The 57,022-nt window shown below is 44.8% G+C and carries 57 protein-coding genes and 1 pseudogene (2 of these 58 running past the window's edge); 32 read left to right on the top strand and 26 right to left on the bottom strand.

The features are described 5' to 3' along the window. The 6 genes from mnmE to hemE form a co-directional block, all read right to left on the bottom strand. A protein-coding gene (gene mnmE / locus HBAL_RS15860; RefSeq protein ID WP_015828971.1) for a tRNA uridine-5-carboxymethylaminomethyl(34) synthesis GTPase MnmE crosses the window boundary here: on the bottom strand, window positions 1-628 show its beginning. It extends 737 nt beyond the left edge of the window; the window shows 628 of its 1,365 coding nt (coding positions 1-628); the start codon lies at window positions 626-628; its stop codon lies off the left edge, out of view. Window positions 629-690: 62 nt separating this feature from the next. Then, the gene (locus tag HBAL_RS15855; protein WP_015828970.1) at window positions 691-1,041 is read right to left on the bottom strand and encodes a Spx/MgsR family RNA polymerase-binding regulatory protein; all 351 of its coding nucleotides are present in this window, start codon (window positions 1,039-1,041) and stop codon (window positions 691-693) included. 92 nt (window positions 1,042-1,133) lie between these two features. Continuing rightward, complete coding sequence (gene rho / locus HBAL_RS15850; RefSeq protein ID WP_015828969.1) at window positions 1,134-2,417, bottom strand: transcription termination factor Rho; 1,284 nt, start codon at window positions 2,415-2,417, stop codon at window positions 1,134-1,136. Between the two features lie 177 nt (window positions 2,418-2,594). Continuing rightward, a complete protein-coding gene (locus HBAL_RS15845) occupies window positions 2,595-3,032 on the bottom strand; it encodes a CopD family protein (protein ID WP_015828968.1) in 438 nt (145 codons plus the stop codon). Between the two features lie 9 nt (window positions 3,033-3,041). Continuing rightward, window positions 3,042-4,067 (bottom strand): ferrochelatase, encoded by a 1,026-nt coding sequence (gene hemH / locus HBAL_RS15840; RefSeq protein ID WP_015828967.1) that lies wholly within the window; start codon window positions 4,065-4,067, stop codon window positions 3,042-3,044. A gap of 12 nt (window positions 4,068-4,079) precedes the next feature. After that, complete coding sequence (gene hemE / locus HBAL_RS15835) at window positions 4,080-5,114, bottom strand: uroporphyrinogen decarboxylase (RefSeq protein WP_015828966.1); 1,035 nt, start codon at window positions 5,112-5,114, stop codon at window positions 4,080-4,082. Between the two features lie 418 nt (window positions 5,115-5,532). Between hemE and HBAL_RS15830 the strand changes: the two genes are divergently transcribed. From HBAL_RS15830 to dnaQ, 5 genes are read left to right on the top strand one after another with little or no spacing between them, the layout of a single operon-like run. Further along, entirely contained in the window at window positions 5,533-6,348 is an 816-nt protein-coding gene (locus HBAL_RS15830; RefSeq protein WP_015828965.1) for a pyruvate, water dikinase regulatory protein, read from the top strand. Between the two features lie 14 nt (window positions 6,349-6,362). Beyond that, entirely contained in the window at window positions 6,363-6,962 is a 600-nt protein-coding gene (locus HBAL_RS15825; RefSeq protein ID WP_015828964.1) for a Maf family protein, read from the top strand. After that, entirely contained in the window at window positions 6,959-7,786 is an 828-nt protein-coding gene (gene aroE, locus HBAL_RS15820) for a shikimate dehydrogenase (RefSeq protein ID WP_015828963.1), read from the top strand. The genes HBAL_RS15825 and aroE overlap by 4 nt, the downstream gene beginning before the upstream one ends. Before the next feature lies 1 nt (window position 7,787). Then, entirely contained in the window at window positions 7,788-8,396 is a 609-nt protein-coding gene (gene coaE / locus HBAL_RS15815) for a dephospho-CoA kinase (protein ID WP_015828962.1), read from the top strand. A gap of 1 nt (window position 8,397) precedes the next feature. Continuing rightward, window positions 8,398-9,099: a DNA polymerase III subunit epsilon gene (dnaQ, locus tag HBAL_RS15810; RefSeq protein ID WP_015828961.1), complete on the top strand. Its 702-nt coding sequence runs from the start codon at window positions 8,398-8,400 to the stop codon at window positions 9,097-9,099. 42 nt (window positions 9,100-9,141) lie between these two features. Here the strand turns inward: dnaQ and secB are convergent, their stop codons facing one another. Then, window positions 9,142-9,663 carry a protein-export chaperone SecB gene (gene secB / locus HBAL_RS15805; protein ID WP_015828960.1) on the bottom strand — a complete coding sequence of 174 codons (522 nt, stop codon included), beginning with the start codon at window positions 9,661-9,663 and terminating at the stop codon, window positions 9,142-9,144. A gap of 140 nt (window positions 9,664-9,803) precedes the next feature. On the opposite strand from secB, the gene HBAL_RS15800 reads away from it, so the two are divergent. From HBAL_RS15800 to HBAL_RS15790, 3 genes are read left to right on the top strand one after another with little or no spacing between them, the layout of a single operon-like run. After that, on the top strand, window positions 9,804-10,406 hold the full coding sequence (locus HBAL_RS15800) for a Tim44/TimA family putative adaptor protein (protein ID WP_015828959.1): 603 nt from the start codon (window positions 9,804-9,806) through the stop codon (window positions 10,404-10,406). After that, window positions 10,334-11,680, top strand: coding sequence for a murein transglycosylase A (gene mltA / locus HBAL_RS15795; protein ID WP_083773147.1), 1,347 nt, complete (start codon window positions 10,334-10,336; stop codon window positions 11,678-11,680). Before HBAL_RS15800 ends, mltA begins: the two co-directional genes overlap by 73 nt. Beyond that, on the top strand, window positions 11,673-12,263 hold the full coding sequence (locus tag HBAL_RS15790; RefSeq protein WP_015828957.1) for a Smr/MutS family protein: 591 nt from the start codon (window positions 11,673-11,675) through the stop codon (window positions 12,261-12,263). The genes mltA and HBAL_RS15790 overlap by 8 nt, the downstream gene beginning before the upstream one ends. A 22-nt stretch (window positions 12,264-12,285) precedes the next feature. Here HBAL_RS15790 and hisE read toward each other — a convergent pair whose 3' ends face one another. The 7 genes from hisE to hisB all read right to left on the bottom strand — a co-directional run bounded on the left by hisE (window position 12,286) and on the right by hisB (window position 18,643). Further along, window positions 12,286-12,639: a phosphoribosyl-ATP diphosphatase gene (gene hisE, locus HBAL_RS15785; protein WP_015828956.1), complete on the bottom strand. Its 354-nt coding sequence runs from the start codon at window positions 12,637-12,639 to the stop codon at window positions 12,286-12,288. A gap of 29 nt (window positions 12,640-12,668) precedes the next feature. Continuing rightward, entirely contained in the window at window positions 12,669-13,439 is a 771-nt protein-coding gene (gene hisF / locus HBAL_RS15780) for an imidazole glycerol phosphate synthase subunit HisF (RefSeq protein WP_015828955.1), read from the bottom strand. Between the two features lie 101 nt (window positions 13,440-13,540). Beyond that, complete coding sequence (locus HBAL_RS15775) at window positions 13,541-15,475, bottom strand: alpha/beta hydrolase family protein (protein WP_015828954.1); 1,935 nt, start codon at window positions 15,473-15,475, stop codon at window positions 13,541-13,543. Between the two features lie 146 nt (window positions 15,476-15,621). Next, a complete protein-coding gene (locus HBAL_RS15770; protein WP_015828953.1) occupies window positions 15,622-16,536 on the bottom strand; it encodes a pirin family protein in 915 nt (304 codons plus the stop codon). A gap of 66 nt (window positions 16,537-16,602) precedes the next feature. Next, on the bottom strand, window positions 16,603-17,328 hold the full coding sequence (gene hisA, locus HBAL_RS15765; protein ID WP_015828952.1) for a 1-(5-phosphoribosyl)-5-[(5-phosphoribosylamino)methylideneamino]imidazole-4-carboxamide isomerase: 726 nt from the start codon (window positions 17,326-17,328) through the stop codon (window positions 16,603-16,605). A 4-nt stretch (window positions 17,329-17,332) separates the two neighbouring features. After that, on the bottom strand, window positions 17,333-17,974 hold the full coding sequence (hisH, locus tag HBAL_RS15760; RefSeq protein ID WP_015828951.1) for an imidazole glycerol phosphate synthase subunit HisH: 642 nt from the start codon (window positions 17,972-17,974) through the stop codon (window positions 17,333-17,335). Window positions 17,975-18,031: 57 nt separating this feature from the next. Further along, the gene (hisB, locus tag HBAL_RS15755) at window positions 18,032-18,643 is read right to left on the bottom strand and encodes an imidazoleglycerol-phosphate dehydratase HisB (protein ID WP_015828950.1); all 612 of its coding nucleotides are present in this window, start codon (window positions 18,641-18,643) and stop codon (window positions 18,032-18,034) included. 153 nt (window positions 18,644-18,796) lie between these two features. Here hisB and HBAL_RS15750 point away from each other — a divergent pair, with 153 nt between their 5' ends. From HBAL_RS15750 to HBAL_RS15730, 5 genes are all read left to right on the top strand, one after another. Further along, on the top strand, window positions 18,797-20,521 hold the full coding sequence (locus HBAL_RS15750; protein WP_015828949.1) for a putative bifunctional diguanylate cyclase/phosphodiesterase: 1,725 nt from the start codon (window positions 18,797-18,799) through the stop codon (window positions 20,519-20,521). A 108-nt stretch (window positions 20,522-20,629) separates the two neighbouring features. Then, complete coding sequence (hslV, locus tag HBAL_RS15745; protein ID WP_015828948.1) at window positions 20,630-21,187, top strand: ATP-dependent protease subunit HslV; 558 nt, start codon at window positions 20,630-20,632, stop codon at window positions 21,185-21,187. Continuing rightward, entirely contained in the window at window positions 21,180-22,325 is a 1,146-nt protein-coding gene (locus tag HBAL_RS15740; protein ID WP_015828947.1) for a hypothetical protein, read from the top strand. Before hslV ends, HBAL_RS15740 begins: the two co-directional genes overlap by 8 nt. 12 nt (window positions 22,326-22,337) lie before the next feature. After that, on the top strand, window positions 22,338-23,645 hold the full coding sequence (hslU, locus tag HBAL_RS15735; RefSeq protein WP_015828946.1) for an ATP-dependent protease ATPase subunit HslU: 1,308 nt from the start codon (window positions 22,338-22,340) through the stop codon (window positions 23,643-23,645). A 10-nt stretch (window positions 23,646-23,655) separates the two neighbouring features. Further along, window positions 23,656-24,150, top strand: coding sequence for a hypothetical protein (locus HBAL_RS15730; RefSeq protein ID WP_015828945.1), 495 nt, complete (start codon window positions 23,656-23,658; stop codon window positions 24,148-24,150). Here HBAL_RS15730 and HBAL_RS15725 read toward each other — a convergent pair. Then, on the bottom strand, window positions 24,147-24,746 hold the full coding sequence (locus tag HBAL_RS15725) for an alpha-ketoglutarate-dependent dioxygenase AlkB (RefSeq protein ID WP_015828944.1): 600 nt from the start codon (window positions 24,744-24,746) through the stop codon (window positions 24,147-24,149). The genes HBAL_RS15730 and HBAL_RS15725 overlap by 4 nt on opposite strands. 220 nt (window positions 24,747-24,966) lie before the next feature. On the opposite strand from HBAL_RS15725, the gene dnaK reads away from it, so the two are divergent. From dnaK to dapB, 3 genes are all read left to right on the top strand, one after another. Next, window positions 24,967-26,886 carry a molecular chaperone DnaK gene (dnaK, locus tag HBAL_RS15720; RefSeq protein ID WP_015828943.1) on the top strand — a complete coding sequence of 640 codons (1,920 nt, stop codon included), beginning with the start codon at window positions 24,967-24,969 and terminating at the stop codon, window positions 26,884-26,886. 227 nt (window positions 26,887-27,113) lie between these two features. Then, complete coding sequence (dnaJ, locus tag HBAL_RS15715; RefSeq protein ID WP_015828942.1) at window positions 27,114-28,259, top strand: molecular chaperone DnaJ; 1,146 nt, start codon at window positions 27,114-27,116, stop codon at window positions 28,257-28,259. A 37-nt stretch (window positions 28,260-28,296) separates the two neighbouring features. Next, a complete protein-coding gene (dapB, locus tag HBAL_RS15710; protein WP_015828941.1) occupies window positions 28,297-29,103 on the top strand; it encodes a 4-hydroxy-tetrahydrodipicolinate reductase in 807 nt (268 codons plus the stop codon). Window positions 29,104-29,112: 9 nt separating this feature from the next. On the opposite strand, the gene HBAL_RS15705 is transcribed toward dapB, so the two are convergent. From HBAL_RS15705 to HBAL_RS15690, 4 genes are all read right to left on the bottom strand, one after another. After that, on the bottom strand, window positions 29,113-29,889 hold the full coding sequence (locus HBAL_RS15705) for a peptidylprolyl isomerase (protein ID WP_233356709.1): 777 nt from the start codon (window positions 29,887-29,889) through the stop codon (window positions 29,113-29,115). Window positions 29,890-30,016: 127 nt separating this feature from the next. Continuing rightward, a complete protein-coding gene (locus HBAL_RS15700; protein WP_015828939.1) occupies window positions 30,017-30,484 on the bottom strand; it encodes a VOC family protein in 468 nt (155 codons plus the stop codon). Beyond that, entirely contained in the window at window positions 30,484-30,945 is a 462-nt protein-coding gene (locus HBAL_RS15695) for a hypothetical protein (protein WP_015828938.1), read from the bottom strand. The genes HBAL_RS15700 and HBAL_RS15695 overlap by 1 nt, the downstream gene beginning before the upstream one ends. Window positions 30,946-30,984: 39 nt before the next feature. Further along, window positions 30,985-31,470: a DUF2244 domain-containing protein gene (locus HBAL_RS15690; protein ID WP_015828937.1), complete on the bottom strand. Its 486-nt coding sequence runs from the start codon at window positions 31,468-31,470 to the stop codon at window positions 30,985-30,987. Window positions 31,471-31,570: 100 nt separating this feature from the next. On the opposite strand from HBAL_RS15690, the gene nth reads away from it, so the two are divergent. Then, the gene (nth, locus tag HBAL_RS15685) at window positions 31,571-32,266 is read left to right on the top strand and encodes an endonuclease III (protein WP_015828936.1); all 696 of its coding nucleotides are present in this window, start codon (window positions 31,571-31,573) and stop codon (window positions 32,264-32,266) included. On the opposite strand, the gene HBAL_RS15680 is transcribed toward nth, so the two are convergent. Further along, window positions 32,263-33,150: an ATP-grasp domain-containing protein gene (locus HBAL_RS15680; protein ID WP_015828935.1), complete on the bottom strand. Its 888-nt coding sequence runs from the start codon at window positions 33,148-33,150 to the stop codon at window positions 32,263-32,265. The genes nth and HBAL_RS15680 overlap by 4 nt on opposite strands. A gap of 109 nt (window positions 33,151-33,259) precedes the next feature. Here HBAL_RS15680 and HBAL_RS15675 point away from each other — a divergent pair, with 109 nt between their 5' ends. Continuing rightward, window positions 33,260-34,264: an adenosine kinase gene (locus HBAL_RS15675; protein WP_015828934.1), complete on the top strand. Its 1,005-nt coding sequence runs from the start codon at window positions 33,260-33,262 to the stop codon at window positions 34,262-34,264. Window positions 34,265-34,338: 74 nt separating this feature from the next. After that, window positions 34,339-34,695 carry a winged helix-turn-helix transcriptional regulator gene (locus tag HBAL_RS15670; protein WP_015828933.1) on the top strand — a complete coding sequence of 119 codons (357 nt, stop codon included), beginning with the start codon at window positions 34,339-34,341 and terminating at the stop codon, window positions 34,693-34,695. A 70-nt stretch (window positions 34,696-34,765) separates the two neighbouring features. Here HBAL_RS15670 and grpE read toward each other — a convergent pair whose 3' ends face one another. Together grpE and hrcA are read right to left on the bottom strand one after the other, a co-directional pair. Beyond that, window positions 34,766-35,365 carry a nucleotide exchange factor GrpE gene (gene grpE, locus HBAL_RS15665; RefSeq protein WP_015828932.1) on the bottom strand — a complete coding sequence of 200 codons (600 nt, stop codon included), beginning with the start codon at window positions 35,363-35,365 and terminating at the stop codon, window positions 34,766-34,768. After that, a pseudogene (hrcA, locus tag HBAL_RS15660) lies at window positions 35,362-36,473 on the bottom strand (heat-inducible transcriptional repressor HrcA). The gene grpE and the pseudogene hrcA overlap by 4 nt, the downstream one beginning before the upstream one ends. Window positions 36,474-36,637: 164 nt before the next feature. Between hrcA and rph the strand changes: the two are divergent. Beyond that, window positions 36,638-37,369 carry a ribonuclease PH gene (rph, locus tag HBAL_RS15655; protein WP_015828931.1) on the top strand — a complete coding sequence of 244 codons (732 nt, stop codon included), beginning with the start codon at window positions 36,638-36,640 and terminating at the stop codon, window positions 37,367-37,369. Between the two features lie 47 nt (window positions 37,370-37,416). Here rph and HBAL_RS15650 read toward each other — a convergent pair whose 3' ends face one another. Beyond that, a complete protein-coding gene (locus tag HBAL_RS15650; RefSeq protein ID WP_015828930.1) occupies window positions 37,417-37,674 on the bottom strand; it encodes a helix-turn-helix domain-containing protein in 258 nt (85 codons plus the stop codon). 23 nt (window positions 37,675-37,697) lie between these two features. Next, window positions 37,698-38,282: a DUF2975 domain-containing protein gene (locus HBAL_RS15645; RefSeq protein ID WP_015828929.1), complete on the bottom strand. Its 585-nt coding sequence runs from the start codon at window positions 38,280-38,282 to the stop codon at window positions 37,698-37,700. A gap of 134 nt (window positions 38,283-38,416) precedes the next feature. Between HBAL_RS15645 and rdgB the strand changes: the two genes are divergently transcribed. Together rdgB and hemW are read left to right on the top strand one after the other, a co-directional pair. Beyond that, window positions 38,417-39,031, top strand: a complete 615-nt coding sequence (gene rdgB / locus HBAL_RS15640; protein ID WP_015828928.1) for an RdgB/HAM1 family non-canonical purine NTP pyrophosphatase — start codon at window positions 38,417-38,419, stop codon at window positions 39,029-39,031. Next, entirely contained in the window at window positions 39,031-40,182 is a 1,152-nt protein-coding gene (gene hemW / locus HBAL_RS15635) for a radical SAM family heme chaperone HemW (RefSeq protein ID WP_015828927.1), read from the top strand. Before rdgB ends, hemW begins: the two co-directional genes overlap by 1 nt. A 56-nt stretch (window positions 40,183-40,238) precedes the next feature. Here hemW and HBAL_RS15630 read toward each other — a convergent pair whose 3' ends face one another. Next, the gene (locus tag HBAL_RS15630; protein ID WP_015828926.1) at window positions 40,239-41,594 is read right to left on the bottom strand and encodes a penicillin-binding protein activator; all 1,356 of its coding nucleotides are present in this window, start codon (window positions 41,592-41,594) and stop codon (window positions 40,239-40,241) included. 140 nt (window positions 41,595-41,734) lie between these two features. Between HBAL_RS15630 and rsmI the strand changes: the two genes are divergently transcribed. The 8 genes from rsmI (at window position 41,735) to HBAL_RS15590 (ending at window position 50,106) form a co-directional block, all read left to right on the top strand. Beyond that, window positions 41,735-42,610: a 16S rRNA (cytidine(1402)-2'-O)-methyltransferase gene (gene rsmI, locus HBAL_RS15625; RefSeq protein WP_015828925.1), complete on the top strand. Its 876-nt coding sequence runs from the start codon at window positions 41,735-41,737 to the stop codon at window positions 42,608-42,610. Further along, a complete protein-coding gene (locus HBAL_RS15620) occupies window positions 42,594-43,010 on the top strand; it encodes a YraN family protein (RefSeq protein ID WP_015828924.1) in 417 nt (138 codons plus the stop codon). The genes rsmI and HBAL_RS15620 overlap by 17 nt, the downstream gene beginning before the upstream one ends. A 118-nt stretch (window positions 43,011-43,128) precedes the next feature. Next, complete coding sequence (locus HBAL_RS15615) at window positions 43,129-44,028, top strand: BON domain-containing protein (protein ID WP_015828923.1); 900 nt, start codon at window positions 43,129-43,131, stop codon at window positions 44,026-44,028. A gap of 89 nt (window positions 44,029-44,117) precedes the next feature. Then, entirely contained in the window at window positions 44,118-45,062 is a 945-nt protein-coding gene (gene gshB / locus HBAL_RS15610) for a glutathione synthase (RefSeq protein ID WP_015828922.1), read from the top strand. Window positions 45,063-45,188: 126 nt separating this feature from the next. Further along, complete coding sequence (locus HBAL_RS15605) at window positions 45,189-45,509, top strand: hypothetical protein (RefSeq protein WP_015828921.1); 321 nt, start codon at window positions 45,189-45,191, stop codon at window positions 45,507-45,509. Between the two features lie 73 nt (window positions 45,510-45,582). Then, a complete protein-coding gene (locus HBAL_RS15600) occupies window positions 45,583-47,121 on the top strand; it encodes a YifB family Mg chelatase-like AAA ATPase (RefSeq protein WP_015828920.1) in 1,539 nt (512 codons plus the stop codon). 97 nt (window positions 47,122-47,218) lie between these two features. Next, window positions 47,219-48,736, top strand: a complete 1,518-nt coding sequence (locus HBAL_RS15595; RefSeq protein ID WP_015828919.1) for a response regulator — start codon at window positions 47,219-47,221, stop codon at window positions 48,734-48,736. Beyond that, a complete protein-coding gene (locus tag HBAL_RS15590; protein ID WP_015828918.1) occupies window positions 48,733-50,106 on the top strand; it encodes an AmpG family muropeptide MFS transporter in 1,374 nt (457 codons plus the stop codon). The genes HBAL_RS15595 and HBAL_RS15590 overlap by 4 nt, the downstream gene beginning before the upstream one ends. Window positions 50,107-50,172: 66 nt before the next feature. On the opposite strand, the gene HBAL_RS15585 is transcribed toward HBAL_RS15590, so the two are convergent. Beyond that, window positions 50,173-52,470: an NADP-dependent malic enzyme gene (locus HBAL_RS15585; RefSeq protein ID WP_015828917.1), complete on the bottom strand. Its 2,298-nt coding sequence runs from the start codon at window positions 52,468-52,470 to the stop codon at window positions 50,173-50,175. Window positions 52,471-52,669: 199 nt separating this feature from the next. Here HBAL_RS15585 and mutS point away from each other — a divergent pair, with 199 nt between their 5' ends. Together mutS and HBAL_RS15575 are read left to right on the top strand one after the other, a co-directional pair. Continuing rightward, complete coding sequence (gene mutS / locus HBAL_RS15580; protein ID WP_041301712.1) at window positions 52,670-55,327, top strand: DNA mismatch repair protein MutS; 2,658 nt, start codon at window positions 52,670-52,672, stop codon at window positions 55,325-55,327. 50 nt (window positions 55,328-55,377) lie between these two features. Then, a protein-coding gene (locus HBAL_RS15575; RefSeq protein ID WP_015828915.1) for a [protein-PII] uridylyltransferase crosses the window boundary here: on the top strand, window positions 55,378-57,022 show its 5' portion. Its footprint extends 1,187 nt past the window's final position; 1,645 of the gene's 2,832 nt are visible here — the first part of the coding sequence; it begins with the start codon at window positions 55,378-55,380; the stop codon falls past the right edge of the window.

Genomic DNA, 57,022 nt, shown 5'->3' with positions numbered 1-57,022 from the left:
CAAGAGCCAAATCAATCGAGGTGATCAATTCCTTCACAAGCGGATAGGCGCGACTATCCACACCGCTAGGCACATCATCCTCGTCAGGAAAATCTATTGCTGCATCAAGAGAGGCCATTGCATCAATTAAACCAGAACGCCAATTGAGACATTGCGCGTGAAAAGCGCCGTCATATTGTTGCATCGCTTGGCGACGCTGTGCATCCGTTTCAGCATCAATCAAATCCCCAATAGCTTCAGCTTTGGTGAGATCCATACGACCATTTTCAAAAGCCCGGCGTGTATATTCTCCAGGCTCAGCCAGACGACAAAGTTTAGTTGCTAAACATGCATCTATAACGGAAGCGACAATCGCTGTTCCACCGTGCAGGTGAAATTCAACAACATCTTCGCCAGTAAAGCTATTAGGGCCAGGCATAAAAGCGACAAGCGCTTCATCCAACTGATCCCGTTTAGCGGAGTCTGATGGATGAAATAATAATCGAATAACCAGCTTACGTCTTGAGGGTAATTTCTGTGCAGTTAAAAGCTGTAAGATCTCTCCAGCCTTTGAACCAGATAACCGGATAACAGATACCCCAGCTTTACCCGACGCGCTCGCCAATGCACAAATAGTGTTATTCGACATGTTATTTTGACCAAATTGATTTGTTTCACGTGAAACAAATTTTACTATTGAGACAAGTTTTGCTAAATAAGTTCCAGAATTCTCTGTTTCTGTTCGTCTCGGAATCCCAGAACTATTTCATCACCGATTTCAAATAATGGTCGTTTCATAAGACTTGGATTTGCCAAAAGCAAATTAACAGCCTTTTCGTCAGTAATGTCATTTTTCTGATCGTCAGAAAGACCACGCCAAGTCGTACTCGCTTTATTGATCGCTTTGTCCCAACCTAATAAAGCAACGTATCTTTCTAAATCATTTTGAGGAACACCATCAGATTTTACATCTCTGTATGTAAATCTAATATCATTCTCAGCAAGCCATTTTTGCGCTTTTCGACAAGTATCACATGCTTTAAGGCCGGTCAGTGTAAGCATTGAAAATCCCGCTCATTAGGTAATTTAAACACAAAAAAGGGATGACACATATTTGCGTCATCCCCAATCTAGATTTAAAAAAATATGTAATTCTAATTCTTCATAGAATCGAAGAATTCATCGTTATTTTTCGTTTGTTTCAATTTATCTAGTAAGAACTCAATCGCATCCTGAGCACCCATAGGATTTAGAATACGGCGTAAGATATAGACTTTCTGCAGATCTTTCTGTTGCATAAGGAGCTCTTCCTTACGCGTACCAGATTTAAGAATATCAATAGCAGGGAAGACACGTTTATCAGCGATTTTACGCTCTAGAACGATCTCTGAGTTACCTGTACCTTTGAATTCCTCAAAGATAACCTCATCCATACGTGATCCAGTATCAATCAATGCTGTTGCAATGATAGTCAACGAACCGCCTTCTTCAATATTACGAGCAGCACCGAAGAAACGTTTCGGACGTTGAAGCGCATTGGCGTCAACACCACCTGTTAGAACTTTACCTGATGATGGAACAACTGTGTTGTAAGCACGACCAAGACGCGTAATGGAATCGAGCAGAATAACAACATCACGACCATGCTCAGCAAGACGTTTGGCTTTCTCGATAACCATCTCAGCCACTTGAACGTGACGTGTGGCTGGCTCGTCAAACGTAGATGAAATTACCTCGCCTTTAACAGAACGCTGCATGTCTGTTACTTCTTCTGGACGTTCATCTATCAGCAAAACAAGTAAGTAACATTCTGGGTGGTTCTCAGCGATTGACTGAGCGATGTTTTGTAAAAGAACAGTTTTACCTGTACGAGGCGGCGCAACAATCAATGCACGCTGACCTTTACCAATCGGCGCAACGATATCAATTACACGACCAGATTTATCCTTGCGGGTAGGGTCAGGAATTTCAATGTTGAAGCGTTCTTCTGGGTAAAGCGGCGTAAGGTTATCAAAGTGAACTTTGTGTTTAACCTGATCTGGTGCTTCAAAATTGATGGACTCAACTTTTACAAGCGCGAAATAACGTTCGTCATTTCTAGGTCCACGAATTTCACCTTCAACAGTGTCTCCAGTACGCAAACCCATTCGGCGAATTTGCTGTGGACTGACGTAAATATCATCTGGTCCAGGAAGGTAATTGGATTGAGGAGAACGAAGGAAACCAAATCCATCAGAAAGGACTTCCACAACACCACCACCAACGATTTCAACATCGCGTTCGGATAGCTCTTTTAGAATGGCAAAAAGCAATTCTTGGGTACGTAAGGAAGAAGCATTTTCAACTTCGAGATTTTCAGCGAATGCAAGTAAATCTGTAGGAGATTTAAGTTTCAGCTCCGCAAGCGTCATACGCTCAGGGGTTTCAGTCTCAGACATAAACCAGTTTTTCTTTTTTCTATGAGTAACGAATTACGGTATAAATAGGAAAGTCGAACCTAGGTTCGCGCATATTTCGTAACGGTCAGAATAGCCGTTTGAATTTTCTTCACCACATTCACGGTTAAAAGTCAACATCTACAGAAGAAAGTCAGAGCTGCAACAACCTAAAATTTTTCAATTAGAAAACGGTTCTACAACAACCATTATAATCGCAATAATCGCAAGCATGAAGGGCACTTCATTTAACAACCTAAGTTTCTTTGAAGACATGCTCAACGTTCCAGCCATCTCTTTTTTATGAAGCCCAATAAAATATCCGTGCGATCCTGAAAGCAGAATAACTGCGACTATCTTTACCCAAAACCAGGGTTGGCTCGAAAAAAAATCCCAATTTAGATGTGCAAGTGAAAATCCAAAAACCCATGTTAAAATCAACATAGGCGTCAATATTATTTTCCGAAGCCGAATAATTGCTGAGTCCATAGTTTGGACTAATCCTTCATTATCACGTCCTTCCATACGGTACACCAGCAGACGTGGGAGCATTAACATTCCAGCCATCCAAGCGACGACGCAAATTATATGTCCGGCGCGAAACCATTCGTAACCCATGCGATAATCCTATTCGGTTGAAATATGACTGTGAGGACATTTAGACCAGTTTTTTGGACAAATACGGTCCCCATCGGATGATAAAATTTCAGATTTTTCCAAAATAGCTTTCCGCACCAGATTTGTTAGTCCACCAATAAATTCATTAGCTATCCCTAAAGCAGGCGCTCGCAAATAAGTTGTCACACCGTGCTCCCGGGCCAATTCGGCATATTCGTCATCTAATTCGACGAGTGTTTCAATATGTTCGGATACAAAAGCAATCGGACTTACAAGTATATTTTTTCCGTCCGCTGCAGCTTTTAAAATACTAGAATCTGTAGATGGACTGATCCATTCTAACGGTCCCACTTTTGATTGATAACAAATTTCTATTTCCCAATCACTTGGCAATTTTTTAGCAACAGCTGCACATGTTTGTTCTATTTGCCATTGATAGGGATCTCCGCCGTCCACAACTTTTTTAGGCAAGCCATGAGCTGACAATAAAACTCTTAAATTGTCTGGAGCTCCATTGTCTTTCCAAGTCGATACCAATTTATCCACATGCGCATTTATCAATCCCTCTTCTGTGGGGTAACAACAAATAGTTGATGCTGTTTTGCCGCCAGCTTTTTTCCAAGCTTGAATGGAAGAACCTGTCGTGGTTGTCGAAAATTGAGGATAAAGCGGCAATAAAACAATTTTTTCAGGATTAAACGCATTTACAGCTTTAACCGCATCTCCAGTAAATGGTTTCCAATACCGCATAGATATAAAACAGCGAGCATCCAGTCCCGTCGCTTTTAATGATTTTTCCAGCTCATCCGCTTGAAATTGAGTTTCTGGTAAAAGAGGTGATGATCCACCCATTTTAGCGTAATTGCTTTTGGCTTCTTCGGACCGTCGCGATGATATCAATTTTGCAATCAACCATCGCAATGGTTGAGGCAGTCCTATAATGGCTTTGTCATTAAAAAGATTGAATAAAAAAGGTTCAACGGTCTCTAAATTGTCAGGACCGCCTAAATTGAATAAAACAACTGCAATACGCATATTTTTTATTCCTTATTCTTCTCGAATGACTTTAACAGCCCGTTCAACATTACTAATGGGTGTCTGCGGAGTTACGCCATGGCCAAGATTAAAAATATGTGGCCGATCTTTAAACGCTGATTTAATTTCACGAATACGAGCATCCATAGCATCTCCACCGGAAATTAACCTGAGTGGATCAAGGTTTCCTTGAACGGGCATTGATTTAGGCAATGCCTCATGGACCCATTTTACAGGTAGAGCAGTATCAAGTCCAACTCCTGTTACCCCAGTATGCTTTGCATAAGGCTCTAACATGGCGCCTGATCCACGAGGAAAGCCAATTATTGGCTGAGTAACCCCAAGATCACGAACACGCTGTATGAGCTTCTGTGTCGGTTTTATAACCAATCTATCCATACTATCTTCGGCTAAACCTTCGGCCCAACTATCGAACACCATGAGTGCATCTGCACCAGCATCAGCCTGAGCTTTAAGGTAGTGTGCGGTTGTTTCCACGAGGATGTCCAAAATTGCATCCAAATCTTCTGGATCTTGATAGGCTTTTAATCGCGCAGCCGATTTATCAGTGCCGCCTTTACCTTCGATCGCATAGACTGCAACTGTCCAAGGTGCTCCTGCAAATCCAATCAACGTTGTTTCAGGCGCCAATTGGGATTTAACACGAGATACCGTCTCGTATACGGGAGACATCCTATCCAACAACTTTTCTAAAGGAAATTTATCAAGATCAGCCGCAGAAGAAGCCGGATCAAGTTGTGGACCTTCTCCTTTTACAAAACGTACATTTCTACCCATTGCATCTAGAATAAGAAGAATATCTGCAAAAAGAATGGCGCCATCCATATTATAGCGTCTTATGGGTTGAAGCGTAGCTTCAGTGGCTAAAGACGGTGAATAACAAAAATCTAAGAAGTCCTTGGCTCTACCACGTAGTTCAAGGTATTCTGGTAAATGTCTTCCAGCCTGACGCATCATCCATACTGGAGGATGTTCGTATATTTTGCCATTGAGCGTCTCTAGCAATTTTTTCTCAGGCTGTGCCACGTAAACCTCTTCCTTTAAATTCTATTATTAAGTTTAGATTCTTCTATTGTTATAAGAGCGTTGATAACGGGGAAAAATTAACGTTTGAACTTTTATCCACACTCTATCAACATCCAATGTGGCATTAGTTCACATCGTCTTCATTAATCTTAATTACGATTCATTAAGGTTAACGCCTTTGTTAATAAGGGTTAATTATGAGTCGAGTCCAAATTAACAATAATATGGTGGAAAGAATCTATTTTATTTTGTTGAATTTCTAGCCTGTAGATAGAATTGTGAATAAATGTGAGTAAAGTTAACCAAAATTAGCACCTAACAGGTTTTCCACAGATGGCTGGGGAAATACGGGTAATACCCGGTAAAACCACGGTATTTTGTGCATTAAACCAGTAGAGGACGGCATTGCCGAAATTATATGGACATTTATTTCAACGTCCACCTTCTATCAGATTCAACAGGTGAAACACTAAATGCTGTCATGCGTGCAGCCTGTGCTCAGTTTGAAGATGTATCCCCTTTAGAACATAATTATTATCTGGTGAGGTCTCAAAGACAATTAGATCGCGCGCTTCGGGAAATTGAAGGTGCCCCTGGTATTGTTCTTTACACGATATCTGATGAAGGGTTGCGAAAGACGCTCGAAGATTGGTGTTCATTGACTCATACACCAGTCTTACCTGTCATAGATCCAGCAGTTGATGTGCTAAGTCGTTATTTGGGATTGCGATCCAACAGATCTGTTGCTGGTCAATACAAAGTTGATTCCAGTTATTTTACACGCATTGAAGCACTAAATTACACATTGGCGCATGATGATGGTCAAAGCGTAGAAGATTTAGGTGATGCCGACGTTGCTTTAGTTGGCGTTAGCCGAACATCAAAAACGCCTACATGTGTTTATTTAGGAAACAGAGGGATTAAAGCTGCGAATGTTCCATTGGTTCCCGGAGTTGATCCGCCTGAAATTTTAATGGGTCCAAATTCTCCATTAGTCATCGCATTAAAGATATCGCCAAAAAGATTGGTTGATATTCGGCGTCAACGTTTAATATCTATCAAAGAAGACCCAAATACCGCTTATGCATCTGAAGAAGCTGTGCGAGAGGAAATAACATGGGCAAATAGATTATTTGCACGCATGAAATGGAAAACAATCGATGTTTCTCGCAGATCCGTTGAAGAAACAGCGGCAGCAATTTTAAACACAATATCCGAATCTGGACGTAATTAGAGGCGACTAACTAAGTGACAGACTCCACATTAATTTTGGCTTCTCAAAGCAAATCTCGCGGTGATTTAATGCGTGGAGCCGGTCTTGTTTTTGAACAAATGGCTTCTAGTTTAGATGAAGATGCCGTAAAAATGGCTATGCGTGCGGATGGTGAATCAACTCAACGTCAAGCAGAAGCTTTGGCTGAGATGAAAGCGTTAAAAGTTTCTATCAAGCATCAAGGCATCGTTCTTGGAGCGGATCAAATGCTAGATCTTGAAGGTGTTCAGTTCGATAAACCTAAATCTATCGACGAAGCACGCGTAAATCTCCTAAAAATGCGTGGAAAAACCCATACATTAGAAACTGCTTTAGTTGCTTGTGAAAATGGACAACCTATTTGGAGAATGACGACGCGTCCTCGTCTTACAATGAGAAATTTTTCAGAAGAATTTCTTGATACATATCTGAAAAATGAAGGTGATTTAGCGCTTACAACAGTTGGAGCTTATAGACTTGAAGCCCCAGGCGTTCAGCTATTTTCAAAGGTTGAAGGTGATTATTTCTCTATATTGGGTCTCCCCTTAATTCAGCTTCTCAATTGGTTACAAGATCGAGGAGATCTTCAAAAGTGAGTGGGATTTCCAATACAAAAGTTTATGGTGTGATTGGTGACCCTATTGCTCAGTCTCTTTCGCCGGATATTCATAATCTATGGCTAAAAGCATCAAATATAAGCGCTTTTTACAATAAATTTCACTTGCAAACTGAAACTGCTGTGTCTGATATTCAAGCATTGCTGAGATTTGATGTTCAGGGCCTGAACATAACAATGCCTTATAAGAAAGCTGCTATAAATTCAGCAATTGATGTCAGTGATACAGCAAAAAAAATAGGTGTCGCAAACACACTCAAAGCAACATCCAATGGATGGTATGCGGAAAATACTGATGCTCATGGATTTTTAAATTCGTTATATTCCGTCATTTCAGAAAACACTTTGAAAAACAAAAAAGTGTTGTTAATCGGCGCTGGTGGTGCAGCTAGAGCAGTCGCCTATATTCTTGATTTACAAGGTGCTGATTTAACCATCTTAAATCGAACTGTTTCTAAAGCAGACACCCTCATTTCAGAATTGGCTCCTAAAGCTAAATCTGGTGATTTACAGGGTTTAACAGAGCAAATGGATCGCGTTGATATAGTCATAAATGCGACGAGTCTTAAGGCCGGCCTCGCAAATAATATTGTATTTCCCGACGGTAATTCTCGTTTATTTTTTGACTTATCTTATGGAAAAGCTCCCGAAGAAATTCTGGGTAAAGCGTCTAATGCTGGATGGAAAAGTGAAGACGGCTTAAGAATGCTCGTTGAGCAAGCGGCTCTAGCCTATAAATTATGGCATAATGAAATACCTGATGTCGAACTAGCCCTTGGTATGTGCAAAAAGAAATTAGCATAAAATGATTATCTTAGGTCTTACTGGTTCTATAGGAATGGGGAAATCAACCACTGCCAACATCTTTCTGGATGCGGGCATTCCAGTTTATGATTCAGATGCCGCTGTTCATGCGCTCTACCAATCAGGTGGAAAAGCCGTTGACAAATTAGAGGATGCTTTTCCGGGTGTAAAAAACCAAGAAGGCAGCATCGATCGTCAGAAATTAAGTGCATATGTGCTAAAAGATTCAGCTGCCATGAAAAAGCTGGAAGCCATTGTACATCCTTTGGTATTTGAGACACGTCTCAAATTTTTAGACGAACATAAAGCAAAAGGCACAGACATTGTGGTGTTTGACATACCCTTGCTTTTTGAAACTGGTTCAGATGCATTTGTTGATAAAATATTGGTCGTGACAGCACCTGCTGAAATTCAAAAACAACGTGTTCTTGATCGTGAAGGCATGACGGAAGAAAAATTTTCAGCAATTTTGGCTAAACAAATGCCAGATAAACAAAAACGCGAACGCGCAGATTTCATTATTGATACAAGTCTTGGATTGGATAGCGCTGAAAAAAATGTTTATCAGATTATTCAATCTTTGATCCAGTTAAACGAGAGTGAAGACTAAAATGCGTGAAATCGTATTCGATACTGAAACAACGGGCCTAAGTGCAAAAGATGGTGATCGTATTATCGAACTTGGTGCAGTAGAGATTGTTGATCTTTTACCCACTGGACGTGAATTTCACAGGCTAATCTATCCAGAGCGTCAAGTTAGTGAAGATACAATTCGTATTACCGGTATTACCGATGAAATGCTAAAAGGTAAGCCCGTTTTTAGTGATCCAAGTGTGTATAAAGAATTTCTCGATTTCATCGAAGATTCTCCCTTAGTCGCACACAATGCAGAATTTGACCGTGGATTCTTAAATGAGGAAATGCGCCGTGTCGGCGGGCCTGATTTTCCTAAAGAACGCTGTGTAGATACGTTGGCATTGGCACGTGAAAAATTTCCTGGTGCTTCGGCGACACTAGATGCCCTTTGTAAGCGATTTGATATTTCTCTTGCAAAAAGGGACGTTCACACAGCGGTTGTCGACTCTCAGCTCTTAGCGTCAGTCTATCTGGAATTAAGAGGGGGGCGTGCTCATTCTTTTGAATTTGAAAATGAAGGACAATCAGATGCTGAAGTGGCGTTTAAGCGTACTCAGCGTCGTCAACGGCCCAAAAAATTACGTTCTTTTTTAACAGAAGAAGAAAATGCAGCCCACCAGAGTTTTATCGCGACTTTTGACGAAACGCCGGTGTGGAATAAAATTTTGACAAAATAAAAGCGACGGTAAGAACATCGTCGCTTTTATATTTTTTATTGTTTAAGCTTGAGCAGTTGGTGGTGTTTGGTTTTCTGCCGCTGCTTGCGCGCGTTGAGCACGATATAATCCGACAAAATCAATTGGATCTATAAGCAGAGGTGGATATCCGCCTTCCCGTGTCACTTCAGCCATAACGCGTCGTGCAAATGGGAAAAGAAGTCTTGGGCATTCTATAAGCAACAATGGCTCTACATCTGCTTGCTGGGTATTTTTAAGTTCAAATAGTCCAGAATAAACAAGTTCAGCAATGAAAACGACGTTTTCTTCGCGTTTTGCTTGGGCCGATAAACGTAAATTGACTTCAAAAATACCAGGCTGATCAGGTTGTGGGTCTGCTTTTACATCAATACCCAATTCTATAGCAGGAGCATTTTGACCTGCACCTGCTGTAAGCGGGTTGGGATTTTCAAAAGACAAGTCTTTTATGTATTGCGCGAGTACGCGAATTGAGGGACCAGATTCAGCTGATGTTTGAGCTGGATCAATTGTTGGTTGGCCTTCAGTTGAGGGCGTGTCATTCATATCTTTACATCCGTTTGATACGGGGAACTAGGTGCCAGCTAACATGAGCTGCTAAAGCAAACAAGTAAAACGGTTCCATTCCTTGTTTTGTCAACATATATATGTGGCAAGAACTCAAATGATACATTATAAGAAGTGCCATGGATATTGAACTCATAATTTTCGCAGCAGTTGCGTTTTTCGTGCTGTATCGGCTGTACAGCGTTCTTGGAACGAAAACTGGAGCGGAACCACCGCCATCAGTTGTTCGAGAAGCCACACAAAAACGTAAAAATTCAGAAGGTAGTGATGAGAGCAATGTCACACCATTCCGTCCGTCTTTTACTGGGCCTGGTGCTTCTGCAATGGAAGAAATCTCTCAAATAGATAGCACGTTCTCGCCAAGTGATTTCACACGGAAATCAAAAAAAGCTTATGAGATGATCGTCGAAGCTTTTGCTGAAGGTGACAAAGAAACACTTTCAAATTTGTTGGTCGATGATGTGTATGAAGCGTATGTATCTGCAATTGATGAGAGAGAGCAGAACAATACGGAACCACTCCGCCTGATGCGTCTAAAATCAGCTGAAATTGCTGATGCTGAACTTTTGGATGGTGATATTGGACAAGTTTCTGTATCCTTTGAAGCGCAATTGAGTGATGGTGAAAACTTAAGGACGGCAAAAGAGATATGGACCTTCGAGCGCAGTCTAAAATCGTCAAACCCAGCTTGGCTTCTCGGTGGGGTTTCAGAAGCGTCTTAAGATGTGTCACCGCTATTTTTGCAGTCACAGCCTATGGGTGTGCGACAACTGCAGTGTCGCCGCCTGAAACGGGTGTACCAAATACACAAGCCACAACTGTTATAACTGGTCCGAAAAATCCAGTCGAGCTGCAAACAGCTTCTGGTTATTCCATGGTGCCAAAATCATTTTCTGATCTACCAGCTTGGCGGAACACGAACTTTAATTCAGCCCGGTCAGCATTTTTAGAAAGTTGCCAAAGCTGGTCTAAGCGTGATGGAAATAAATTAATATCTACATCAGCGCCTTATAGCGGCTCTGTGTCTGATTGGATGCCAGCATGCACAAGCATTCAAGCTGCAACAGATACTAGAATGATCGCTAAAGTATTTGAAACTGAATTTACTCCTTACTTCATTAATCCAACAGACAAGCAATCTAAATTAACGGGCTATTTTGAGCCTGAATTAGAAGTGCGCTACAGGCCAGAAGCTGGATTTTCTCAGGCTGTTCCGGGTATTCCTGAAGACCTTGTAAGAGTGGACCCATCAGAGTTTGATCCTAAATTTGCTAAGGGCAAAGTGTGGGGTCGTGTTATTGAAGGCGAGTTAGAATTTTATCCAGACCGCAAAGATATTATCGATGAACCTTCTAAAGCATTGGGATATGCGTCTCCGGGTGAAATATTCTATTTACAGATACAAGGTTCGGGCAGGCTAAAATTTCCTGATGGAAGAGTTATTCGAGCCGCATTTGCAGCACATAATCACAAACCTTTTGTATCAATAGCTCGACACTTAATCGACACTGGACAGATACAAACCCACCAAGCTGGTATGAATTCTATACTAAATTGGATGGATGAAGTCGGTCCTCAAATTGCTCAAGATGCGATGAATGTTAATCCGCGTTATGTTTGGTTTACGCCTCAAGAGATTAAAGATCCTTCCAAAGGACCTAATGGTGCGCAGGGTATTCCACTGACTGCAATGGCTTCAATGGCGGTTGATCCGCGATATCACGCATATGGTGCGCCAATATTTATAGATACTAAAGTGCCTGCCACACCTGGTGATTGGAGAGGGCGGGAATTTAGAAATTTAGTGATTGCACAAGACACAGGAGGTGCGATCAAAGGCATTCTACGTGGTGATTTGTTTTTTGGCTCTGGTGATGATGCTGGCGGCAGAGCGGCAAGTATGAATCATGATGTTGCTATGTGGGTATTACTTCCAAAATCTGTCGCATCTGCAATGACTGAAGCACAATTATTGGCAGATAGTGCTGATGGCTAAACGTCTTGTTTCAGATGCTGAAATGCGGTTGTGGAAGAAGATTGCCAAGACTGTTGAACCACATAAAACGACGAAGCAAAAAAAGCCTTTAATCGTCGAAGATTTTGCAAAATTGCTATCCAAACATTCTCATCTGGATGCACCACGTGTTCGCGTAGCAAAACATGTATCACCTGATATTAAGAAGCGTGCACAAGCGACAGACCTTCAACGTAAAATTATGGATGAAGTCGAAGAGCGTATCCCTGAAAAACCGTTAGAAAACAGAGAAAAAGATCGTAAAATCAGGCGCGGGAAAACATATGTTGATGCAACGATTGATCTACATGGTTTCACGCAAATAGCAGCGAGATCAGCCTTATCAGCTTTCCTCATGCATCATAGAAATGATGGTGCCAAGTGTGTTCTGGTGATTACGGGAAAAGGAAAGTTGGGCGATGGTATTATTAAAAAAAGGCTAGTTGAATGGCTTGTTCAGCCCGATATCCGCGCCCATGTTTCGTCTTATTCCATCGCTCACCAGCGCCATGGTGGAAGCGGTGCATATTATGTATTTTTAAGAAAACTCAAGCACCAATATTGAGCCAAGCGCGAGGATGGATAAACTAGCTGTTAGTGCGGTTTTGTTTTTCAACGATACCGGACATGCCTTGTCTTTTAGCAAGAGATTCTCCCACTGAATCTAGGCTAATACCTCTTGATCTTAGCGCGACAAATAAGTGATAAAGGAGGTCGGCGGTTTCATCAGCGACCTCTTGATCACTTTCAGAAGCTATGGCTAAAACGGTCTCAATTGCTTCTTCACCCATTTTTTTTGCGCATTTACTTGGACCAGCTGATAGTAATTTGGCCGTGTAAGAAGGCTGATCACTTGTGTTTCCATTGGCACGTTCGTCAATAGTTTCTGCTAAGTGAGTGAGGGTTTTGTATAAAGAATCTGTCGGGGTAAGCTTGGCCATATGTTGTCTTTCTGTCGATATAGTCTTGCCTAAGTGCAACTTGGAAGGGGACGAACAAAAGCGCCGGCTTCATTCAAGGCACGTCGCGCATCTGCAATTGTGGCTTCCCCAAAATGAAAAATAGACGCGGCTAAAACAGCATTCGCGCCGCCTTCTAAAATTGCTGGTGCTAAATGATCAACATGTCCGGCACCGCCCGATGCAATGACAGGAATAGAGACAGCATCGGTCATGCGTTTGAGCAGTTCAATGTCATATCCGATTTTTGTACCGTCTCGATCCATGGATGTGAGCAGAATTTCACCAGCGCCTTTTGATTCAACAAGTTTGGCAAACTCGATAGCATCACGGCCGGAAGATTTTTTTCCACCATGTGTGAAGACACCCCAGCTATCACCCTGACGTCTGGCATCAATAGCCACAACTACGGCTTGTGCGCCAACTTTAAGAGAGCAGGCTTTTACAAGGTCTGGATCTGCAACAGCGGCGGAATTTACTCCGCATTTATCAGCTCCAGCAGCCAGTAGCGTGACCATATCTTCTGGTGATCTTACACCACCGCCAACGGTAACAGGCATGAAACATTGATCTGCAGTCCGCTCGATGACATCGAGCATGGAACCACGCCCTTCATTTGTAGCGGATATGTCTAAAAAGCAGAGCTCGTCTGCGCCTTGTTCATCATAGGCTTTGGCAAGCGCGACGGGATCACCAGCATCGCGCAGGTCAACAAAATTAACACCTTTTACAGTGCGGCCATCTTTCACGTCGAGACAGGGGATAATGCGGTTTTTTAACATGCTGAATGCATACGCTTGAGGACGGTTTGGAGCAAGTAGGAAAACAAAAATGCACTCTATATTGGAAAGAGCGCATTTTATTTCTTACTTGCGAAAGCTGGTTAGTTTGCTGGATTATGCTTTGCTATAAATGTATCAAGTGCTTTGAGCGTATCTAGCCGGGTTTCGCTGGTAGATAACCAATGATCTCCACCCTTTACTTTAATAAAGTCTACGTCTTTGCCTGATTGCTTCAAAGCACTCTCCATCACTGCACTTTGCTTGATATTGACGATAGTGTCGTCGTTTCCGTGGATTAGCAGGACTGGAGCTTGAAATTTATCGGCATGATTTGCTGGAGAAATATCTATTAGTTTCTGTTTTTCGGTTTTCTTGTCGCCGATGACGCGTTTCCAGTATTCTACGACCCAGCTGTTGTCACCATTTTCTTCGTTTACACTGTCTAACATACGAGGCAAATCAGAAACTGGTGCAATTGCAGCAACACATTTATAGAGTTCAGGCGTAAAGGCACCGCCAGCAAGGGCAGAATACCCACCATAACTTGCGCCTATAATACAAACCCGTTCTGGGTCGACAAAGTTCATTGAGGTTAGCGCTTTTAAACCATCAGTGACATCATCTTGCATGAGGCCAGCCCATTCACCACGCCCTTGAAGTTTGAAATTGGTTCCAAAACCAGTGGAGCCACGGAAATTAGGTTGTAAAACAAGATAACCTCTGCTGGCAAAATATTGCGCCAACCAATGAAAATCCAATTGAACATAAGATTCTGGACCGCCATGAGGCAAAATGATCGCTGGAAGGTTTGTTGGGTCTTTCACACCAGGTGGCCAAGTTAGTAGAGCTGGAATTCTAGTTCCATCTCTGGCTGGATACTCAATAGTCTGAACATCTGCTATCCACTCCGGTGCTATATCTCTAGATTGTCCTATGCGCTTGAGGTCTTTTGTTTTCACATCATAAAGGAAATAGTTACCGGGCTCAGTTCCGCCAGATATCTTTAAAATGAATTTGCTCCAGTCAGATGACCACGACATTATGTTAATTGCGAAAGTGGGATAAGTATCAAGAAGTGTTTGGATACTGGCATCTAACTCTTTGTCAAAAAAAGAATAACTGGGCCTCATACCAGAATACTTAACTCCATGAACGATCCTGTTTTCATCTATGATAACATAGTCAATATCAGTATTTTCTTTGGCAAGTATGGGACCACTTAATTCCCCATCCCAATTCAATTCAAAGAGGCCTTCTCCATCATCGATCTGGTCTAAGACAATAAGGCTTGAATGATCTGATTTAACACCTTGAAGTACGAAGGGGATGACAGGGGAGTTTTCCTTTTTATAGACGTTTTCCCATTTTCCGTTGCGTTTTGTAGAAATTTCAAAGGTGTTGGAACTGTCGTCGTGATCTTCTCTCGCGAAAATCACACCCGTTTCTGATACGAACCAGTCGTTCGTGGAATATCGACCTCTTTCAAAAATCTGAGCCAATCCAGTTTTAGGATCGACTGAGAAAAGGTTGTATCGAGGATTACCCTTATTCCGAGCGCCCACATAGGCTGGCATTAAAACACGACCTTCTTTTGTCAGATTGCCAATGATTCGACCGACACCAGATTGAGCAGGGTAAAGACTGTCTTCGCTTCGAAGTAATTGGGTAATTTTGGATTTGGATAAATCCATTGCAAAAGACGCGGAATATTCCAGTTTTCCTCTAAACCCGAATATCTTAGTCGTTTCTGAAGCTGACAGCACAACGAAATCAGAGTTTATAAAATCAATTGATCGCGTTTTTATATCAGTTGTGTTCGCACCGTTTATTTCACCACTTTTCAAATCGTTGACGATAAATAATTCTTCACCATCTTGTTGACGAAGCATACCTATTTTTGAACCGTCAGGAGATATAGCTACAGATCTGATTTGACCCAATTCACCATATGCTTCTATAGGCGGCATGGGTGTTTGCGCGATTGCTGTTGAGTAGGTTGTCAATGCGAGAATAAATAACGAATACAGTAATTTCATGTCCCCAGTCCCCATTGGGATTAAATAATGCACTTAGGAATTGCAGAATTGAATCTCTGTGTAAAGATTCTGACGGCATAAAAAGCAGCCGTTAAATTTGAAGACCAAATAGGTTTTTAACGCTTTTAAAAAAAATTGAATGCCTGTCATTCAGGGAGGGGGATAAATTCGTCTTCATCGCCAGGCACGATTGGAAATCGCTTGTTTTTCCAGTCCTCTTTTGCTTGTTCTAGACGGTCTTTTCGGCTTGACGCAAAATTCCAGAACAAATGACGTTTACCAAGAGGTTCACCGCCAATTAGCGCGATACGTGCGTCTGTGGCGCTAGTGATTTTTGTGTCAGGCTTATCTTCTAAAATAGCCATGTCATATTGCTGGATATCGGTGTCGCCAATTTTAATGTCCCCTGTCACCGCGTAAAGAGCGCGTTCCGGTGAGGATGGAAGAATGAGGGATTGGCCGGCTTTTAAATTCGCCTCGATATAAAGGGTTTCTGCAAAGGTTTTGACAGGGGAGGTCATGCCATAAGCACTCCCCATCATGACACGAATGGATACACCATCAATTATTAGTGCAGGGATATCTGCATCAGGATAGTGATAGAAGGCGGGGGCAGTTTCTTCATCAGTTTCAGGCAGGGCATGCCAAAGTTGCAGGCCATGTAGGTTGCGGCGAATGGCTTCGCGCTCGGGACGTTCGCGTTCGGAATGGACAATTCCTGAGCCAGCTACCATGAGATTGATATCACCAGGCCTAATAGCTTGTAGTGAGCCTAAACTGTCGCGGTGTAGGATTTCGCCTTCAAACAAGTAAGTGACTGTCGCGAGGTTTATGTGGGGATGTGGGCGAACATTGACGCCGTGCCCGGGAGGGAAGGTTGCAGGCCCCATATGGTCGAAGAATATCCAAGGGCCGACACTGCGCTGTTTTATAACGGGAATTGCACGCCGGACGCTAAAGCCGCCAAGATCTTTGGTTTTGGGTGTGATAACCAGCTTAACGGCGGTGCAAGTTTTTTGGCCATTGCAATCGTCTACGGATAGGTCTTGTTCGAGGCTCATAGCGCTAATCTTTCAACCAATTTCAGTGTCGAATATAGCGTAATTTATCCAAGGAATGAAGAGACGCTATCTTGCAATTTCAATGGCATCTTTTGGATTGATATCACCATCATATAAAGCTCTACCGAGTATTGTTCCGTATACGGAGTTTATGCCATTCCGTGTACTGAGTAGCTTGATATCATTGATATTTTTTACACCACCAGAGGCGATGATCGGTATACTGACGGCGTCCGCGAGATGACCTGTAAACTCTACATTTACGCCTGTTTTCATGCCGTCTCGGCCGATATCTGTGGCGATGATGGCGCAGACGCCTGAATCTTCAAATTTCCTTGCAAGATCAACGGCTTTCATATCGGTTGTTTCCGCCCAACCTTCAACGGCGACCATGCCGTTAATGGCATCAATGCCGACTGCAACTTGATTTGGGAATGCCTTTGCAGCTGTTTTTACAAATTCTGGATCGCGTACAGCTGCTGTACCGAGGATAACTCTTGAGATACCCGCTTTGAGCCAATTTTCAATGCCAGCGATATCACGGATGCCACCACCAAGCTGAACTGGAGCTTTGGTTGCGGATAGGATTGCTTTGACAGCGTCTTCATTGGTGGAGCGACCATCAAAAGCACCATTTAAATCAACAACATGCAGATTTCTAAAACCCATAGCTTCAAATTTTGCAGCTTGGTCGGCTGGATCATCATTGAACTTGGTCGATTGCTCCATGTCACCTTTAATCAGCCGTACACATGCACCGTCTTTAAGGTCGATTGCTGGGAAAAGTTCCATTGATCTATGGTTTCCATTTTAGAAAGTTGGAGAGAAGCTTCTGTCCGATTTTTTGGCTTTTTTCGGGGTGAAACTGCGTTCCAAATATATTGTCTTTAACAATTGCTGCTGTGAAATTGCCACCATAGTCACTACTTGCTGCTATATGCGTGTCGACTTTGGGTGTGAAAACATATGAGTGCGTGAAGTAAAGGTGAGGAGTTTCTCCTAAACCTTTGAGCAATTCATGGTCGGTTATCGTGATTTCATTCCAGCCCATGTGGGGGATTGGTAGTTTTGGATTGTCTGGTTTGATTTTATCAACAACACCCGGGATGAAATCCAGTCCCTTTGTTTCACCATCTTCAAGACCGGTTGTGGCAAGAAGTTGCATCCCAACGCAAATTCCCATGAAAGGGGTCGACCCTTTTAAGACGGTCTCTGTGAGCACTTCAACTATGCCAGATCTGGATAGGAGTTCATTTTTGCAGTCTGCGAAATGACCAACACCAGGAAGAAATATACAGTCTGACTTTTTGATAAGATCAGGGTCTGACGTAATTTCGATTTTTAGGTCCAATTCGGCAAGTTTGGCTGCTTCAGCCAGAGCGCGCGACGCTGACCGGATATTGCCTGAACCATAATCAATAAGTGCAAGAGTTTTCATGAGGGGCGTTCTAGCGTGACAGTTATAGATCTGTCACGCTTAATAATAGGATATTTGCTATAAGCTACCTTTAGTAGAGGCAGCTTGGCCGGCTAAACGTGAATCTTGCTCGCTCGCCATACGAACGGAACGCGCTAAAGCTTTAAAACACGCTTCGGCGATGTGGTGTGTGTTCACGCCATATAGACATTCAATGTGCAAACATGCGCCTGAACTCATCGCAAAAGCGTGGAAGAATTCCTTGAATAATTCAGTATCGACTTCACCCACTTTGTCGCGGGTAAATTCAACGCGCCAGACAAGATAGGGACGGTTGCATAGATCGATGCTTGCGCGTGCGAGTGTTTCGTCCATGGGTATGTAGGCGTGGCCAAAACGGTTGATACCGGTAAATCCGCCAGTTTCTTTTGTAAGAGCGTCTTTGATTGCGCCGCCAAGGACAATACCGACATCTTCCATTGTGTGGTGCATATCAATGTGAAGGTCGCCAACACATTTAATCTCCAAATCAATTGCAGAATGCTTGGCAAAGCTCTCAAGCATGTGATCGAAAAAGCCAATGCCTGTGGAAAGTTTGGATTTTCCAGTCCCATCCATATCAACTTTTACGTTGATTTGAGTTTCTTTTGTTTTACGCGCTTTTTCGGCACGCCTTAGACTATCCGTCATCCAAAACTCCGGTTATCGTTAATATTCTGATTACAACTAATACCTAGCTTATATGCTAAGTCGTGCAGTATTCTATATATTTGGTGCACATGGTTATAAATCCAAGAAAGTTTAAAAGCATTTTTGGAAACATTTTGATAGTAAGAAGTGATAATGGCGAGAAAAATTGACGCCTCAAAACGCATGAGTTTATCATTTCGCCTGACGATTGTCAGTGTAATTGCATCTGTCTTGGTCGCATCCATTACCTTTGGAATTGAAGTTTTTGTTTTTGGTGAAGACCATTCTATGGATGATTTGCCTTGGTATGCTGGGGCAATGCTTATGTTAGCGATCCTCGTTGGCGCAGGCGTTTACATGGTTATACAGGCGTTTTTAAAGCCACTTAGTGTTTTGGCTGCTAGTTTGCGCGCTGCAAAACCGGGGCAGGGGCAAGATGTCGCCAAAACAGCATTGCCTATTTCATCTGATCTTGCTGCTGCAATAGAAGAAATGACAAGCCGGTATGATGCTGTCATTCGAAAATCTTACAAAATGTCGATATCTGATCCGCTGACAGGTTTGGTAAATCGGGCGCAATTTGTAAAAAAAGTCGAAATGTCCATTCTGTCTGCAGGTGAAAGGTCAGTATCGGTCATCATAATAGATTTGGACCGATTTACGCGTGTGAATGACAAGTTCGGACCGCAACTGGCTGACGAGCTGCTTGTAATGGTGGGGGCACGGTTAAAAGCATATCTTCGAGAAGCCGACACAGAAATTAGGGGAATGGAGCAATCGCAAGAAGCACCTAGTATTTTAAGTCGATTATCAGCAGATGTTTTTGCGGTATTAATTCCATTCACAACTCAGCATGTCGTTGAGAAAATGGTAGAATTTCTTAGATTTGAATTAGAAAGACCTTTTACTCTGGATGGTCGAATGGTTGAGTTGACTGCAGCTTATGCAGCGGCCTCCGCTCCAGCTGATGCCCCAAATGCGGGTGAGTTGATGAAGCAAGTCGATATTTCTCTAAAGATGTCTAAGCAATCTAAATTCAAGGGTCTGCAATTTTATGATTCATCCATGCATGAAACAGCGCAGCGGAATTTAACGCTTGAAGATGATATACGTCATGGCATTGAAAATCATGAATTTATTCCCGTTTTCCAGCCCAAAGTGGAATTAGAAACTGGAGTGGTTATTGGCGCTGAAGCATTGGCGCGGTGGCGGCGGCCAGATGGGGCGGTTGTGTCTCCAGGAGTGTTTGTTCCTAAAGCTGAGGAAATGGGACTAATACCTCAAATGGGCGCAAGTATCCTCAGAGATGCCTGTGTTCAAGCTGCGAAATGGGATTTTAATGGTCACAAACCGCGCTTGGCTGTTAATGTCTCTCCGCTGCAATTTGAAGACCCAAATTTCTTTTCCATCGTGGAAGAAATTCTAGAGGAATCGGGTTTAGCACCTGAATTGCTTGAACTAGAATTGACTGAAACTGCGGCTGTGGATAACCCAGAACGTGTTGCTAAAATTATGCGTCCTTTAAGGGCGAAAGGTGTGCGATTTGCCATTGATGATTTTGGAACAGGCCATTCTAATTTTACAACAGTAACTCGCTTGCCGTTTGATGTGTTTAAAATCGACCAGCAATTTGTGCGTGCTCATGGAAGTGATCCGCATGCGCCTGCCATTATTGAGATGATATTGGCGATGGCAGAAGCATTAGGACAGGAAACGGTGGCAGAAGGTGTGGAAACTCAGGAGCATTATGAGTTTCTTCGTCGTCGGGCATGTACAATTGGCCAAGGTTATTTTTTCTCACCGCCATTGCCTGCGCATGAGTTTGAAGAATTTGTGCGCCATTGGCGTGCGCCGTCACTGACAAAGAAAATGGCTTAGTATTCAGTGTGTAAGCACGAAAATATTTGTAAAATTTGCGAAAACTCCTTGATCCTGCCTGATTCAACGTTCACCTATATGTTCAAAGTAGGACTTTAGGAGAATTTAATGACACAAGCATCATCCCCACAGAGCTGGCACAGCACAACGATTTTAGCCGTGCGCAAGCCGGGCAGGGTTGTGATTATTGGTGATGGTCAAGTCTCTATGGGCAATACCGTTATGAAGGGGAATGCTCGCAAAGTTCGACGCTTAGGTGAGGGCGGTAATATCATTGCTGGTTTTGCTGGGGCGACGGCTGATGCTTTTACGTTGTTTGAACGCTTGGAGCTGAAACTTGAACGTTTTCCCGGCCAATTACAGCGGGCAGCCGTTGAGCTGGCCAAAGACTGGCGCACTGACAAATATCTGCAAAAACTAGAAGCGCTTTTGATTGTGGCTGATAAACACACAACGCTTGTGCTTACGGGTATGGGTGATGTGCTGGAACCAGAATATGATGTCGTTGCGATTGGTTCTGGTGGAAATTACGCGCTATCTGCTGCACGCGCTATTTTTGATTATGAAGAAGATGCTGAAGTGTTAGGCCGCAAAGCGATGGAAGTTGCAGCGGAAATTTGTGTTTACACCAATAACAATTTCGTTGTGGAGAGTTTGGATGTCTGAACGTGACGCCCTTGAGCAAGCGATAAAGGATGGAGTTCTCAGCGCTGAACAGGGCGAAAAACTTCAAGGTTATCTTGCAAAGGGCGGCGATCCATATGGTCCAGAAGATGCTGAAAACTTAAGCTTTTTGGCATCCTTCAACGATATTTTTCTGACGTTTGGAATCATGATCCTGATGTCAGGTGCGACCTTGTTTTTAGGGTGGTTTTTAAAGACTATTATTCCGTGGAGTCTGCTGGGGCCAGTATTAGCGCTGATTATGGCGTCTTTTGCATGGGTGATGGCAGAGTATTTCTGTGCGCGACGGCGGTTGCTATTGCCCTCTATGGGGTTGGCGCTGGTTTTCTACTTTATGGTAGGTAGTGGCGTTGGTGCTTTGTTAGCAAAAGTGCTAATTGATAATGCGGGTGATATCGCATTACAGGCGGCCCAGGGCGGAGCGCAGCAAGGTGACTTACCGGGGATATTCTTTAAAAAAGCTTTTGATTCTAGCTATTTATCAATTATTGCAGGTGCAGGTGCGGCGCTAGTATTCTATTTGCGGTTCAAACTACCATTTTCGCTTTTCCTGATTGCAGTTTCAGGTGCTTTGCTGTTTTACACATACACATTTCAGAGCAATGGATTTAATCTTTCAGCCATTGGTGCGGGTGCTGTTTTTTTTGTGGGATTGGTGACTTTAGCATTTGCAATGTTTTTTGATGCACGAGATCCGGCGCGGCGGACAATACAATCTGACAATGCTTTTTGGCTGCATTTAGCAGCAGCACCGCAAATTATGTTGGGTATGCGCTTCATAATTATTGGGGATTCAGTGGCGTCTCAGAGTGGATCTTCTGTGATGATGCTGTTGGCTTTGTTAGGGGTTGGTGTGCTTTCGCTTGCGTTAAACCGGCGGGCCTTGATTTTTTCAGGTTTGATCACATTTACACTCGTCGTGTTCTCGCTTGTTGGTGATTCTGGATTGTCAGGCGTAGAGGTCGTGGCGCTACCGTTACTGATTGTTGGAGGTAGCGTTGTTCTATTGGGTGCTGGTTGGAAAACGGCGCGCAATATAGTTTTGAAGATTTTTCCAGAAGACGGAATATGGGGACGTCTATTTCCCCCTGAACATGTGCTTAGCGGCAAAGACAAATAAATAAGGCCTAAGATGACTGAATTTTCTCCTCGCGAAATCGTATCCGAACTCGATCGCTTCATCGTGGGTCAAGCAGATGCAAAACGCGCTGTTGCGCTTGCTTTGCGCAATCGCTGGCGCCGCAAGCAATTGAGTGATGATCTTCGTGAAGAAGTGACACCAAAGAATATCTTGATGATTGGACCAACAGGTGTTGGTAAAACCGAGATATCACGCCGCTTGGCAAAATTAGCGCAAGCTCCCTTTATCAAGGTGGAAGCGACAAAATTTACAGAAGTGGGTTATGTCGGGCGCGATGTCGAACAAATCATTCGTGATTTGGTTGAAGCCTCTATTGCGATGGTCAAAGAAGAAAAAAGCAAAGATGTGCGTGCACGCGCTGAAAGTGCTGCGGAAAGTCGTGTATTGGATGCGCTTGTTGGGCCTGATGCAAAAGAGAGTACACGCGAGTCATTTCAGACGAAATTGCGCTCTGGTGCTTTGGACGACAAAGAAATCGAAATTGATCTGTCGGATAATGGTTCCCCAATGCAATCTATGGATATTCCCGGACAGCCGGGCGCAAGCATGGGCATGTTGAATCTGGGTGATTTGCTGGGCAAAGGTTTTGGTGGCCGTACTAAAACAGTAAAAATGACCGTTAAAGATGCATATCGTCCGTTAATTGATGATGAGTCTGATAAGCTGGTCGATCAAGAATCTGTTGTGCGGGATGCTATAAAACTGGTTGAAGAAGAGGGGATTGTTTTCCTCGATGAGATTGACAAAGTTGCTACGCGCCAAGAAGCTGGCGGCGCGGGTGTATCTCGTGAAGGTGTGCAGCGTGATCTATTGCCATTGATTGAGGGAACAACTGTTTCCACAAAACACGGGGCAGTGAAAACCGACTATATCTTGTTTATTGCGTCGGGTGCGTTTCACGTTTCTAAGCCGTCTGATCTGCTGCCAGAGTTGCAAGGGCGTTTGCCTATCCGTGTTGAATTGCAGGGTCTTACACACGAAGACTTTAAACGTATTCTGACCGAACCTGAAGCAAGTTTGATCAAGCAATATATTGCGTTGATCGGTGCTGAGGGGATGACGATTGAATTTGATGAAAGTTCAATTGATGCCATTGCTGAGATTGCCGTTCAGGTGAACGACACTGTTGAAAATATCGGTGCGCGTCGTTTGCATACTGTGTTGGAGCGCTTGCTTGAAGAAATCTCTTTCACAGCTCCTGACCGCAGTGGTGAGAGCTTTGTGATCACCGCAGACTATGTGCGTGAGAAAGTTGGCGGTTATGCCGGTAATGCCGATCTGTCGAAGTACATTTTATAAGGTTTGAAAGATGCCAACCGAAGTGTTTGAATTTAGAGCAAGTCGGTTGGGGTCATTTTTGATTGCAATAGGGTCCGTTGTGTTTATCGCAGCGGGCTTTATTTTATGGTATCAGCCGGATGCACCTTTTGAGCTAAGAGCTATGATGGGTTTGCTTAGCTTAGGGGCCGTCGTCGTTTTTTGTGTTGTGCTGTACCGTTTGATTGTAAATCCGGTGATGGTGCGGGTATCGGCTGACGGGATTTTCATAAAAAACTATGATGCGACCATTCCGTGGGAAGCGCTGGAGACTGTCAGGCTGATTAATTTAGATCATGCTGGAGATTTGATAGAATTTATTCCTAGCCAACCTATGCATAGTGTTTACATGGCAGGTAAGTTTGCCCTCGGCAAAACAGCGAATAATTTAGCGAAACTGCCAGATTATTGTTATAGTATGATGGGCATTCGGGGAAGCAATCAGGACTTGTTGAATGCAATTTCCGTGTTTCTGAAATTGGATTAGATATCTATCCGTCTCAGCGTTAAATTTAGCCTGCCGCCATTTTTAAGTAGGGTCGAGCTGCCGCCATAAATGCGGTCTATTCCATGATAAGCCAAACGCGCTTGCCCGCCTAGAATGATGACATCGCCTGAGTTTAGTTTGAAAGATTTGGTTGGGTCGCGCCGGTTTAGGCCGCCAAGGCGGAAGCGGGCGCTATCTCCCAATGATATGGAAACAACGGGGGCATTTATGTCTTCTTCGTCTCCATCACAATGCAAGCCCATTTTCGCATTTTCATCATAATAGTTCACAAGACAGGCTTGAGGTGGTTTAGGGTATTGCGAAACGCTCTCCCATATGCTCATTAAGGCGCGCGGAATGCTGGGCCACGGTTTTTTTGTTTCAGGGTGTTGTTTATCATAGCGGTATCCTGTCGCATCAGAAATCCAGCCAAGTTCTCCAAAATTAGTCATTTTAACGGTGAAAGGTTTATTGCTTCTGGGCATTCTGGGAGTATAAAAATGGTTATTTTTCATATGGTTACGGGTAGTTTCAACCAGATCTTCCTGGGCTTGCCGGTCAAGGTAATTTGGTAGGAATTGAAACCCGTCCAACATGTGTCCAATAACCTTTAGTAATAAACTTCATCACGAAAATGTGAGTTTGCCTATTGAGCCTGAAAAATTGAACCCCATATGGGCTTACGAGCCTGGCTTTTTTAATATAAGTGAGCCGAGTTTAGTTTTTTAGGGGACCGCCTGAACCGGGCGCCGCAAGTTTTGGGCCCATGTCGGGCAAGGGCGGCCGCCAATATCTAAGAATGAGAGAGACAGAAATATGGGAAAAATTATCGGGATTGACCTCGGTACAACTAACTCTTGTGTAGCCGTTATGGACGGATCAACTGCCAAGGTTATCGAAAATGCCGAAGGTGCACGCACAACGCCATCTGTTGTTGCATTCCGTGAAGACGGTGAACGCATGATTGGTTTGCCAGCTGTACGCCAGGCTGTGATGAACTCAGAGCAGACATTCTACGCAATTAAGCGTTTGATTGGTCGCCAGTTCTCAGACCCGACAGTGGCAAAAGACCAAGAGATGTCACCTTTTAAGATCGTTAAAGGTCCGAATGGTGATGCTTGGGTGAAAGGCCGCGACAAAGATTACGCGCCTCAAGAGATTTCAGCTTTCATTCTACAAAAGATGAAAGAAACAGCAGAAGACTTCCTCGGTGAAACTGTCACTGAAGCAGTTATCACTGTTCCTGCTTACTTTAACGATGCTCAGCGTCAGGCCACGAAAGATGCTGGCCGCATTGCTGGACTAGATGTTAAACGTATTATCAACGAGCCGACTGCGGCTGCACTTGCTTACGGACTTGAAAAGTCTGAAGGTAAAACAATTGCTGTTTACGACCTTGGTGGTGGTACATTCGATGTGTCCATTCTTGAGATCGGTGATGGTGTTTTTGAGGTGTTGTCTACAAATGGTGACACATTCCTTGGTGGTGAAGACTTTGACCTTCGCATCGTGGATTACCTTGCAGACGAGTTCAAAAAAGACAAAGGCATTGACCTTAAGAAAGACAAGCAAGCGCTTCAGCGTTTGAAAGAAGAAGCTGAAAAAGCGAAAAAAGAGCTTTCTTCTTCTGCGTCTTACGAAGTGAACCTACCGTTTATTTCTATGAGTGCTGCCGGTCCTGAGCACCTTAACTTGAAGCTGACACGTGCAAAATACGAAAGCATGGTTGCTGACCTTGTGAAACGTACAATTGAGCCATGTAAGCGCGCTTTGGCGGATGCTGGTAAATCTGCAGCAGACATTGATGATGTTGTGCTGGTGGGTGGTATGACACGTATGCCGAAGGTTCAGGAAGAAGTGAAACAATTCTTCGGTAAAGAGCCACACAAGGGCGTGAACCCTGATGAGGTTGTGGCGATTGGTGCTGCAATTCAGGCTGGTGTGCTTCAAGGTGACGTGAAAGACGTTGTTCTTCTTGATGTAACGCCGCTTTCATTGGGTATTGAAACATTGGGTGGTGTGTTCACACGTCTTATCGACCGCAATACAACAATCCCAACGAAGAAGTCTCAAACTTTCTCAACAGCTGATGATAACCAAGCTGCTGTGACGATCCGCGTTCTCCAAGGTGAGCGTGAGATGGCTGCAGATAACAAAGTGCTTGGTAACTTCAACCTTGAAGGTATCCCACCAGCACCGCGCGGTATGCCACAAATTGAAGTGACTTTCGACATCGACGCAAACGGTATCGTGTCTGTGTCTGCAAAAGACAAAGCAACAGGCAAAGAGCAACAAATCACTATTCAGGCTTCTGGTGGTCTTTCAGACGACGAGATCCAGAACATGGTGAAAGATGCTGAAGCCAATGCTGATGCAGATAAAGCCAAACGTGAAGCTGTTGAAGCGAAAAACAATGGTGAGTCACTTGTTGACGGCACAAACAAACAGCTTGAAGAGCATGGCGACAAGATTCCTGCGGAAATCAAAGCAGAAATCGAAGCAGCACGTGATGCTCTATCAGCAGCTTTGGAAACAGACGATACAGCAGACATCACTGCCAAAACACAGGCATTGACTGAAGCGGCTATGAAAATGGGTGAAGCCATTTACGCGGCAGCTCAAGAAGGTGAAGCTCATGCAGACGCTGCAAAAGATGCAGCTAAGGATGCGGCTGAAGATGATGATGATGTTGTTGACGCTGACTTTGAAGAAGTTGATGGCGACACAAAAAGCTAGATCGGTCGCTTAGGCTTAGGTCTCTATGAAATGATGAAGGCTGCGGTGTTTTTGCATTCGCAGCCTTTATCGCTCGTAGAATTGACCGATTATTAGTCATTTTCACAAGGTGTACGTTTTAATACGGACCCTTGTCTTAAATGGTTAGCAACCCAACATAAGACATGAGTTTAGTTCGGTTGTATGACTGAATGCATGTTTACTGCTGTACGAGAAAAGAACGACGCATGAGCGATACTTGTTATTATGAACTTCTAGGCGTTTCTAAAGACGTTGACGAGAAAGCACTTAAATCTGCCTTCCGTAAGAAGGCGATGCAGTATCATCCCGACCGCAACCCTGATGATGCATCGGCTGAAGCGATGTTTAAAGAAGTGTCATCAGCGTATGAATGCCTTTCTGATCCTCAGAAACGCGCCGCGTATAATCAATATGGTCGTGCTGGATATGAGCAGGGCGGTATGGGGTCAGCTGGCGGCGGTGGCGGATTTGGTGGCCAACGTCCTGAGGATGTGTTTGGCGATATATTCGCGGACTTTTTTGGTGGTCGTCAAAGCGGCGGTGGTCGCGGCGGTGCGACACGCGGATCTGATCTGCGTTATGATTATTCAATTACATTGGAAGAAGCATTTTCAGGCAAGCAGGCTGAAATTGAAATTCCAACAACAGAGACATGTGATCCATGTCATGGGACTGGTGCTGCTAAAGGATATTCTCCTGAAACATGTGGGACATGTGGAGGAGCAGGGCGTGTGAGAGCACAGCAGGGCTTTTTCACGATGGAGCGCACATGTGGTGCCTGTCAGGGACGTGGGACTGTCATTAAAAAGCCATGTGGTAAATGTGGCGGTCGCGGCAACGTTCATGCAAAACGCAAGCTGGATATCAATATTCCAGCAGGTATCGAAGATGGACAACGTATCCGATTGCAAGGTGAAGGCGAAGCCGGAACCATGGGCGGGCCTAAAGGTGATCTTTATATCTTTGTGTCGATTGAAGAGCATGAATTATTTGAACGCGATGGTCCAAACCTGTATGCGCGAGCACCTGTGCCTTTCTGTAAAGCCGCTTTAGGTGGCGATATTGAAATGCCAACCATTAGTGGTGGGCGGGCGCGTGTTTCTATTCCTGAAGGTGCGCAAACAGGAAAGCGTATGCGTTTAAAGGGTAAAGGGATGCCATCTTTGCGTTCAGCAGTGGCGGGCGACCTTTATGTGGAATTGTTTGTTGAAACGCCGCGCAATCTGTCGGCTAAACAAAAAGAACTTTTGCGGGAATTCTCTGAATCTTGTGATGAAGATACAAATCCTGAGCATCGCGGATTTATCAGCCGTGTAAAAAGCTTCTTTGACGCATCTGCTGACGCTGAGTAGTTTACTTAGAATATCGGTAGAATAGGGATGAAATGCCATGACTCTTAAAATCGCCATTGCTGGTGTTGCTGGTCGTATGGGGCAGTCGCTCGTTCGCGCATGCTCAACCCTAACTGATTGCGAGATTGTCGGCGGGACGGAACGACCCGGATCGGGCGCGCTGGACCAAGATATTGGCGTTTTGGCTGGACTGCCGCCTAGCGATATTAAAGTTTCTCTATCGCCAGCTGAAGCGGCACGCCATGCTGATATTTGGATTGATTTCACAGCACCTGTTCCAACACTGGCATCCATGACAGCTCTCGATACCACGGGTGTGAAAGCTGTTATTATTGGAACCACTGGTTTTAATGAAGCTGAGGATGAGGCACTTCAAGAATTTTCCAAGCGATTTTCGATCGTTAAAGCAGGGAATTTTTCATTGGGCGTGGCAATGCTCTCAGCGTTAGTTGAACAGGCTGCAGCGCGTCTGGGAGATGATTGGGATATTGAAGTGTTGGAGACACATCATCGCCGAAAAGTGGATGCGCCGTCTGGTACAGCTTTGATGCTAGGTGAAGCTGCGGCAAAGGGACGTAATGCACCGCTAGATGATTTGAAGACGCCGCCCTATGATGGAATAACAGGCGAACGCGAGGCTGGAAAAATTGGATTTTCCGTGCGTCGGGCGGGCGGTGTTATTGGTGATCATGAAGTGATGTTTGGTTCTGATGAGGAGCTTATTTCTTTGCGTCACACAGCATTAGATCGAAATGTTTTTGCAAAAGGTGCAATTCGTGCGGGGCAGTGGGCGATCCAGCAGCCGGTAGGTTTTTATACCATTCGCGACGTGCTGGACCTTTAAAACGGATATTTAAAAATCAACCAATTCGGTTGGAACTTCAACATCACACACATCCACAACTTGAGGCGGTGTGTTGAAGAAAAACGGGTCTGAACGCACTCGCTTTGAATTGATACTATTCATAAAGCCTGCTGTTTCAGTTCGCATGACTTCATAATTTGGTTGCTGATTTTCTGGCAATTCAGAAGCAAGTTTAACCGAGATCATTTCGTCACCTTTGTTGGGTGATTGAATGACACCACCTTCAATATTTTTATCGCCGCGCTGAAGTTTTTGGACGTATTGCATTCCAGAGATAACACGACCAAACACTGTCATATTGCGATCTAAATAGCGCTGTGCATCCAAGGTGATGTAAAAGTCAGTCCCGCCTGTATTTGGGTCTGAATCTCGCGCCATTGCCAGCATTCCCGGACAATGTAGCAACCATTTTTTTTCTGCATCAAAGCCGACAGGAAAACCATTTAGAAATCCGACTTTTTCAGCGAATAAATCGTCATTATCTAATAGCTGAATTTGGTCTGCTTCTAGAAGCGGCTGCTCATGTTCGATTTCTAGCGGCGGCCATTTTTTATCTTCTGCATCAATACCGCCTTGAGCCACAAAACCGTCAATAACGCGGTAGAATTCTTTGCCATTATATGCCCGCGCTTTTACCATGTCTTGAAAACGAGCAACATGACCGGGTGCAAATTCGGGATTGAGTTCTATAAGAATATCCCCATATTTTGTGGTGATCACCACAATGTTTTCTGGTTCGATTTTGCGCCAGTTTTCGCCCTTCATTCCAGATTCCAAACTCAACGGGGTTGGTGTTGGCTTTGGAATTATCTTTGCCTGATTATCTGTATCCTGAGCACAGGCGGAGAGGCTTATGCAAAAGCTGCTTATCAATAATAAGTGTTTTATCAATTTACCATTCCCCGATATTTTCAGCACTTGCCCAAGGTTCTGCTGGCGCAAGTGACTCGCCCTTTTGAAGCAGTTCAACGGAAATATTGTCTGGTGATCTTACAAAAGCCATATGCCCATCACGGGGCGGGCGGTTTATGGTAACGCCCATATCGGACAATTTTTTGCAGACCGCATAAATATCATCGACTTCATAAGCGAGGTGACCAAAATTACGGCCACCAGTATAAGATTGTTTGTCCCAGTTATAGGTGAGTTCCACCGCAGGAATGCCCGGTAATAAACCGTTTTCTGGTAAACCACCGGCTGCTTCTATGTCGGCAGGTGTTGCCAGAAATACAAGTGTGAAACGGCCTTTTTCAATATCGCGTCTCTCAACGACAGTCAGACCAAGGCCGTCGCAGAAGAAACGCAGGCTTTCGTCGATATCTTCCACGCGGATCATTGTGTGTAGGAAACGGATACTCATTAATTGCTCATCCCTTTAAGTTGGATTTGAATTTCTTGTTCAAGTGATTTGGGACGGTTGTGGTGGTGTAAACGGGCTGTCACGGCGGCAATGGCGACAATTCCAAACACACAAAGAATTGTTATTCCAAATAACCAAGGGGCAAAGCCTTCGTCCAGATCGGCTATTTGTCCCGATGCGTTCCAGATACTATTCCATATCCAACTAGCTACTACGAATAAAGCAGGTAGGCAGATAAGTGATGCGACGGCACCGCCAAAATTTAATAAATGGCCGCGCGGATTGTGAACCCGCTTATAAATTTCGACAAATATGTCTTCACCAAGTTTCTGGATGTCTTTGTCTTCATTGCGCCGCGCTTTGAAAATGTCGTGAGCGTCTTTTTCAACTGTTCTGTATTGGAAAAAGATAATTGTGCCCCAGACTAAAAAAACGAGGATGAGAGATATAAACAAGATCACAGCGAATACCGTTATATGAAAGAGAATTAGGAGTTGATATTATATATATCGTTCGGCACGGGCATTTTGTAGTGCATCTTGAAGGGAAGCAACAAAGGAAAGGCGTTCTTCTGGCGTTAAAAACCGGCCAATGGCGTATGAATGTCCCGAACTGCTTAGTCTGATAAATTTGTTTTCATGGCCGTGAGGCGTGAGACCGACGCGTGTAAACGCTGTTGGGAGTGTTGCGCTCGATTTTTTGCCTTGGGGGTTAATGTGAATGACAGTTAGGTCTTCGCTGTTAACCTGAACAAATGTTTTCTGCGACAAGGCTTTGTTATTGGCTCTGAAAACGAGCCATAAGATAAGTAAGTCTATCGCGAGAAAACCCATAATGATAAAAAAGCCATAGGGCAGGAATGCCAGACTGGTGAGAATGCTTAAACCGGTCAAAATCAGGATCAATGTTACAAATCCACGATCGGATAATGACCTAGATGGCTGTAAAACAGCGTCCATATAGATTTTTGACGGAGTATCTTGCATTTGCCACGCTGATTTTGAATGTTTAACGCTTTTTTGTCTTGCCCGAGCGAGCTTGGAGAAACCATATTGCAGCTCGGGTCAACAATCTAGGTATATATCAATGGCAAGTGCTTCAAAGCCGGTAGCGACGAAAAAAAAGAGAGTGTCGAAACCTCGCAGCCGGATAAAGCATGACGATATTCTAGAAATGTTTGTGAAACTGGCAGACGACAGGCCAAATCCTGAAACAGAATTAGAATATAATTCTCCCTTTACGCTTGTGGTTGCAGTCGCGCTTTCGGCGCAGGCGACTGATGTGGGGGTGAACAAGGCGACGCGTGTTTTGTTTGCCCATGCAGACACGCCTGAAAAAATGCTAGAATTGGGGGAAGAGGGCGTCGCAAAATATATTAAAACGATTGGCCTATGGCGCAATAAAGCGAAAAATGTTGTCGCATTGTCGAAGATGATCATTGATGACTTTGGCGGCGAGGTGCCTCAAACGCGGGAAGAATTGGTCAAATTACCAGGGGTTGGTCGAAAAACAGCGAATGTTGTTCTCAATGAGGTATTTGGTCAGCCGACCATTGCTGTGGATACGCATATATTTCGTGTGTCCAATCGCACGGGCTTGGCACCGGGAAATAATCCAGATCAGGTTGAAGATTTATTGGAACGAGTTGTGCCAGATACCTTTAAAAAGGGAGCACATCATTGGCTCATCTTACATGGTCGCTATACCTGCGTGGCTCGTAAACCAAAATGCGGGGAATGCGTTATCTATGATTTGTGTAAATTCAAGGAAAAGACAGCCTAAACTAAAGCTCGCTTGATGAGTGCGGCGGCATACATTTCACTCATTCTTGGTCCTTCCACAGGGTAGAGATATGGCTCGATCATTTCTAATTCCATCAATAGAAGTTTACCTTCTGAGCCACGCAATAGATCAATGCGGGCGTAAAGTGGTGTTTCAAATGGAATGAATGACAAAATGTCTTGGGCAGCTTGAATGTCGCTCTCTTCTGGCTGAATAGGTGTTTCGGTTCCGCCATAACTGCTTTGAATACGATAATCTCCTGCTTTTGCCGTTTTAAGCAAAGCGTGGGAATATTCACCATCAATGAAGATATATGAATATTCTCCCTCGGTTTGTATCGCGGGCATAAATGGTTGAATCATAGCTGGACGGTCCAGCAAAATCCCGTCGGGGATTTCGTCACCGCGTTTATATAAGCTTTGACCATGAGCACCGGCACCAATTTGACGTTTTACCACCACACCGCTTGTGTCGTATGTGTCAAACACCGATTGGATGTCCATTTTTGTTGGTTCATTTACCCACAATGTCGGGACAGTTGAAGCGCCTTGTTTGGCGAGGTCTTTTAGATAAGATTTGTTGACATTCCATTTTATTGTTTGGGCCGAATTATAGAGTTTCAAGCCTGATTTTTCTATATTTTCCAGCTTGTTGAGAAAGTCTTGCTGATAATCCTGATAATTCCATGGGGTTCCAACGACCACGGCGTCGGCATCGGAAAAATCAGATATAGGAGCTTTCCAGTCGATAGCTTGAATCGTGTGTCCGCTTTGGCGAAGTGCGTTCTGAAGCTGGCCAAACTGAAGATCAAACTCAAAAGCATCATTTCTGCGGTTTGGTCGGTCTGGAAGTGTTGTTTCGCAAGCGAGAAATGTAAAATTCAAGGTGTTTTCCTTGTAAGTTGGCAACATTCACCTTGTGGAAGGTTTATGCTCGCATATAACTAGCCAATATCTTTTAACGCTAGAGCGTTTTTTTATTTTGGAGCTTTTCATGACCAACCCCCGCTATGACGTTATTGCATTGGGTAATGCTATTATGGATGTAATTGCGAGCGTGGATGATGCGTTTCTTGAGAGCAATGACATTCCCAAAGCGCGTATGAGTTTGATTGATCAAGAGCGTACAGATTTTCTGTATAATGCATTGCCCGATACAAAGGTTGAAACATCCGGTGGGTCTGCCGGTAATTCGATCGCGTGCTTGCTTAGCCTTGGCGCGAAAGCTGCTTTCATGGGGAAAGTAGCTGACGATGAGATCGGAACGGCATACGTCAGTGACATGGAGCGTATCGGCGCGACATTCTCTGGAAAGCCGTTGACAAGCGGTATATCAACAGCGCGCTGTATGATTGCTGTGACGCCTGATGGTGAGCGTTCTATGAATACGTTCTTGGGTGCATCTACAGAGTTTGAAGCTGATGACGTGGATGAAGATCTAATTAGAGACTCTAAATGGCTTTATCTGGAAGGATATTTGTTTGATAAGCCTGCTGCCAAAACTGCATTTGTACGTGCAGCTGAAGTGGCGAAGGCTGCAAACCGTAAGGTCGCTGTGACAATGTCGGACGTGTTTTGTGTAGAGCGTCACCGTGAAGCATTCCGTCACCTCGTGAAAAATTACGTTGATCTTGTGTTCGCGAATGAAGAAGAGCTTTTGGCCCTTTACGAGACTGATGATTTTGATGCGGCAGTTGATATGCTTAAGACAGAGACGCAATTTGCTGCAATCACACGCTCCGAAAAAGGGTCTGTTGTCATAGATTCAAATACGCGTTTGAATGTGCCGACAAAACCATTGGATAAAGTGGTCGATGCGACAGGCGCAGGGGATGCTTATGCTGGTGGGTTTTTCTTTGGCCTGAGCCAAGGTTTGAACTTGGAAACTTGCGCGCGTTTGGGACATTTGTCTGCGAGTGAAGTTATTTCTCATTACGGTCCACGCCCGGAAACGAATTTGAGAGAACTTGCTATCGCGGAAGGTCTGATTTCGGCATAATCAGAAAATAAATGCTGTTACACAGGAATTGTTGTGTTTGAGATCTTATCAAATCAGTCTTATAGTTAATTGATATGAAATGGGATCAATTATCAGATGACTGGTGCCCCATAGCTAGGGCAACATCGATCGTAGGGGATCGCTGGACCCTTTTGATCGTTCGCGATTGTTTTCTGGGCGTTAGCAAATTTGACGATTTTCAGAAAAATCTTGGTATTACCCGCCATGTATTGGCGCAACGGCTAAAACGGTTGGTGGCTGTAGGTGTGCTGGAAAAGAAAGCTTATCAGAGCCGTCCTGAACGATTTGACTATATGCTGACAGAGCGTGGCAAAGAATTAGGTCATGTGCTTGAAGCCTTGCGACTCTGGGGCAGGGAACACCTCTCTATACGTCGGCAAGCCGGTATTGGTGAAACAATCGACGAATAGATGATCATCGACTTAAAAAAAGGGCTAGCCTATTCAAGGCTAGCCCTTTTAAATTGAATCAATTCAAAATTTAGTTTCCAGAACTCACGGCAACCATAGCTGCTCGCAATGTACGGTCACCGATTTTCCAACCAGATTGGAAAGTTTCAGCAACAGTGCCATTTGGTTGATCGGATGGGATTTGCGAAATGGCTTGGTGAAGGTTTGGATCAAAGCTAGCGCCAGGGGCAGCATCAATTGCTACAACACCATTACGTGCGAAAGCTGCGTGCAACTCTTTTTGAGTCATCTCAATTCCAGCCAATAAACTTTGACCTTGCTCAGACAATGCTGCTTTTGCTTCATCTGAAACAGCACCAAGAGCACGTGTCATATTGTCAGAGACGGAAAGCAGGTCGCCGGCGAATTTTTCTACCGCATAGATGCGGGAATCAGCGACTTGCTTTTCTGTGCGTTTGCGCAGGTTTTCCATGTCAGCCATAGTGCGTACAAGCTGATCTTTTAAGGCGTTTGTTTCAGCTTCTAATTCAGCAATCCGTGCTTCTGGTTCGTCTTCAGCAGGTGCAGCATCATTTGCAGCTTCTGTCGTTTGCGCTTCTTCACCAGTGTTTAAAGCTTCTTCAGCTTCGTTTTCGACTTTATTTTCTGGCGCTTGCGTGTCTTCGCTCATCGCTTTTCCTCTATTTTCTCGGCCGGTCCGCCATCTAATAATCGACCCACAACTTGGGCAGTGTAATCCACCATTGGAATGACGCGCGCATAATTTAGGCGCGTTGGACCAATAACACCCAAAGCTCCTACAACTTTACGCTCAGAATTCATATAGGGCGCGACAATAACACTTGAACCTGAAAGGCCAAAAAGTTTGTTTTCTGCACCAATAAACAGCCTTACACCCTCTGCATCGCGGGCACGGTCTAAAATTCAACCAAGCTTTCTGTTTTATCGAGATAAGAAAAGAGGTCTCGGACTTTATCTACACTTTCGGCTAATTGTTCATCGCCTAGAAGATTTGCTCGTCCTCTAACGATGAGGGACCGCCCACGGTCAGGGTCGTCTCCTGTCCAATGCGCGAGACCAGCTTCAACAAGCGTGCTTGCCATATCGTCGAGTTGGGCGCGTTTTTCGCGAATTTCACTGAGCACATCTGCTTTGACTTCAGAAAGTGTTTTGCCCCTCATACGTGCATTTAGGTAATTGCTTGCTTCTTGTAGAGCAGACAATGGCATGCCTTTAGGCAGCGTAAGGAGGCGGTTTTCAACGTCTTCATCTGCTGAAACGATAATTGCAAGCGCCTGATTGGGACCTACGGATACAAATTCCACATGTTTGATTGCCGCTGCATTGCTTTTCGGGCTGGCAACGAGACCTGCGCCTCCCACTAAGCCGGATAGCATTTCAGATGCTTCACCGAGAAAATCTTCTGGAAGGCCGCCTTGGGCAGCAGACAATCTTTGTTGTATGCGCCGTTTATCCACAGCTCCAAGTTTCATCTTCTGGACTTCCATAAGGCCATCCACAAAAAGCCTTAGCCCTTGATGAGTGGGAAGGCGTCCAGCCGAAGTGTGGGGACTGTCGAGTAATCCTTGTTCTGCAAGATCTGCCATCACATTGCGAATAGAAGCAGATGATAAGCTTATGCCACGTCTAGAAATTGTTCGGGAACCAACGGGTTCACCAGTTTCTAGATATGCCTCCACAATCTCACGAAATATCGTACGTGAGCGAGCATCCATTTTGGATAGCTGAGATTGGTTTTCTGGTGGTTCTATAATCATATCAATTACTAGAATAAGAATGCTTGGCTGTAGATGCAATGCGTATTGTATGCATTGCCAAACCATGTGTGCTTCCTGTATCGCCTTTTTAAACAATTTTCATTCAATTTTTTGCGGAGAATCGGGAAATATCCGAAATCTGCACGATAAAGGACCATTCACACATGACTCAGTTTGAGCGCCCATCAAAACGTGCACCGGAATCCCTGCGTGAAGTCAGCTTAGAAGTAGGCAAGTCCCGCTATGCAGAAGGGTCATGTTTGGTGAAATTTGGTCACACGCATGTGCTTTGTACTGCATCATGGACTGGGGATGTTCCGCGCTGGATGAAAGGCACAGGTAAGGGCTGGGTAACAGCGGAATATGGTATGCTACCCCGCGCAACGCACACACGTGGACGTCGTGAAGCAGCAGCGGGTAAGCAATCTGGTCGGACACAAGAGATACAGCGTCTTATTGGTCGTGCATTGCGTTCTGTTACAGACCTTGAAGCGTTGGGTGAAAATCAAATCACGATTGACTGTGATGTGATTCAAGCTGATGGCGGCACACGTACTGCTGCGATTACGGGTGGGTATGTGGCGTTAGCGCTTGCAATCAATTACCTGAAAGAAGAGGGTATTATTTCGACTAATCCGTTGGTGTCTCAAGCAGCCGCTATTTCTTGTGGTGTGTATCAGGATGTGCCTGTGCTGGATCTGGATTATGCAGAAGATTCAAATGCGATGGTGGATGCAAACTTTATCATGTCATCTGATGGCCGCATTATTGAGGTTCAGGGAACGGGTGAGGAGCGTCCATTTTCTCGCGAAGAATTTCTTGCGATGAGTGATTTAGCAGACGCTGGATGTAAAGAGCTGTTCGCTCTTCAAAAAGCGGCGATTGATAACGCATAAGGGCTAAATGGGGATTTCAGCGGATGCAGCTTGTGAGGTGTGAAGCCTTATTCAGCTGCAGTTCGCTGGCCTTCGTCATCGGAACCACTTAGTTCGTCTTCCTCATCTTCCCATATGAGTATATCGCCGGGTTGGCAGCCAAGCTCTCGACAAAGTGCTTCGAGAGTAGAAAAGCGGATAGCTTTTGCTTTACCTGTTTTCAGAATTGACAAATTGGCGAGGGTGATACCTACACGGTCGCCAAGCTCTGTGAGAGACATCCGGCGATCTAAGAGGACTTGATCAAGTTTTACGCGAATCGTCATAGGATTAGGGTAGGGCCTTTTTTCTATATGGTCATCTGCTGATCTTCACGAAGGCGTGCACCTTCAGCAAAAACCTGCGATAGAACGACCAAAATAAGTACTGCTCCCCACGTTATAAAATTTGTGCTCATCAATCGTGTTAAGATTCCAACCGGTTGTAGTTGAGTGTCCATCCCCACGATATTTATTATAAAAGCAATGACAGGATTGACGAGAATTCTTGTCAATTCAAGTATTGCAATTATCAAAGCGATTTTACGAAATCGTATTGCATTTTCAGGCACAAATGGATCTCCATCAACAAGCGTTTCAAAAACGCTTCGTAAATTTGATGCGATCGACATAACACCTATGCACAAAATTGATCCTACTAGAGCAAGGCTCGTCATTCTGAATGGGTCAGCATGCAACGAAATTCTACCCAAAATGGAATTTTCGACAATTCCGCCACTTAAGGTAGCGATAATTGAAAGAAAAGTTATAATCCAGATAAATCCAAGCGCGGCGCAGGCTGTGATCCAGAAAATATCAACCAATACCTTCAGAACTGAAGATAAAGATCCGCGTCCAATAGCGCGCAGCTTTAATGTGTCTTCAATACCGGCCATAGGGTTGGATCTTCCTGCAATTTAAATTCAATTTTGCACATCGTTTTTTTAAGCGAATGTTGTAGACAGGTCTGGTGTGACATAATTATTATCGAAAAACAATATATATCATGTAATTTTATCTGGAGACAATTATGACTGATTCGAATCAATCTAGGAAACTTCAGCCTGGTCGCCTAGTTGCAGCGACACACAATCAGGGAAAAGTACGTGAACTAAAAGACCTTTTGGAGCCTTTGGGGTTTGAGCCGGTTTCGGCCGGTGAACTGGATTTACCTGAACCTGAAGAGACCGGACTAACCTTTGAAGCGAATGCAGAATTGAAAGCGCTTGCGGCGGCTATAGCGTCTGGGTCTCCTGCGCTCGCAGATGATTCTGGTTTGGCTGTTGATGCGCTTAATGGTGCGCCGGGAATATATTCAGCGCGGTGGGCAGGGGAGTCTAAAGATTTCAAGCTGGCGATGGAAAAAGTAAACCAAGCGCTGGAAGATGAGAAAGCAGCAGAGCGAAGTGCACGTTTTGTTTGTGCGCTTTGTGTGGCTTGGCCTGATGGTGAGACCGTGACCTTTAGAGGTGAAGTTAAAGGCGAATTGGTTTGGCCCCCGCGCGGCGAGAATGGGTTTGGCTATGATGCAATGTTTGTGGCAGAGGGCGAAACAATCACTTTTGGAGAAATGGAACCTGCGCGTAAACATGGTATGAGTCATCGTGCCAATGCATTCAAATTGCTAACAGAAGCTATGCTTTAGTGCTGCAATTTGAACCTCATCGTGGGTTTGGTATTTATATACATTGGCCCTATTGCGCGAAAATATGCCCGTATTGTGATTTCAACGTCTACGCCGCTAAAGATCGGAATATTGATCCGCTTCTTTTAGCTATTCGGGAAGATCTCAAAGGATGGCGCGAAAAAACGGGTTCAAGGCACGTTGATACCGTTTTTCTAGGTGGTGGCACGCCGTCTTTGTTGCCACCTGAAGCTATTAGACAATTACTAGCTGACATCGCAGAGCTTTGGCCATTGCGTGACGATGCTGAAATAACGCTGGAAGCAAACCCTGATGATATGAACCGCTTTGCCGGCATAGCGGATGCAGGAGTGAATAGATTATCACTTGGTGTGCAAAGCCTAGATGATGCTGCTCTCACCTTTTTAGGACGTAATCATTCCGCTAAAATTGCTTTGGAAGCTATTGGCGAAGGAAGACGATGCTTTTCGTCTTTATCCCTTGATTTTATTTATGCATTACCCAACCAGAGCAAAGAAAAATGGCAAGCAGAGCTTTCCGATATCATAGATCTAGGTGCTGATCATTTATCATTGTATGAGCTGACAATTGAACAACGCACAGCTTTTGGCAAAGCGGTGTCGCGTGGTGATTGGACACCTGCAAATGAAGATGTGGCGGCAGATTTATATGAAGTGACGCAATTGGAGATGGAGGCGGCGGGGTATTCTGCTTATGAGATTTCCAATCACGCTAAGAGCGTGCAGCACCAAGCAAAACACAATATTGTATATTGGAAATCAGGCGATTGGTTGGGAGTTGGGCCGGGTGCGCATGGCCGCGTGACACTTGACGGGAAGAGATTGGAAACCATCTCCGAAAAACGGCCTGATAAGTATATTTCCAAAGTAGAAAAGACAGGCGTTGGTGCCGATTATAATCCTTTGTCTATTGAAGATATAGCAGCAGAACGAGTCATGATGGGGCTGAGAATGACACAAGGAATACTGCGTTCTGACTTTGAAAAAATAAGCGGTAGATGTTTTGATGAAACTGCTATTGCAAGTTTTATATCCGATGGGTTGATCGAGCTTGATGGCTCCATATTAAAACTAACAGCAGAAGGTTGTTTATTGGCTGATTATATAAGTCAGAAATTGGTTTTAGAATGAAAAATGCCGTCCAGTATCTGAACGGCATTTTTTAAATCTATAATAATATCAGATATTTAAAATCCATCTGGTTGGAATGTCTTTATCCCAGGTTCGATAACGCGGATACCGCCTTTACCTGTGACTTGAACCACAGATAACCCGCGCTCTATTGTGCCGTTTGATTTGAAGCGGAATAAACCATTGGTTCCGATAAACCCGTCCCGACGCTCAAGCGAGGTCCGGTTTAAGGAACCTTCACTCAACATCATCAAAGACATGAGGGTGGCATCATAACCCAGTGTCGACATACTGGTGGGTTCTTGGCTCGTTATTTGCCTATAAATGTCGTTATATTGTGCAACTGCTGTTGGATCTGGCGCGGCAAACACACCCCCTTCAAGAGTTGGCTCACGCCAAACGTCTGCAGAATTCCACAGGCCTGTTCCGAGCAATTTCACTGTTTTGATGTCGACATCATAATAAGGCAGAAGAGGCGCGACACTGCGAAGGCGAGTGCCTTGTTCTGGGATAAGGACAGCAACTTCACCCGGGAAATATTTGTCGGTTTCTATCAGCGTTTGAGCAAGACGTTTTGCGGCTTCAGTTGGAGAGGGCTCATTGGGATCATAGAATTCAGTTTTGATCACTGATCCGTTGCGAAGGCTGACTTCAAAACGCAATGCGCTTTCAACTTTATAGCCATAGCTGTTGGCCGGACCAAACATGGCAAATTGTGTGACGCCGTTTAAACTTGCCCAATCGACAATGCGTTTGATTTCTTCTTCGAGCGGCAAGGAAACCAAATATACGCCGTTACCTGCAACCTGGTTGTTTGTTGAAAAAGCGAGCACTGGGATATTGTTTGGAGCTGCGATTTCTTGAACCACTGCAACATTTTCCGCAAAGACAGGTCCAATGAAAGCATCTGCACCTTCTTTTAAGGCTTCAATGGCAACTTCCCGAGTTGTTGATTGAATGCCGCTCGTGTCTTTGGGGATCAAAATAACATTCTCAATACCAGCTTGGAATAATGCCATTTCAGCGCCAGCTAAAATGCTTTCCGCTTGTTTTCTTACACCTGCATTTGAGCTGGAAAGTGGGAGCAGAATTGCAATTTCGGATAGGTTTTCAATGCCGGTCGGATCTAACCCTTGCAAGTGTCTTGGTATCACACTCGCATAAGGTTTGATGTTTGTGTCTTCGGGTTCAGGTTGAACGTCTTCAATCTCTTCACGTGGCTTTGGTGGCGCTGGACGATCAGGGCGTGTTGACTCTGGACGCTCATCTCCACGAAAAATAGGTGTCGTTGGACTTGGATCAGTGGTGGCACATCCTGCAAGTAGTGCTAAACTAAATCCAAGCGCTACCAGCGACTGACCGCAAATGGTGAATGAGCGTTTTTTATCCCGAGCATTGGGCAGTGATGTCATCTTCAAACTTCTCCAGCGGCCATAAGGGCGCAACTTCTATCCCCGAAACGACTAAATCAGATTCATCTGATTTAGAATATGAGCCGGACACTAATGCCGACGCGGGCTCAAAACAAGCTTTTGATGCTGTTGTTAACCCTATGATTCGACCTAATTCAGACCTTAGTTCTGGTCTTTATATTGTGGCAACGCCAATCGGAAACCTTAGAGACATAACTTTGCGGGCACTTGATGTGTTAGCCTCAGCTGATTTAGTGCTTGCCGAAGATACACGCGTTGCTAGCAAACTTATGGCTGCTTATGGTTTAAGACCTGAGCTACGCCCATATCACGACCATAATGGGGCGATATCGCGACCTCGTATTTTACGTGACCTAGAAAAGGGTATGCGCATTGCCCTGATTTCTGATGCGGGTACACCTTTAGTCTCTGATCCAGGATATAAATTGGCGAGAGAAGCTATTGAGGCAGGGCATTATGTAACGGCATTGCCCGGTGCCTCAGCACCTCTTGCTGCACTCACTATTTCAGGATTGCCCTCCAATAGTTTTTTGTTTGCTGGTTTTCCTCCGCCTAAACAAACCGCGCGACTTAAGTTTTATGAAAAATTTGTAAGTTTGGAATCGACTTTAATTTTCTTTGAAGGGCCATCCAGACTCGCTAAAAGCCTCGCAGATATGTTAACAATATATGGTAATCGAGAGGCTGTTTTAGCCAGAGAGATTACAAAACGATTTGAAGAAGCGCGTCGGTTACCATTGGCCGAATTAGCCAATGCAATTGAACTAGAAGGCCCGCCAAAGGGCGAATTGGTTATATTGATTGGGCCACCCTTAGCTGGTGGAGAAATTATTCAAGAAGATTTAGATTCTGCAATTATCGCTGCTCTTGCCAATTTTTCGGTGAAACAAGCGTCTTCAGAAGTTGCGGAAAAATTTGGTCTCAAAAAGCGAGACGTTTATGCACGCGCACTGATACTCAAAGAGATGGACCAGAATAATGGTGGGGAACTCTAATAATGGCAGTAAAAACAGCGGCTTTCATGTAAGTGATGTCAGTGATTCCAAACGTAGGAAACATGAGAAGCGCGGCAGAAATGCCGAATGGCTTGCCTCAATTTGGCTAAGGCTAAAAGGATATAAAATACTTCAAAAACGTGTGCGCATGCGGACTGGAGAAATTGATCTCATCGCGACAAAAGGACGGGTGATTGCTTTTATTGAAGTTAAAGCTCGCAAGACAATTAATATTGGGCTTCAATCAGTACCTGAAACGTCATGGAGACGTATTTCTAAAACTGCAGAAATATGGATGGCGAAAAAGACGAAATTTAAAAGTCATGATTGGCGCTATGATTTGGTTGTCGTTTGTCCGTGGAAAATCCCGTCACATTTAAAGGCGTTTTGGCGTCCTTAATTACAATTAAGCTAGTAGGAATGAAGAAGAAATTTTATGCCAATTTATTGCCATATGTCTTCATTAACCTTAGCGCTCTAAACTTTGCCCAATTCACATTTCACTCGGAGCTTGACCCATGAAATCCCGCGTCGCTGCCCTCGTACTTCTTTCTATCGGTTTAGGCGGTTGTGCGGTTGTACAAGAAAAGACTTTTGGTGAAAGTCTTGATGAAGCTTCTGCATCGAGCCAAATAAAAGCGCTGCTGCTGAAGGAGTCAGCTGGCCGATTTGGACAAGTCGACGTTGAAGTCACGTCTAGACTTGTTTTGCTAACAGGCCGTGTTGAAACAGAAGAAGACAAAGTGACTGCCGATCAGATCGCTTGGAGTGTTCGCACAATTGATGAGGTTGCGAATGAAATTGAGGTGATGCCCAAGACGAAAATTCTTGAAAATCTCAATGATGAGTGGATCACAACAAAACTTCGCTCTCGCTTGGTGGGAGACGCTGAGATTAAAAGTGTGAATTACAACATTGAGACATTTAATGGCGTTGTTTATTTGCTAGGCTTTGCACGCAATCAAACTGAATTAAAACGTGCTGCTGAACATGCTAGCCTAATAAAAGGCGTTGATCGTGTCGTGTCATATGTGAAAATGCGTGATCGCTCACTACCGCCTGGATATACAGCTCAATCGGGTCCACCAGCGGGGTATGGTAATCAGCCAGCACCTATTCAAACGGCACCATCAGTGTCGCAATATCCAACGCAACAACCGCAATATTCAAATGATGGTCAAGTTGGATATATAGACCCTAATCCTCCACAATCTGCTTATGGGGTTGATGATTCAGGACTTTATGGCGGTGCCAACCAGTCTGTGCCAACACAGCAACCTTATTATGATCCTGCGCAACCAGCTGCTCAGTATGATGCAGATGGATATTTGATTGTTCCAGAGAGCCCAAATGATGCGTCTTCAGGATATGCAGATCCATATGGAGACCCATTTGGCGACAACGGCTCTTCCAAATAGTTTGTAACACCCTATCTTTTAGGAAATGACCATTTTCTTCGGCAAATTGCCGAGGATATTTCTATGCTTGCTGGAGGCTAATGCCCGCTATGAAAATTGCCGTTCAAATGGACCCGCTTGAAAATGTGAATCCGGCAGGGGACACAACGTTTGCAATGATTGAAGAGGCGCAGTCGCGTGGCTTTTCGACATGGGTTTATGGTGTTGATGACCTCTTTTATGATGCGGGTGATGTGAAGGCATGGGCGAGACCTGCAAAGGTTTTTCGTCGAGATGATGGTCATTGTGAAATAGGCGAACGCGTATTGCTCGATTTACGAGTAGATGTCGATGTCATTTTGATGCGTCAGGATCCACCATTTCACATGGGTTATCTAACGGCTGCTCATTTGCTGGAACTCGTCAAAGAAGACACGCTTGTCGTTAATGATCCAGCGTGGGTTGCTTCAAGTCCTGAAAAAGTGTTTCCGCTTATCTATCCTGAACTTCAGCCACCCACTTTGATAAGCCGGTCGCTTGAGGCGATTCAGGCCTTTCGCAAAAAACACAAAGATATCGTACTCAAGCCGCTTTATGGACATGGCGGTGCTTCAGTTGTGCGGGTCAAGCCGGATGATGGGAATTTTGAAGCATTGGTTGAAATGTTTCAGGAAAAAGCACCAGAGCCATTTATCGCACAAGCTTTTTTACCTGATGTAACAGCAGGTGATAAGCGAATTATTCTTGTTGACGGTGAACCATGCGGCGCAATTAATCGTATGCCGCCAGAAGGAGCAATTCGCTCTAATCTTGTTGTTGGTGGTACGGCGCAGGGATCAGAACTGACAGAAAGAGAGCTGGAAATTTGTGCGAAGATTGGACCAGAACTAAAAAGACGTGGTCTGATATTTGTCGGTATAGATGTGATCGGCAATTATATGACAGAGGTGAATGTAACTTCCCCAACAGGTGCGCAGGCGATTAAGAAAATGACAGGAATAGATCCAGTCGCTAAAATGTGGGATGTCATTCAGGCTAAGTTCAAAAAGAGCTAATATAATAGAAGCTAAAAGTTGACATAGTTAACGCTGGCGGGTCGAATAGGGTATAAGCTGTGTTTTAGATTGGCTTTGACCATTTTCTTGACAGGCTAAAGTAGAATTTGAAGGAATATCTTCGTTATGAAACAATTGTCTATAGGTATTTTTACGTGTGCAATGATTGCATTTATTCCGTCAGCTTGTGCGGCTGAAAATGATGCAAATCCACCTGGCGAACCAACAAGCGCGCCGGCAAGTTCGAGTTCAAGCTTCAATTTTTCTATTCCGGGAGACGCGTCAGCCCCGCCAGCAGGTGGGTTTAATTTCAAGGACGCTGATGAAGCGACTGAAGGCCAAACGGCATTGGGAAAAGTTGAATTGCCAGTGGATGATGCAGTGAAAATAGAAAGCTTTGATACGGAAATTATTATTCCCAAAGCAGATGTTACAGACGCCGAATAGACATTAGTTCATTTTTGTTCTTCATATGTTCTAATTTTTGTGTTAAACCACATTGGAGCATATGGGGGATGATATGGTTAGCCGCACAACAACATTTGCATTTGAAGGGGTTACTGCCAATCCCGTCGATGTTCAGGTTCAACTTTTTAACGGGCAACCACATTTTGCAATAGTTGGATTGGCTGATAAAGCCGTGGCGGAAAGTAAAGAGCGGGTTCGGGCAGCTTTTGCTGCGCTTGGTTTATCTTTTCCTCCCAAACGTATCGTCGTAAATCTTGCGCCTGCTGACCTTCCCAAAGAGGGGAGCCATTATGATTTGGCGATTGCGCTCGCGCTTTTGCAGGCGATAGATGTTATTCCTACAGGTGCACTGGATGATTTGGCGGCGATTGGTGAGTTGTCTTTGGATGGCCATATCGCCATCATACCTGGTGCGCTACCTGCGGCGATGGCGGCGGAAGCAATGGACAAAACTCTTATTTGTCCTGAAGCCTGTGGCCCAGAGGCTGCTTGGTCCGGTGGTCATGTCTTAGCAGCAAAAAGCCTGATGGCGTTGATTTCTCATTTTAAAGGGAATCAGCAAATCCCTGCAGCGAAAGCAGGTGAACTTACGGATAATATTGCAATACCTGACTTGAAGGATGTCAAAGGACAAGAGGGCGCTAAGCGTGCCTTGGAAATTGCAGCGGCTGGCGGGCATAACCTCTTGATGATTGGTCCTCCAGGATCGGGAAAGTCCATGCTTGCCCAGCGGCTTGCGGGTATTTTACCGCCTTTAAGTGCGCATGAATTGCTGGAAGTTAGTCAAATACAATCTATTGCGGGCGTTCTGGAAAAAGGCAAACTCTCCCGCGTGCGGCCATTTCGATCTCCGCATCATTCGGCCAGTATGGCGGCGTTAGTGGGGGGAGGTATCAAAGCAAGACCTGGTGAGGTGTCTTTAGCCCACCATGGCGTTTTGTTTTTAGACGAAATTCCAGAATTCTCTGGGCAGGTTTTGGATAGCCTCCGTCAACCCCTAGAAAATGGTGAAGCTGTCATTTCACGGGCGAATAGGCATGTGCGTTATCCTAGTCGTTTCCAGCTTATTGCTGCGGCTAATCCGTGTAAATGTGGAGGTGGCCCATCGGAAAGTTTGTGTCGACGTAAACCTGCTTGTAAAGCCGATTATATGGGGCGCGTGTCGGGCCCATTTCTCGATAGAATAGATCTATTCATTGATGTCCCTGCAGTGACGGCGATGGATTTGACCTTACCTCCGCCTACTGAGGGGAGTGCGGAAGTTGCTGAACGAGTATCTAAAGCAAGATTATTGCAGGAAGAAAGATATCGTGAAGTATCAGGAGCGCGGCGTTTAAATGTAGATGCTGATACGCAGGCTATTGATGCATTTTGTACACCCGAGCAGTCCGGTTTGGATTTGTTGATGCAGGCGGCGCAAAAACTAAATTTATCAGCCCGTGGCTATCATCGAGTGTTGAAGGTTTCGCGAACTATAGCTGATTTAGATGGATCACAATTGGTCAGGCGGATTCATGTCGCAGAAGCGCTAAATTATAGATATCGCCCAATAGGCTTGCCAAAGGTCTCACATGATATCTTAAAGGTTTGATTTTCAAGACATAGCCGTCTGGAATTTATGAATGTAAGGTTTTGTTAACCAAGGCAATTGCTATGTCAGTCTAACAAACCATAAGCGAGCCGTATTCATGTCATCACAGAGTGCATCTGATAAACCAGAATTAATTGCCACTGAGCAGACATTAGAGCCTGATACGTCGCAGCGCTTTACGGCATCTGTTTCGCACGAAATTCGTACGCCTTTGAACGGTATTCTGGGAATGGTTTCTTTGCTTAAAGAAACTGAGCTTTCTTTGGTTCAAAAAGAATATGTTGAAGCGATTGGAAAAAGCGGGTCTCGTCTTCTGGACTTGCTTAATAATGTTTTGGATTATTCACGCCTTGAAGCTGGAGATATTCCGCTAGATATTGCAGCATTTGATCCTTCTGAGCTTATTCAGGATGTCGTTGAATTGCTTGCACCAAGAGCCCATGCGGCAAATCTTGATATTGCAGCAGCGCCTTCACCTGGAATGCCAGCAAGCTTTTTGGGAGATGCAGGGCGCATTAGGCAGATACTCTTCAATCTTGCGGGTAATGCAATTAAATTCACACAAGCAGGTGGAATACTGGTTACGGCACGTTTGGCGACATCAGGTGAATTAGTTTTTGCTGTTCGCGATACTGGTGCAGGAATTCCCAAAAAAGACCAAGAAAAAATATTTTCAGCCTATGGGCAGGTGTCTGCGTCCGATGCTGGAAAAGATAGTGGTGTCGGATTGGGTCTAGCGATCGCGCAAAGACTTGCATTGGCCATGAAGGGGCGTTTGCATATTTCTAGCGAGCTTGGGTCTGGCGCAGGGTTCTTTTTGACATTGCCGCTTGAGGTGAGCGAGTCAAAAAAGAGTACAAAAAAGGCTATTTCGAAAACTCAATTATGTGTGGATTTGCGCGCAAGCTGTGCCTCTCAAATTGCAGTGATGAGTGCGCTTGCGGATTCTGATTTGATATGTCGCTTGCCTGCGCACAAAGAAAAGCCCGATGTCGCTATTTTGGATGGTTCTCATTCGCCCGCTGACATCAAAAAAACTGCGAAAAAAACGCCAACCTTGGTTATCCTGAGACCAGAAGATCGCGCGCAAATTCCTAAATTTCGTGAAATGGGGTGTGTTGGCTATCTTATCCGGCCGCTGCGGGGTAGTTCTATCGCTGAACGCGTTGCAATAGCTGCGCGGGGTGAGGAATTTAAAGAGAGCCAAGAAAGTATCGAAACTGCTTTACCTGGGTCTCGTGCTTTGATCGCTGATGATAATCCGGTAAATTCTTTATTGGCAAAACGCGCATTAACGACAGCGGGTTTTGCTGTTGATACAGCGGGCACTGGTGCTGAAGCGTTAGAAGCAGTCCAAAATACGCCGTATTCTATCATCTTTATGGATGTTCGAATGCCGGTAATGGATGGCTTAGAAGCGACGCGACGAATACGTGCTTTAGGTGGCGTGACAGGAAAAGTGCCAATTATTGCGGTGACGGCGGATGTCGATCCTGAGCTGGAAACGAAAGCAGAAAAAGCAGGCGTTAGTTTGATCGCTGCTAAACCAATAGACCCTCAACGTCTGCGTGAGTTGGCATTGAGTTGGGCTGTCTCAGGAGGGATGCAGGTATGAGGGGAACTAAAACCAACGAATTTATAGATATGCTTGGGAGATTGAAGGAACCTAAGTTTGCGTCGATGTTAGTTTTGGGTTTTGCATCCGGCTTGCCTTTGATGATGGTGTTCCAAAAACTTTCGGTATGGCTACGTGACGTTGGAATCGACAAATCAACGATTGGCTTCATGTATTGGATCACGATAGCTTATACGCTGAAATGGTTGTGGTCGCCGGGCGTAGACAGAATAAAAATACCTTATCTTACGAATAAGCTAGGCCAACGTCGATCATGGATGATTGTTGCGATGATAGGCACAGCAATTGGTTTGTTTGTGATTGCGAGTTCTGATCCAGTTAATGCACTTTGGACGACGCTATTGGGAGCAGCAATACTTGCTTATTCTGGTGCGACTTTGGATATAGCAATTGATGCATGGCGAATTGAATCTGCTGAGACTGTAGATCAGGGAACAATGGCTGCGATTTACCAATTGGGCTATCGGTTTGCAATCATGTTTTCCGGTGTTGGGTTGGCTCTGGCTGATTATTTCCCGTGGATTGTGACGTTTTCGCTTATGGCTTTAATTATGCTCATAGGGGCCACATTGGTGCTTTTGATGCGAGAGCCTGAGCATGCAGTCCGGATACAAAATGAAAAAGCTAATCAACCCGTTCATATCTCAATTTCAAATGCGTTGGTTGAGCCATTCAAGCAATTGATCTCACGTCTTGGAATATGGATATTGCCCGTTGCTGGGGTTGTCGCGCTTTATCGTCTGCCAGATTTCACGATGGGCGTTATGGCGGCTCCGCTTTATGTAGACCTTGGTTATACAAAGACAGTTATTGGTGGGTTTCAAAGTGGATTTGGGCCATGGTTTCTTATTGCGGGCGCTTTTCTAGGTGCGATTGGTGTCGCGCGATTAGGTGTATTAAAAGCGCTTCTATTTGGTATTCCGCTAACGTTTTTGACGACGGCTGCCTATGCATTGTTAGCAAATTTAGGCATTCCAGACCAAGCAGATGCGATACGAGCAGCAAATGATGGGCAATTGGTTGGAATTACAGTTCCGAGTAATTTCTGGTTATTTGCGGCAATCGGCGCTGATAATATTGCAGGAGGTTTTGTAGGGACAGCATTTATCGCATATCTCTCAAGCCTGACTGACCCTAGAAATGCGGCAACACAATATGCTTGTTTGAGTTCTCTATATGCATTTTTCTGTAAGTTTGCAGCGGGTTTTTCTGGGGTGATAGCCGAAACTATAGGATATGCAGGGTTATTTCTATTGTCTGCATCCTACGTTATTCCAGCGGCAGCACTGATTGTTTTCATATTAATGATGGGCCCTCAGACTGCGAAGGGTGAAGCGGATTTATCCTGATTACCCAATCATAAGAAAAAAGGCCGCTCGTTTGAAACAAGCGGCCTTTGATTTAGTAGATTTAGTTTAGACAACTTTCCAGCGAACATCTTTTTCGTCGCTGTGAGGGTCATACGCTGCAAATGTTGCCATGTTGACGATATCTGAAACGGTTGATCCCATTTGTACAATTTGGATAGGTAAGGTCAGACCCAATAAGAGGGGCCCGACAACTGTTGTGTCACCAAGGTTTGCAGCAAGTTTGGTGGATATAGATGCCGCGTGAATGGCTGGCATAACCAAGATGTTTGCTGGGGCACTTAAGCGTGAGAATGGGTAAGTATCGCGCATATTCGGATTTAGCGCGACATCAACAGCGATATCACCTTCATATTCAAAATCGACATCATCGCGCGTTGCCATTAATTCTGCCGCTTGTCGCACAACATCTGCCCGCTCACCATGAGGGTATCCAAAGGTAGAGTTAGACAAGAAAGCGACACGTGGCTCAAAGCCCATGCGGCGCACAACTTTAGCAGACAAAATAGAATTGTCTGCAAGTTCTTCAGCTGTTGGCATTTCTGTGATTGATGTATCGGCGACGAAGAGAGGTCCATTTTTAGAGATAATGATGGACATACCAATTGCGTGTTCGCCGCGACGTTCATCTGCAACAAGTCTGATGTCTCTAAGCGCTGTATTATAGTTACGGGTAAGGCCGGTAACCATCCCGTCAGCATCGCCGCACGCGACCATGCAAGCACCAAATACGTTACGATCATTATTGACCATACGTTGCACGTCTCTTTGAAGTAGACCACTTCTTTGCGTGCGTTCGTAAAGATAGTCGAAGTAAGCTGGATTATTGTCAGACAAACGTGCGTTGATGATTTCTAATTCATCTTCGGGAACGCCAACCAATCGCATATTGCGTTTAACCTGTTCTTCGCGTCCAATTAGGATTGGGTGGCCAAGTTCTTGGGTTTTAAAGGCAAAAGCTGCGCGGATAATTGCAGGTTCTTCACCCTCAGCAAATACAATACGTTTTGGTGCTTCACGACGTACAGCGCCTTGGAAACGCTGTAAAAATCCAGCAGATGGATTTAAGCGACGAGCCAAGGTGTTGGAATAGGCTTCCATATCTTCAATTGGCTTGCGCGCCACACCTGTATCCATTGCTGCTTGGGCCACAAAAGGAGGGATGTAGGAAATCAAACGTGGGTCAAACGGAACAGGAATGATGTAGTCGCGTCCAAATTTTGGACGGGCACCATGATAGGCAGCTGCCACTTCATCAGGCACATCTTCACGTGCAAGCATTGCGAGTGCACGAGCACATGCAACTTTCATTTCTTCGTTAATTGCAGATGCCCGAACGTCTAGCGCGCCCCGGAAAATATAAGGGAAACCAAGTACGTTGTTGACTTGATTTGGGTAATCAGAACGGCCGGTTGCGATGATTGCATCGCTACGAACTTCCTGAATTTCTTCCGGTGTGATCTCAGGGTCAGGGTTGGCCATCACAAAAATGATGGGGTTTTTGGCCATAGATTTGACCATGTCTTTACTGACTGCACCCTTTACGGAAAGGCCAATTAGTACATCAGCGCCATCAACAGCTTCGGCAAGAGTGCGTTTTTTGGTTTTAACCGTAAATGCAGACTTATATTGATCCATACTTTTGGTACGGCCTTGATAGATGACACCATCGCGGTCACACATCAAAATATTGCTTTTAGGTACGCCAAGGTGGTGGATAAGGCCTGCAACAGAAAGCCCTGCGGCACCGGCTCCAGAAATTGCGACTTTGATATCTTTTAGGTTTCGACCCGTAATTTCTGCGGCATTGATCAGTCCAGCAGCTGCGATGATTGCAGTTCCGTGCTGATCATCATGGAAGACTGGGATATTTAGTTTCTCACGTAGCTCTGCTTCAATTTGAAAGCATTCGGGAGATTTGATGTCTTCGAGGTTGATTCCACCAAATGTCGAACCGATCATCCGCACGCATTCGATAATTTTATCGGGATCTTCTTCATCTATTTCAATGTCGAATGAATCAACATCCGCAAAACGTTTGAATAGAACAGACTTACCTTCCATCACCGGCTTTGAGGCGAGGGCACCCAGATTTCCAAGACCAAGAATAGCCGTCCCGTTTGAGATGACCGCTACAGTATTACCTTTAGACGTATAATCATACGCAAGGTCTTGATCTTTTGCGATTGCTTCAACAGGTATCGCCACACCAGGGGAATATGCCAAAGACAGATCTCTTTGAGTCTGCATAGGCTTTGTCGGTAACATTGAAATCTTACCGGGTGTTGGTTCCTGGTGGAAGGCAAGCGCTTCTTCATCCGTGAAAGATGGGCGTTTGGAGCTCATGTCTGTGTCGTCCTCGTGTGGCAATTAAGCCTATTTATTATTATCTCGTACTTATTCGGGCTTGTATTGCAGATTTCTCTCTTTTGGAGTCATTCTGCTGTGAATAAAATGGGTTTAGTAACCCACCAATGTGATAAAATGCAATTTCGATGGTTTGTCACCCTTGCGGTGCAATTTAGTCTGGCTAGTGTGCACGCCCATGTCAAAATCACCATCCCCTTTTTTGCTCCAATATCTAGAGATTAAAGAACGTCATAAGGACGCGCTATTATTTTTTAGAATGGGAGATTTTTATGAGCTCTTCTTTGAAGACGCGCAGATCGCGGCCGAAGCCCTAGATATCACACTTACGGCTAGAGGGCAGCATTCTGGCGAGCCTATTCCAATGGCGGGCGTGCCATTTCACGCGGCTGAAGGTTATCTGGCTAAATTGATCCGCTCTGGCCATTGTGTGGCGGTTTGCGAGCAGCTGGAGACTCCAGAAGAAGCAAAAAAACGTGGTTCAAAGAGTGTCGTGAACCGTGATGTGGTACGAATTGTCACACCGGGGACTTTGACAGAAGATTCTCTTTTAGATGCGCGTTCTTCGAATATTCTTGCGGCAATAGGTGTTTCAGCTGGGGGAATTGAGGGAGGTATTGCTTTAGCGGACGTCTCAACAGGGCGGTTTGAGGTGTTTGAGACAGCGCCGGAAGCGTTTGGAGAGGTCTTGGCTTCTCTGGCACCAAAAGAGTTGTTGATGAGCGATAGCGTAATGGCGCGGCCGCTGATTTCAAATATGCTGGAAAGTTTAAAAACAGCAGTGACACCTCGCCCGGGGGCCAAAGCGGACAAAGTATCTGGAGAGCGACAATTAAAAGATACATTGGGTGTGAAATCACTTGATGCTTTTGGCAGTTTTTCCAATGCAGAATTGTCTGCCTGTGCATTGCTGTTGGATTATCTTCATCTGACACAAGCAGGAGAAACGCCGCGTCTTGATCCGCCAAAGCGGCATTTAAGCTCTAGTTTTATGGCGATTGATCCAGCGACGAGATCTAGTCTGGAAATTGATGTGTCAGCGCAGGGAAGCCGAAAAGGGTCGTTGCTATCGACAATTGATTGCACGATCACGGCACCAGGTGCGCGACGTTTGGCAGATAATTTGTCACGACCTCTTATCGACTTAGTGTCGATAAATTGTCGACTTGATGCAGTAAGTTTGTTTGTTTCGGATAGAGATTTACGTGAAGAAGTGCGTAAAGCGTTGCGAGATAGTGCAGACATCGAGCGAGCACGTATGCGATTGCAATTGGGGCGGGGTGGTCCCAAAGATTTGCGTGCTTTGGCGCTTGGATTGAAATCAGGTGCCCTCGCAGCGCGATTGCTTAGGTCAGGCATTGCGGGTTTGCCATCCTTACTTGATGAAGCTTGCACTGTTTTAGATTTAGAGCAGCAAGAAGAATTAGCTGCTTTTGCACAGACACTGGAAACAGCGATAAAAGAAGATTCTCCTGTGTTGGCGCGTGATGGAGGTTTCATCGCCACAGGATATGATCCTTCACTGGATGAAGTGCGTTCATTGCGAGATGATAGCCGAAAAATCATCGCTGGATTACAAGCTGATTATGCCGAAAAAACCGGTATTCCGAGTTTGAAAATTCGTCATAATAAAGTTTTGGGATATTTTATTGATGTGACGACACGCAACGCATCTGCGATGCAAAATGGTCCACATGCTTCTGACTTTATCCATCGTCAGACATTGGCATCTGCAATGCGTTTCACCACAACCGAACTTGGTGATTTAGATGGCCGCATTGCGCGGGCAGAAGAAGAGGGCAAAGCGCGTGAAATGGAAATTTTCAATGCGCTGGTTTTGGAAGCAGAAAACTTATCATCAAAATTGAGAGCGGCTGCTGATGCATTGGCGGCGATTGATGTTGCGGCTGGTCTGGCGCAGTGGGCTGAAGATAACCGTGCAATTCGCCCGCAATTGAATAATAGCACTCAGTTTAATGCTGTAGGTGCGCGTCATCCAGTTGTGGAGGCATCGCTTAGAAAAGCAGGCGATGGTTTTACCGCGAATGATTGTTGTTTGGATGCAAGTGGCGGTGATACGGCGCGATTGATGATGATTACAGGGCCAAACATGGCTGGTAAATCAACTTATCTGAGGCAGAATGCTTTGCTAGCGATAATGGCGCAAGCTGGTTGTTTTGTGCCTGCTCAGAAATTTGAGTTGGGATTGGTTGATCGTGTGTTTTCGCGTGTGGGTGCGTCTGATGATCTTTCGCGGGGGCGGTCTACCTTTATGGTCGAAATGATTGAAACGGCAGCGATATTAAACCAAGCCGGGCCTAAAGCGTTTGTTATACTGGATGAAGTCGGGCGGGGAACGGCAACATATGATGGCTTGGCGATTGCTTGGGCGGCGGTTGAGCATTTACACGAAAAAAACAAATGTCGCGCTTTGTTTGCGACCCATTATCACGAATTAACTGACCTTGCCGAAAAGCTAAGCCATGCGGGGAATGCGTCTCTTCGCGCAAAGGATTGGCAGGGTGATCTGGTCTTTTTGCACGATGTTAAACCCGGACCGGCTGATCGGTCCTATGGTGTGCAAGTTGCTAAGCTTGCAGGAATGCCAAGAGATGCGGTGAAACGGGCAGAAGAAGTCTTGTTGCGCTTGGAAGGTGAGGCCCAAAAAGGCGGGTTCCAATTGGATGATTTACCGCTATTTGCGGCTGTCGCTGAACCTGCACCAAACCTTGTGCCAAGTGAAGTTGAAAAAATGCTAGTCGATGTCGATGTGGACGGTATTACGCCGCGCGAGGCATTGGAAATTTTGTACGCAATGAAACAAAAATTGTCCTGATCAAGAATTTGTTTCTGTTCGTATTGTCAGATTAGCGCTAGGAAGTCTGGATGACAGAATTAAGCCCGACACAAAAAACCGTACAGCGTCGCTCCAAACCGGGGGCATGGCGTATCTCAGATATTATTGATTCCAGAAATTTACGTGTGCAGCTAACGGCTGCACATATGGATCATGCGAATGATCGTACAAAAGCACGCCAACGCGTGATTGATCTGTTGCATGGTGCGTTATTCCGTGGACGGATGATTGCACAAGAGCGTCTAGAAGCAGGCGCAGATGGTCTGGATACAGCGAACCTTTTATCGGCTGTTATGGATGAGGTGCTTCACGCTTTATATGATTATACTACCGTACATGTCATTCGGGCGAACAATCCGACGATGGGCGAACGTATGGCCGTTATGGCTGTGGGCGGGTATGGGCGCTGTGCGTTAGCTCCATCATCAGATGTCGATCTGCTATTTGTACGCACATATAAGCAAACAGCTTGGGCTGAAAGTGTGATTGAATTCATGCTCTATGCTTTGTGGGATTTGGGGCTGAAGGTTGGACATGCATTTCGAACGATCGACGAATGTATCCGGCTCTCTAAAGAAGATTACACAATACGCACAGCAATTCTCGATAAGCGTTTGTTATTTGGAGATAAAGACGTCGCCAAAGAATTAGATGATCGATTTGACAAAGATATTGTTGAAGGGCGTGCTGCAGAATTTGTACAAGCTAAACTAGAAGAGCGTGATCGTCGTGTGTCTCGAGAGGGAAGTTCGAGATTTCGCGTGGAGCCGAACGTCAAAGAAAGCAAGGGGGGATTGAGAGATCTGCAGACTTTGTTCTGGTTGGCGAAATACATTCATGGTGGTTCTAACTTTAATGGCGTATTGAAAAACCATGTTTTTTCAAAATCTGATGCAGCAATATTTCGCCGTGAAGCGCGCTTTTTGTGGACTGTCAGATGCCATTTGCATTATGTCGCGGGTCGCGCTGAAGATAGATTAAGTTTTGACCTTCAGCCCGAAATTGCGTCTCGCATGGGCTTTGTTGACAAGGCCGGCATGAGCGGTGTCGAGCGATTTATGAAACGCTATTTTCTTGCGGCAAAAGAAGTGGGAGCGCTTACGCGTATATTGTGCGCAAAGCTGGAAGCTATTGAACAAAAGAAGCCTTCAGGTCTTTTGCGATTCATGCCTGCACCAGTGCCAAAATTACTTGATGACAAGCGGTTTGTACTTGACGCCGGGCGTGTATCGTATGCGAGCGCTGACGCTGTGAAGGATGACCCCTTGAATTTGTTTCGATTATTCAAGGTCGCGGATAAAGGTGGGTACGATATTCATCCAAACGCAATTGCAAACGCGCGAGAAAATCTCAAAGAATTGAAAGTGTCTTATCGCAAAGATCCTGAAGCTCAAGAATTGTTTATTGATGTTGTGACTTCGAAACATCATCCCGGAACAACACTGAAAATCATGAATGAAACAGGTGTTTTAGGTCATTTCCTACCAGAATTTGGTCGGATTGTTGGTCAGACGCAATTCAACATGTACCATCATTATACTGTGGATGAGCATACTATTCGTGCCGTTGAGGCGATGAATGATATTGAACGCCATGTACTTGTCAGTGAACATCCATTGGCGACGGAAATCTTTCCTAAAGTGCAGCATCGACGTGCTTTATACCTTGCAATGC

Origin of the sequence: Hirschia baltica ATCC 49814, assembly GCF_000023785.1 — a bacterium.
GTDB classification, from domain to species: domain Bacteria; phylum Pseudomonadota; class Alphaproteobacteria; order Caulobacterales; family Hyphomonadaceae; genus Hirschia; species Hirschia baltica.
This window is presented reverse-complemented; position numbering and strand designations above follow the sequence as displayed.

What these genes read in the sequence shown, in the direction of transcription:
- HBAL_RS15855 (WP_015828970.1), bottom strand. Translation starts at nt 1,041, where the DNA reads ATGCTTACACTGACCGGCCTTAAAGCATGTGATACTTGTCGAAAAGCG.
- rho (WP_015828969.1), bottom strand. Translation starts at nt 2,417, where the DNA reads ATGTCTGAGACTGAAACCCCTGAGCGTATGACGCTTGCGGAGCTGAAA.
- HBAL_RS15845 (WP_015828968.1), bottom strand. Translation starts at nt 3,032, where the DNA reads ATGGGTTACGAATGGTTTCGCGCCGGACATATAATTTGCGTCGTCGCT.
- hemH (WP_015828967.1), bottom strand. Translation starts at nt 4,067, where the DNA reads ATGCGTATTGCAGTTGTTTTATTCAATTTAGGCGGTCCTGACAATTTA.
- HBAL_RS15830 (WP_015828965.1), top strand. Translation starts at nt 5,533, where the DNA reads ATGGACATTTATTTCAACGTCCACCTTCTATCAGATTCAACAGGTGAA.
- coaE (WP_015828962.1), top strand. Translation starts at nt 7,788, where the DNA reads ATGATTATCTTAGGTCTTACTGGTTCTATAGGAATGGGGAAATCAACC.
- dnaQ (WP_015828961.1), top strand. Translation starts at nt 8,398, where the DNA reads ATGCGTGAAATCGTATTCGATACTGAAACAACGGGCCTAAGTGCAAAA.
- secB (WP_015828960.1), bottom strand. Translation starts at nt 9,663, where the DNA reads ATGAATGACACGCCCTCAACTGAAGGCCAACCAACAATTGATCCAGCT.
- HBAL_RS15800 (WP_015828959.1), top strand. Translation starts at nt 9,804, where the DNA reads ATGGATATTGAACTCATAATTTTCGCAGCAGTTGCGTTTTTCGTGCTG.
- mltA (WP_083773147.1), top strand. Translation starts at nt 10,334, where the DNA reads ATGGACCTTCGAGCGCAGTCTAAAATCGTCAAACCCAGCTTGGCTTCT.
- HBAL_RS15790 (WP_015828957.1), top strand. Translation starts at nt 11,673, where the DNA reads ATGGCTAAACGTCTTGTTTCAGATGCTGAAATGCGGTTGTGGAAGAAG.
- hisE (WP_015828956.1), bottom strand. Translation starts at nt 12,639, where the DNA reads ATGGCCAAGCTTACCCCGACAGATTCTTTATACAAAACCCTCACTCAC.
- hisF (WP_015828955.1), bottom strand. Translation starts at nt 13,439, where the DNA reads ATGTTAAAAAACCGCATTATCCCCTGTCTCGACGTGAAAGATGGCCGC.
- HBAL_RS15775 (WP_015828954.1), bottom strand. Translation starts at nt 15,475, where the DNA reads ATGAAATTACTGTATTCGTTATTTATTCTCGCATTGACAACCTACTCA.
- HBAL_RS15770 (WP_015828953.1), bottom strand. Translation starts at nt 16,536, where the DNA reads ATGAGCCTCGAACAAGACCTATCCGTAGACGATTGCAATGGCCAAAAA.
- hisA (WP_015828952.1), bottom strand. Translation starts at nt 17,328, where the DNA reads ATGGAACTTTTCCCAGCAATCGACCTTAAAGACGGTGCATGTGTACGG.
- hisH (WP_015828951.1), bottom strand. Translation starts at nt 17,974, where the DNA reads ATGAAAACTCTTGCACTTATTGATTATGGTTCAGGCAATATCCGGTCA.
- hisB (WP_015828950.1), bottom strand. Translation starts at nt 18,643, where the DNA reads ATGACGGATAGTCTAAGGCGTGCCGAAAAAGCGCGTAAAACAAAAGAA.
- HBAL_RS15750 (WP_015828949.1), top strand. Translation starts at nt 18,797, where the DNA reads ATGGCGAGAAAAATTGACGCCTCAAAACGCATGAGTTTATCATTTCGC.
- hslV (WP_015828948.1), top strand. Translation starts at nt 20,630, where the DNA reads ATGACACAAGCATCATCCCCACAGAGCTGGCACAGCACAACGATTTTA.
- HBAL_RS15740 (WP_015828947.1), top strand. Translation starts at nt 21,180, where the DNA reads ATGTCTGAACGTGACGCCCTTGAGCAAGCGATAAAGGATGGAGTTCTC.
- hslU (WP_015828946.1), top strand. Translation starts at nt 22,338, where the DNA reads ATGACTGAATTTTCTCCTCGCGAAATCGTATCCGAACTCGATCGCTTC.
- HBAL_RS15730 (WP_015828945.1), top strand. Translation starts at nt 23,656, where the DNA reads ATGCCAACCGAAGTGTTTGAATTTAGAGCAAGTCGGTTGGGGTCATTT.
- HBAL_RS15725 (WP_015828944.1), bottom strand. Translation starts at nt 24,746, where the DNA reads ATGTTGGACGGGTTTCAATTCCTACCAAATTACCTTGACCGGCAAGCC.
- dnaK (WP_015828943.1), top strand. Translation starts at nt 24,967, where the DNA reads ATGGGAAAAATTATCGGGATTGACCTCGGTACAACTAACTCTTGTGTA.
- dnaJ (WP_015828942.1), top strand. Translation starts at nt 27,114, where the DNA reads ATGAGCGATACTTGTTATTATGAACTTCTAGGCGTTTCTAAAGACGTT.
- dapB (WP_015828941.1), top strand. Translation starts at nt 28,297, where the DNA reads ATGACTCTTAAAATCGCCATTGCTGGTGTTGCTGGTCGTATGGGGCAG.
- HBAL_RS15705 (WP_233356709.1), bottom strand. Translation starts at nt 29,889, where the DNA reads ATGAAGGGCGAAAACTGGCGCAAAATCGAACCAGAAAACATTGTGGTG.
- HBAL_RS15700 (WP_015828939.1), bottom strand. Translation starts at nt 30,484, where the DNA reads ATGAGTATCCGTTTCCTACACACAATGATCCGCGTGGAAGATATCGAC.
- HBAL_RS15690 (WP_015828937.1), bottom strand. Translation starts at nt 31,470, where the DNA reads ATGCAAGATACTCCGTCAAAAATCTATATGGACGCTGTTTTACAGCCA.
- nth (WP_015828936.1), top strand. Translation starts at nt 31,571, where the DNA reads ATGGCAAGTGCTTCAAAGCCGGTAGCGACGAAAAAAAAGAGAGTGTCG.
- HBAL_RS15675 (WP_015828934.1), top strand. Translation starts at nt 33,260, where the DNA reads ATGACCAACCCCCGCTATGACGTTATTGCATTGGGTAATGCTATTATG.
- HBAL_RS15670 (WP_015828933.1), top strand. Translation starts at nt 34,339, where the DNA reads ATGAAATGGGATCAATTATCAGATGACTGGTGCCCCATAGCTAGGGCA.
- grpE (WP_015828932.1), bottom strand. Translation starts at nt 35,365, where the DNA reads ATGAGCGAAGACACGCAAGCGCCAGAAAATAAAGTCGAAAACGAAGCT.
- rph (WP_015828931.1), top strand. Translation starts at nt 36,638, where the DNA reads ATGACTCAGTTTGAGCGCCCATCAAAACGTGCACCGGAATCCCTGCGT.
- HBAL_RS15650 (WP_015828930.1), bottom strand. Translation starts at nt 37,674, where the DNA reads ATGACGATTCGCGTAAAACTTGATCAAGTCCTCTTAGATCGCCGGATG.
- HBAL_RS15645 (WP_015828929.1), bottom strand. Translation starts at nt 38,282, where the DNA reads ATGGCCGGTATTGAAGACACATTAAAGCTGCGCGCTATTGGACGCGGA.
- rdgB (WP_015828928.1), top strand. Translation starts at nt 38,417, where the DNA reads ATGACTGATTCGAATCAATCTAGGAAACTTCAGCCTGGTCGCCTAGTT.
- HBAL_RS15630 (WP_015828926.1), bottom strand. Translation starts at nt 41,594, where the DNA reads ATGACATCACTGCCCAATGCTCGGGATAAAAAACGCTCATTCACCATT.
- rsmI (WP_015828925.1), top strand. Translation starts at nt 41,735, where the DNA reads ATGATTCGACCTAATTCAGACCTTAGTTCTGGTCTTTATATTGTGGCA.
- HBAL_RS15620 (WP_015828924.1), top strand. Translation starts at nt 42,594, where the DNA reads ATGGTGGGGAACTCTAATAATGGCAGTAAAAACAGCGGCTTTCATGTA.
- HBAL_RS15615 (WP_015828923.1), top strand. Translation starts at nt 43,129, where the DNA reads ATGAAATCCCGCGTCGCTGCCCTCGTACTTCTTTCTATCGGTTTAGGC.
- gshB (WP_015828922.1), top strand. Translation starts at nt 44,118, where the DNA reads ATGAAAATTGCCGTTCAAATGGACCCGCTTGAAAATGTGAATCCGGCA.
- HBAL_RS15605 (WP_015828921.1), top strand. Translation starts at nt 45,189, where the DNA reads ATGAAACAATTGTCTATAGGTATTTTTACGTGTGCAATGATTGCATTT.
- HBAL_RS15600 (WP_015828920.1), top strand. Translation starts at nt 45,583, where the DNA reads ATGGTTAGCCGCACAACAACATTTGCATTTGAAGGGGTTACTGCCAAT.
- HBAL_RS15595 (WP_015828919.1), top strand. Translation starts at nt 47,219, where the DNA reads ATGTCATCACAGAGTGCATCTGATAAACCAGAATTAATTGCCACTGAG.
- HBAL_RS15590 (WP_015828918.1), top strand. Translation starts at nt 48,733, where the DNA reads ATGAGGGGAACTAAAACCAACGAATTTATAGATATGCTTGGGAGATTG.
- HBAL_RS15585 (WP_015828917.1), bottom strand. Translation starts at nt 52,470, where the DNA reads ATGAGCTCCAAACGCCCATCTTTCACGGATGAAGAAGCGCTTGCCTTC.
- mutS (WP_041301712.1), top strand. Translation starts at nt 52,670, where the DNA reads ATGTCAAAATCACCATCCCCTTTTTTGCTCCAATATCTAGAGATTAAA.